Here is a 56,996-nt window from a genome sequence, read left to right as displayed (position 1 = left end):
GGTGACAACACCGCGCTCCTGTTCATCTCCGATGAACACACCCCCTCTCCTCCTCGCGCCGCCGAAGCCGCCGTCACATGCACCGGCTCGGCTGCCGACCCGGCTCGAGCAGCAGACCTCGTCGCGCAGTGGTATCCCGATGAACGTTTGGAGCCGATTCAGGGCCGGCCCTTGGGCTCCGTGCTCTGCCCGCGAATCGGCGCCGTCTATGCGGGACGCTTCGACGGGATCGACATCATCTGCGATCGGCAGCTGACGGTCGCCAGGCCGTCGTCGCTGACTGGCTGGGTCCGCAGCGCAGCAGGAGATCGACGCGTGGTGTTGCACCTCATGCGCAGCGTCGTGGATCAGTTTGCCTTCGCTGTCTGGCAGGGCGGCGAACTTGAACGCTCGCTGAGCCTCTCGCCGAACAACGGCGTCGTGGAAAGTATCGGCGATCCAATGCCGTTCGAGGCGCCCTACTGGAGGGGAAGCCACCCCGTCACTCCAGACTTCGACGGCGCTGAGCGGTATCCGCTTCCGTTCCACCCCCTCAGCCTCGGCGAACGAGCGCTTCACGCCTTAGCGGGGTTCATTCCGGTGGGCCGGGTCGACCCCGGCGACATCGATGCGGAGGATGTTCCGATGCGCGGCTTCCGGCGGGTTCTGAAGGAAACCTGACTTCCTCCCTCTCGTGAACGAGGGGATTCCTACAGCTTGCGCCATGGGGTTTCTGCTTCCTCGCCGACTGCCCGTCCGGAGGTCTTCGTTGAGGTCCTACACCAGCTCCACAGAAAGTCACCGCCAGCCCGGCGGCCAGAGGGTTCTTCGCTGCGTTCACGTCCCGGTCGTGGGTCGTTCCGCCGCCGCACGTCCGGGTACGGACGTGCGGCGGCATCTTCTGGGCGAAGGTGCCGCAAGCGGAGCGCAGCTTGGACGAGGGGAACCAATGGTCGACGGCGATCATCTCGCGTCCGTACCAAGCAGCCTTGTACTCCAGCATGGAGCGGAACTCGCCCCAGCTCGCGTCCGAGACGGCTCGGTCGACCGTGTGGTTCCTGACCATGTCGCGCACGGACGGTCTCGCCCCCTCAGCGAGCGGCCAAGACCCCACGATGTCCAGCGGTTCGGTCATTTTCGCCAGGGCCAGCTCCCTGTTCACGGAAGCGGAACCCTCTGGTGGTGTACTCCGCCGACTTCCGCGACTTCTAACGTGACTTGACGTGCGGGTACTCCGCCCGCCTGCCGAAGAAATTGGTGAACGCGGTCTGCAGGTGCCGCAGCGTCTGCTGGAGCGGCACCGACGAGACCTGGTTGAGGAACGTCAGTTCCTCGGTCCTCTTCCATGCCGTCAGCGTCGCCGATATCGCGTTGTAGTTGACCCGCTCCTGCCGCACCCGCGCCTCCGCGCGGGCGGCGAGCGCCAGGTTGCAGACCTTCCGCACGCAACCGGACGTGCGTGACAGCTCGGCCGCCTACGCATCAGTTGGATAGAAGCGGTACTTGAACACCCGCTTCACACGGCTCGCGGTCGCACTCACAAACTAGAGGCGCTGCGAGTCAAGGCCAAATCCGCAGGCCACAGCACGGCCCTTCGCCCCGGAGCGACACTCCGCTTCATGCCCTGCTCCACAGGAGTCCGTTTCCTCTCCGCCCTGAAAGGCGGAGTGTCCAAGGAGGAATCCGATGATGACCTTAGGAACCACAAGCGGCGACGGTTCCATCATGATCAGCGTCCGCGGTGAGGCGACGCTGGAGGTGGACCCCGAGCTCTGCGAGTTCGTAGTCACCGTCATGACACGCGACAAGGAACATTCCACGGCTGTCGAGAAGCTGATCGAGCGCAAGAACGATCTGGTGGATGACCTCAAATCCACATATGGCGAAGCGCTGGAGAAGATCGAGAGCGGAATTATCTGCGTCGTTCCCGAACACAAGGGCAGCCGCGACGATAAGATCCGCTCCCGCCTCGGCTCGACGCGCGTGCAGGTGGTCGTCAAAGACCTCAGCTGTGTAGGCGAGATGATCACCCGCATTGCAAACGCCGAGATGCGGATAGTCGACGGACCATTTTGGAGCTTGCGCCGTGATTCGGCCTTCCACCGGCAAGCCCGCAGGGAAGCCGTCAGCGAAGCCATGGTGAGGGCAAGCGAATACGCGGAGGCAACAGGGACGCGCATCACCGGCCTGATCGAACTCACCGATGCCGGCCTGATTTCCGACGGAAGGAGTTCACACGTCCCCGGTGTCGCCTACGCAGCGAAGGCCGGCTCCATCCGGGGTGGGGCCGCTTATGGGTCAAGCTCTTCGATTGCGCTGATACCGGAGCGACAAATAGTCTACGCATCGGTGGAGGCGCGATTTTCCGCGGTCCTGGTCCTTGCTGGACCCGGAACACCGATCACGCCGTGTCCATCAGGCCCGCCTTCCTGAATGACTGAGTCTCTTTCAATCTCAAGTTGAGGCGTGATGAAGGGCGACGGTGGCCTTCACGATTTGGTGATCCGGTTGGAACTGCAGCGGAGTGTACGCAGGAGGCTCCAGGGCTTCAGGGTGGTTGTGGCGTGCTCGCCTATGCTTTGTCCGCTCAGCACTTCACATCCGCGTCGACGAGGGCATCGATGATGCCGTAAGTCCGTGCGGCGGTCAGGTTGTGGGGTCGAGCCTGGTAGTGCGGGCGAGGCCCACAACAGGCGTCTGAACGGGTCGGTGAGGACTTGAACGTTCATGCCGTGGCGTTTGCGCTTCCCGGAGTAGTGCGGGGTGTCTGCGGCAATCCGGTCGGATCGGCAGCAAGGTGCCGCCCAGGACGACGAACGCCTTCGTCCGCGTGGTCTTCATCGCTCCGGCCGAGGTCGGCACGAGGGCGGCCAGGACGCCGACGGCCTCGTGTACGTAGCGATGGCCGTCGCGACACTGATGCGGAGCAGCTGCGGCTGGGCATAGGTTGCGTACGTCCGAGGATCTGATGGTGCGGGCCCGGGGCGACGTCATCGAGAAGCCGGCTTCGTCCTCGAAGACGACCCAGGCGCCACATGCCGCCGCGAGGCTTTTACCCGCGACCACACGTCCTTCTTCCGCAGCTCCACCACGTGCTCGTCACGCTCGAGTGCTCTGCGGGCCGGTGCCTGCCAGGACCAGCCGTGCCGTTCGAGCAGCCGCCACACCGTCGCCACCGACAGGCTCACCCGCAGCCGCCGGCGGATTACCGCCTGGACCGGGGCCAGAGTCCAGCGTTCGTCTTCAAAGCCGTGAGCTGCAGGTCCTTTCCCGAGTTCTTCCTCGAGTACGGCGAACCGGGAATGGCTGACGGTCGGGGAGTTCGCCGGACCTGCAGAGCGCAGGCCCTCCAGTCCGCCCTTGCGCCAGGCACGGCGCCGGCGTTCCACGGACCGCACACTCGCCCGCAGGTCCCTCGCAATTGCCGCGGTCTTCTCACCCGCCGCGAACCTCTCACCCGCCGCGAACCTCTCGCCGGCCTGAAGCCGGATCGCCTCACGAAACGCCCGACGCTCAGCGGTCAGGCCCCCACCCTCCGGATACCTCACCCCACCGGCATACCACAGGGATCACGAACCATCACTCCCCGACAACAACCCGAAAACCTCAGTAGCACGCTCCGAGTTCATGTTCGGCCCGCTGCCGCAGCTTCTTTTTGTCCGGCTTGCCGGCATCGGTCAGGGGCAGTGCGTCGATGAAGTCGATGGCAGCCGGTTCGTACATCGCGCCACGTTCGTCGCGGACCAGGTCACGCAGCTGCTGTTCGTCGATTCCGCTGCCGGGAACGGGGACGACGGCGGCGTGCACTCGCTCCATGCGATCGGCGTCACGGACGCCGAAGACGGCGCTTTGCAGCACGTGCGGGTGGGAGTTGAGCGTGTTCTCCAGCTCGGTGGTGTACACATGGCCGCCGACCACAACGATCATGTCCTTGAGCCGGTCGACGACCGTCAAGTAGCCTTCGGCGTCGAGGAATCCGATGTCGCCGGTGTGCAGCCAGCCGTGCCGAAGCACCTCGGCGGTCAGCTCGGGCTGCTTCCAGTACTCCTTCATGAGTGTGGCGGAGCGAACGCAGATCTCGCCGTGCTCGCCCGTTGGCAGGTCACGCCCGGCCTCGTCACGGATCGCCACCTCGACCCCGGGCAGCACCATTCCCGCCGAGCGCAGCCGGTCCGGTCGCTGCGGATCGTGGTCCTCGGGCGTGAGCGCGCTGATTCCGCCCGTCTCGTTCTGGCCGTAGAACTGGAGCAGTACAGGGCCGAAGCGCCGTATGGCGTCGGCTATGCGGGCGGGCGAGGACGGGCAGCCCCCGTACGCGATGCTGCGCAGCGTGGAGGTGTCACGGACGTCCGAATCCGGGTGGTCCATCAGCTGGTAGAGCAGGGGCGGCAGAAGGAAGAGGTGACTGATGCGCTGTTTTTCGATGGCACGGAGAACGTCAGCGGGGTCGAACTCGTCGAGCAGGACGACGCGGCCGCCGGCCCGGAGAACGGCGTCAGTGATCATTCCGGCGGTGTGGGCGAGGGTGGTGGACACCAGCAGCCGGGGCGGCTCCTCCGCGGGGTCGGCCGTGAACGGCCGCACCTGCTCATAAGTGGTGCAGATGCCCTTGGGGTGGCCGGTGGTGCCGCCCGTGTGGCGGATGGTGCACACATCGTGCGGCCGCGCCCGGCTCTGCAGCGGCTTGGGGGAGTGCTCGGCCGCCAGCTCCAGCAGGTCCGTTCCCACCTTCGTGGGGCCGAGCACGAGAACGGTCGGAACCGGGGCCGACTCGGCTATCTCCATGGCCCGTTGCAGGCAGCGGGGATCGACGATCAGGGCACGGGTCTCGACATCGCGGACTATGGCGGCCTGGGACTCGGCCGAGAGCTTGTTGTAAAGGTGATTGACCCTGCAGCCGATCAGGTTGGCCGCGTAGCGCGCCGCGACCGTCTCCGGCAGGTTGCCGCACAGCAGCGTGACGGTGTCTGCGCGGTCGATGCCCTGGGCGCGCAGCGCCCGTGCCATCCGGTAGACGAGATCGCGGAACTCACCTGCGGTGACCCAGCGCTCCTGATGCAAAAGGATTGCGCGCCCAGAGTCGCTCGCTAACGCGGCGAGGTTCTCCTCGACGTATGTGCGGAAGGTCTGGGTGGCTGTTGACATGTTCGATTCCTCCTGGCGGGCGACACGCGGTCCAGCGAGCCGCCGCGGCATGGATTTGGTTGTTAACCGACGGGTTGGCCGGTAGCCAGGTCCCACACCCGCCCGGTCTCTTCGTTGCTGCCGGTGACGGCGGCCGGGCGGTTGTTCGCCATCGCTGTTGCCACCGCGGCGTGGTGACCTTCGAAGTCCGCTACCGCCGGTGGGACGGTGTGGTTGAGTCGGCCCCTCTTGGGGCGGCGAGGATCCTTGGCCCCGCATCGGGCTGCACGGCGGGCGTTGGAGCCGAAGCGCGGTACCCCGATCGCCACCCGGTTCTTGGCGTTGCCGTGGAAGAGGCGGATGCGGGCCGGGTGAGGATCAGGGACCGAGCAGCGGAAGGCGTCGCCCTACGTCGGCAATCGTTGGGCACTACAGACCGAGCGCACTATCTCCGGTCTCGCGGCGTGCTGCTTCGCTGAGCATGTCTTGCTCACGTGCGCGTCGTGTGAGCAGCCACGGCGTCGATGATTGCGGGCCAGAGTTCTCGTGGTCGGTCGTGGCCCATGTCGGCGAGCAGGATCAGTTCCGCGCCGGGCACGAGTTCGGCTGTTCGCTTCCCTCCGCTCGGGTCGATGAGGGTGTCGTCGAGGCCGTGGATCACGAGGGTCGGGACGGTGAGGGAGGTAAGTGCTTCGGCGCGCGATCCTCCGAGGATCATCGCTCCGAGCTGACGGCCTGTGCCCGCTGGGTAGTACGCGCGGTCGTAGCTACGGGCGGCGAGTTCTCGGATGCCGTCGATATCGGTGTAACGCCGGGACGCCCAGATGGCTTCTTTCTCGGATGCGTTGATGTATCCGGCACGGTCTGCGGGCTTGGGGCTGAACAGCACCTGCTGGGCTGCGGGACTGGGTTGTCCGTATTCGGACTCGCCGGTGGAGGACATCATCGAGGTCAGGGTGACGCACCGCTCAGGGTGGGTGATCGCCATGGTCTGAGCGATCATCCCGCCCATCGACGAGCCGAAAATGTGGGCGCGAGTGATCCCCATGGCGGTGAGCAGGCCCAGGCCGTCGTCGGCCATGTCCTGCAGCGTGTAGGGGATCATCGCTTGAGCAGCGGGGATTTCGCCGGCGCTCACTGCCTCGATGAACCGCGTCATGTCGACCGGATGGGCGTCGAACTTGGTGGACAGGCCGCTGTCGCGGTTGTCGTAGCGGATCACGTAGCGCCCTCGCGCGGCGAGCATGTGACAGAAATCCTCGTGCCAGGAGATCATCTGGGCTCCGAAGCCCATGACCAGCAGGACGGGCGGATCGGCAGCCTCGCCGAAGGTGTCGTAGGCGATGGAAGCCCCAGAAGGGACGTCGGCGATGGGCATGGATGCTCCTATGGATGTCAAGCGGCTTCAGTGAGGTCGCTTTGGGTGGTTTGCCGGTTGGTAGTTCGGTGGTCGAGGGATCGCATGAGGATGCGGTAGACCTCGCGTGCGAGGCGGCTCCTCCGAGCGGATCGACAAATCCCAAACAAGACAGTCGAGACGTCGGTCAGTCCGTGAGTCAGACCCGTCGGAGAAGCCACGTCACATCCTCACTGTCAGTCCTCGTGAACGTGGTGTTGGTCGCGGCGCCCTTGTGGATGGGGGCGTTTGATCTTTACGTCGTCCAAGCAGGTCGTGGTGGTTCTCAGGTGCTTGAACGGGATCTTCTCGGATGTCAGATAGTCGATTGCCATGACTTCGGCCGCCACTGCGGCGAGGTCGTCGGCCTCGACAGCGGTGTCCGCGTCGGCTTCGATGCGACAGCGGAACGTGAATCTGGTCAGGGTCGGTGTATACGTGAAGGTTCCGTCCTCGGTGAAGGCCGCGAACTGCAGGTCATGTTCGTGCTGCTCGTCGAGCAGTCGTGTGCGGAGCGGCTGTTCGAGCTCATCGAACCGGCCTGTCACCTGAGCTCTGTACGTTCTTACTGTCATGTATGCCATACCTCGGTGAGTTGCTGTGTGGCTGCATTGTTCGTTCTGCTGCCTGGTTGCGGGATGGAAGTGAACGGCGCGGGCGCCTGCGCTGTGCGCCGATCTCCGGGTGTGTCGATACGGCCTGCGTCCGTTCGCGGTGGCCGACAACCACCATCCCGTGTGTCCGGCGGAGCGTCTCGGTCACTGCCCTTGGCCGTTGAAGAACGGTGCCATCGTGAATCCCATCCCACTCCCAGCGGACCCAGGGCAGTTGCCATCGAGGCGATCTCCTGATGCTGTCGCCGGCCAGGTGCGTGAGTGCGAAGCCACCGGAGCCGGCCGTGGTCATCGCCTCGCCGAGGAACATCAGTCGGCGATCGAGTCGAAGCTGACCGTAACCATCAAGATCTCCGACTGTGTCAGGCTCAGGCGGAGCGGGCCTCGGTCAGTTCCTTCGGCTGCGGCTGGCCGGAGGAGCCGGCCGGGGCGAGCGGCCGGGAGCGGCCGAGCAGCACGGCGACCAGGACGGCGGTGGCGGCGAGCGCGCCCGCGCCGCTGAGCACGGCGACGTGTATGCCGTCGAGGAAGGCGCCGTCCACCGCCGCCTGGACCGGCCCGGGCAGTGCGGGCACCGTACCGGCGGACCCGTAGGACGCGCCGGCCGGGGCGTCCGCGATCGAGCCGAGAGCCTCCGGCGGGACACCGAGGCCGCGCAGGGCGGAGGTCAGCGAGTCGCTCATCCGGTTGGTCAGGACGGCGCCGAGCACGGCGATCCCGAGTACGCCGCCGAGCTCGCGCAGGGTGTTGATGGTTGCCGAGGCCATCCCCATCTGCGCCGGGGAGACCCGCTGCATCACTCCGATCGACACCGGAGTGAAGGTCATGCCCATCCCCAGGCCCATCGCGAACAGCGTCCACACGTAGGCCACGTAGTGGGCGTTGTCGCCGTACAGCGACAGGCCCCCGAGGCCCACCGCGCACAGTGCCAGGCCGAGCACCAGTGGCAGCCGCGGACCGTACACGGCGGTCAGCCGGCCGGCCAGTGGTGCGGCGATCACCAGCATCGCGGTCATCGGCAGCCCCGCGTAGCCCGCGGCGGCCGGGGACCAGCCGAGCACGCCCTGCATCATCAGCGGCAGGAAGAACGACGCGCCGAACATCCCGAAACTGACCATGAACCCGCTGAGCATCGCGCCGACGAGCGGGCCGTCACAGAACAGCCTCAGCTCCAGCATCGGCTCGGCGAGACGCAGTTCGAGCAGCAGGAAGGCGACCAGCAGCACAGCGGCCGCGGCTCCGCAGCCCAGCACCTGGGTGTCGACCCAGCCCCGGGAGGGGCCCTCGATCAGTGCGTAGACCAGCAGGGCCAGGCCGGCGGCGGACAGCGCGAGGCCGGCCAGGTCGATCCGGCGCGGTCGCGCGGCGATGTCCGGCAGGACGCGGGCGGCCAGCAGCAGTCCGGCCACGCCGATGGGCACGTTGATCCAGAACACACTGGCCCAGCCGAGGTGTTCGACCATCGGGCCGCCGAGCACCGGGCCGACCGACAGACCGAGCGCGGAGACCCCGGACCAGGTGCCGATCGCCTTGGCGCGCTCGCGCTCGTCGGTGAAGACGTGCCGCAGCAGGGTGAGACTGCCGGGGGTGAGCAGCGCGGCCCCGACGCCCTGGAGCATCCGGGCACCGACCAGCACGCCGATCGACCCGGCCAGGGCGGCCACTGCGGAGCCGACCGTGAACAGGCCGAGGCCGAGCCGGAACACCCGGGTGCGACCGTAGCGGTCGCCGAGCGCGCCACCGGTCAGCACCAGAGCGGCGTAGACCAGGCTGTAGCCCTCGACGACCCATTGCAGGCCGCTGATCCCGGCGTCCAGGTCCTGCCCGATTCGGGGCAGGGCGTTGTTGACGATGACGTTGTCCACCATGGACATGAACATGGTGATGCAGAGCGTGAGCAACGCGAGCCGCTTGCGGCGTGGACTCAACTCCTCCATGGATTCCCTCCTGACTCCCAGGCCCCTAACGGCGTTAGGGGCGCTTTCGGCAGTCACAGATTGCATCTAACGGTGTTAGATTGCAAATGGGATTCCCGGTATCCCGCACGACACCGCTAGGAGGCGTCCACACAGCCATGCCGGAGAACGACAGCGCCGCACCGGCGAACAATGACGGAACACCCGCCGTGACCAGGGAAGCCCTCGCACAGGCGGCACTATGCGTACTGGAACGGGACGGCCTGGCCGGACTGTCGATGCGCAAGGTCGCCGCCGAGGTCGGCGTCAAGGCGGCCTCGCTGTACTGGCACGTCCGCAACAAGGAGGAATTGCTCGACCTGCTCAACGACGCCATCATGGCCTCGGCCGAGCCGCCGCCCCGCGAGGGCGACTGGCGGGCCCAACTGAGCGGCTACTGCTGGCGCTACCGTCGACTGCTGAACGACAACCGCGATGCCGTCAAGATCATCGCCGGCCGCTTCGCCCCGGGTCCGCACCAGTTCCAGCTGCTCGAGGACCAGCTGGACCGGCTGCGCGCAGCCGGGTTCTCCGATGAGCACGCCGCCCTGGCCTCCTACCTGCTCAGCTCCTTCGTTCAGGGCTTCGTGCTGCAGGAGCAGTCGCCGATGTCGGCCGCCCACTCCGGCGGCGCCAGCCGCCTGGACGTCGTCGCCGAGGTCCGGGACCGCTTCCGCGCCCTGCCCGTCGGCGTCTTCCCCAACCTGGTCGAGCTGGCCAGGGACCTCACCGAGCCAAACTTCGACGCCCGCTTCAGGTTCTGCGTCGAGCGCATCCTGGACGGCCTGGAGGCCCTGCTGCCACAGGACCGGCACTGACGGCACTGACGGCTCTGACGGCTCTGACGGTGAGGAGACTCGCCCGGCACCCGGCCGCACGTTCCCGGAGGCGTCACCGATGATCGAGCCGTATTGCTCCGAAGACGGGGTTTTCGCGGCTTTCGGTGCTGGTCGTCGAGGATGTGGCGGACAGCGGCGACGCGGTGGTGGTCTCGGCCCGGACCCGGGACGTGGCGGTGCCGTGTCCGGTGTGCGGGACGCCGACGGCGAAGGTGCACGGATATCACCGCCGAACGGTCAGGGACGTGCCGATCGACGGCCGCCAGGTCGTCGTCCACCTGCGCGTACGGCGGCTGGCCTGTCCGGCCCTGGGCTGCTGGCGGCAGACCTTCTGCGAGCAGATTCCAGGACTGCTGGTCACCAACGCCGTCCGCTACGCGGGCGGCCCGATCGTCCTACGCCTCATCCACGGCAACGTGCTGATCTGCGAGGTGTCCGATCCCAGCAACACCCAGCCACGGCTGTGCCGGGCCCGTTGGACCGACGAGGGAGGCCGCGGCCTGTACCTCGTGGCTCAGCTCACCACCCGCTGGGGCAGTCGTTACGGCCAGCGGGGCAAGACCACACGAGTGGATCGTGGAAAGCGACATCAGAGCCTGCTTCGAGGAGATCTCGCACGCCGCTCTCGTGGAGCGGGTGCGGGCACGCATGGGGGATATACGCGTTCTGGCCCTGGTGAAGGCGTTTCTCGGGGCGGGCGTCCTCAGCGAGGACGGCCGCCATCATGGCGAAGGTCAAGACACTGTGCCGGGAGGTCGGCACGAACCAGCCGCTCGACGCCCTGCTCGCCCGGATCAACCCGGCGGTGCGGGGCTGGTGCCTACTTCCGGCCCGGGGGTGTCCTTCGCGGCCTTCTCCTACCTGCGCAACTACATGTGGCACACGGTCTGGAGAAGGGTACAGCGCGAGCCCCCCAAGACGGGCCGGAGGAAGATCTTCCGCCGCTACTGCGGCCGTAGATCATGGTGGACCGGTTGGCCTACTCCAACCCTGGGGCAACCAAGCCGGTAAACCCCACGGACTTGGGGAGAGTCCTGTTCGCTCAACTTGGTCACGGGCGTGGGTGCGGCCCGGGATCAGTACGAGCGCGGCGCTTGTTGATCACGAGGGTGTCTGGTGCTGCATCGGACAGCACTCGCACTGCCGCGGGTCCGGCTGTTCTGTGTGGTCGACGACCTCCGCAGGATCAGAGTTCAGCGGGCGGCAGGCCGAGGTGGTCGTGCCATGCCCGGCGGCCGGTGGGCGTCACGAGGAGGGCGCGGGTCGTGCCGATGCGCGTCATCCATCCGGTGGCGAGTGCGTGGGCGCACAGGGCGGCACCCACGGCGCCGGCCAGGTGGGGGCGGCGCTCGGTCCAGTCGAGGCACGCGCGCACCGGTGGTCGGCGTGAGCCGGCAGGCACCGTGATACCGGTCTCGGCAAGCCAGAGGGCGCACTTGCCGGTCAGGCCCGGCTCGGGACCCCACTCCAGCATTCCGCGCTCGACCATCGCGTCGGTGATCGCCAGCGCGACGGCTCCAGCCAGGTGGTCGTAGCACAGCCGCGCACGGGCCAGTGCCTGCTGCCGACCGGAGGCCGCCAGCGAACGTGGTCGGGCGATGCGCTGCGGGGCCAGCGCGGCAAGGCTCTCGATCAGCTCGACCACCCGGCGGTCGGCCACCCGTACATAGCGGTGGCGTCCGTGCCGCTCCTCGACGAGGAGTCCGCCGTTCACGAGCAGGTTCAGATGCGAGGTCGCGGTGGACGGTGCGATGCCGGCATAACGCGCGAGCTCGTTCGCCGTCCACGCCCGCCCGTCGAGCAATGCCAGGCAGAAGGCGGCCCGGGTGCCGTCGGCCAGCAGTCTGGCCACGCCCGCCAGGTCTACACCCACGTCCTGACCCGCGCGCTGAATGTCCACGGTGCTCATTGTCGCCGACGTCTCTTCGACGGCCGTCGAAGCGTCCCCGTCCTAGCGTCGGCACGTGCCTGGGGCTCACGGCCCCTGCACCTGCATCCGCCCCGCGAGGCCACACCGCCTCCGCTCACCTAACTGGAGCACCCATGACCGCGTCACCCCCTCCCGGACTCCCAACGGACCTCGTGGTCACCGACGCCCCCGTCCCGGCGGACATCGCGGTGATTTCCGACGCGCTGGACCGCTTCAACATCGAGAACACGGGAATCGCGGACCGTACTCCGCTCGCCGTCCTGGTCCGTGATCCCGAGACGTGCCAGGTGGTCGGCGGACTGACCGGGCGGACCTCGCTCGGGTTGTTCTTCCTCGACCTCTTCTACCTGCCGCCCCGGCTGCGTGGCGGCGGGCTGGGAACAGAGATTCTTCAGCAGGCCGAGACCGAGGCCCACGCCCGCGGCTGCCGCACGGCCGTGCTCTACACGATCACCTTCCAGGCCCCGGGCTTCTACCGGAAACATGGATGGAAGCGTCTGGGAGAGGTGCCCTGCCAGCCGCCGGGCACCAGCCGCGTCTTCATGACCAAAGAACTCACCGCACCGGCCGGCGAACCAGTTCGGTCCGGGTAAGGTCGCCGTGCTCGTTGCACCATCATCTTTCCCGTCCGCTCTGCCCCCGCCGGTCACACCGGTACCGCGACTCGGCCTGCCGTACGAGGGGGCAGCCAAAGTGAGCCCCTCTCGATCACCGCGATCGCCAGGCTTCTCGAGGTGAGCCCGGTGACGCTGTACGACCACATCCGACCTGCGCGAATTCTGCTCCAGTCGCATCCCTGCCCAGCTCGACGGCGGCGCCCGGTGAGCCCCGACAAAAGATCGCCGCCCGTGGGAATCCCCTGCTGTCAAGGACGGTTGAACCCGATGACCCACGAACGGCCGTCCGGTTGGGTGTGGGCTCATGACAGCTGCGGGAGGGCATACATGAAGGTCGGCGACATCGAGGTTCTGGCGATCACGGACGGGGTGGGCACCGAGATTGCCGCGGAGATCCTTACCCGCCCCGGCGTGGACGACCCGTGGGCCTGCCACGAGCACCACCGGGAGGCGGATGGAAGCCTCGGCCTGCCCCTGGGCGGCTTTCTCGTGCGCAGCGGGGAGCGGACCGTCCTGGTCGACGCCGGGGTCGGGCCGTTCGACGACGGCAAGTACCGCGGGGGCCGGTTGCTCGACTCGCTCGCCGCCCACGGTGTCACTCCCGACGACGTGACCGATGTGATCTTCACCCACCTGCACTTCGACCACATCGGCTGGGCCACCGTCGATGGCCGGCCTGTCTTCTCCCGCGCCACCTACCGCGCCCACCGCGCCGATTGGCAGTACTTCGTGACGGGCGACGCCGCCCAGCCCGAAGCCGTCGACAAGCTCACCCCGCTCGAGGACCAACTGGAGCTGTTCGACGCCGACTTCACCCTCGCTCCCGGTGTCGACGCCCTCCACCTGCCCGGCCATACCCCCGGCACGACGGTGTACGTGGTCTCCTCCGGCGGGCGCCGCGCGCTGCTGCTGGGGGACGTGGTCCACTCGGTGGTCCAGTTCAGCGAACGCGACTGGCAGGTGATCTGGGACGTCGACCCCGCCGCCGCCTCCGCCGTGCGTAACCGTATCGCCGACGAGGCCGCCGACACCGACGACCTGCTGGTCGCCGCCCACTTCCCCGGTATGCGCTTCGGCCGCATTCTCGCTGCGGACGGCAACCGGCGTTTCGTCGCCGTCTAACGACCTCGTCCACGATTGGCAGTGGAGGAAGGAGCGGCGTCTGGGGCCTTCGAATCCAAGGCGGAGGAGGGAGTCGGATGGGGTCTCCCCTGCTCGAACGCAGCTGAGAGCTTGGGGAAGGAGCGTCGGGGACTGACGACAACGCCGGAGGCGGAGGTCCCAGACGCCGCGACGCCGCTGACAATCGTGGACGAGGTCGTAAGGCCTGTTGCGAAAGTGCTGGCCACAGCTATTCGTTGATGGCTGCGATCAGCACCGTCGCTTCGTAGCGGACGACAAGTTTGTCGTATCCGCACGCCGTGGCGATCCCCGGCCGCCACGGCTGGACACCCTGGCCGGGGCCAGCCGATGCCGTGGCGGACTGACCACCGAGATCCACCTGGCCTGCGTCAGACGGCGAAGCCGCCGTCCACCGCCAGCTCCGCGCCTGTGACGTATCGGGCGCTCTCGCCGGCCAGGTATGAGACGGCGTCCGCGACCTCCGCCGCCGTGCCGTAGCGGCCGAGCGCAGTGAAGCCGCGCTGGAAGTCGGCGGAATCGCCGTCGCCCGGGTTCATGTCGGTGTCGATCGGGCCCGGGTGGACCAGATTGACGGTGATCCCATGCGGGCCGAGCTCCCGGGCCATGCCCTTGGTGAAGCCGATCAGAGCGGCCTTGCTGGTCGCGTAGAGCGCGCTTCCGGGGAAGGCCACGCGCTGGGCGATGCAGCTGCCGATGCTCACGATCCGTCCGCCCTCGACCAGGTACTGCAGTGCCGCCTGGGCGTAGAGGTAAGGCGCGCGAACGTTCACCGCCAGCACCCGGTCGATCTGGTCGCATGTCACCGCCTCGATTGGCCCGACGGCGCCGACACCCGCATTGTTCACCAGGATGTCCAGCCGCCCGAACCGCTCGGCGACCGCCGCCACCGCGCCGCACACCGCCTCCGGGTCTGCGCTGTCCGCGCGAACGGCCCAGCCGCTCCGCCCCATCGCCGTGATCTTGGCGACCACCTCCTCGGCCGACTCGGCCGAGCCCTGGTAGGTCAGCGCCACGTCTGCGCCGTCCTCGGCCAGCCGCAGCGCGACCGCCGCCCCGATCCCCCGGCTGCCACCGGTCACCAGCGCCACCTTGCCGTCGAGCGCCGTCGCACCGTTCATCGTCATTTCCGTAAAACTCCTTGTTCCGGTCTTGGACACGACTCGATCCTCGACCGGAACGCCCCGCAGGTCCGGCGGTATTCAGACGTCATGTTCAATCTTCAATAACGGCTCCATGTGCCCCGTCAGCACGAACCGACCACAGCCGCCCGGGGCAGCTTCGTCCGCCCGCAGGACCGGCACCCACGTGGACGGAAGACAGTCCGACCGGCCGACGTCCGTGGTTGCACCGGAGAGACATGATCACCCCGGCAGACGGACTGGCGCAGCAGGTGAAGCGGCTGGTCAATGATGCCTGCGGCCACGACGACGTGCCAGCGGATCCAAGAGCAAAGGTCTTGAGCCGGATCGCTCTGATCCGCTCGGGACAAGCCATCCCCGAACATCTAGCGGACCAAGACGTGACCACACCTGAAAGCTGAGGCCAAGGAACGATCGGCGAGATCAGGGCCGAGATGAGGTCCAGTCAGGGCTGTCCCCGGCACTGCACGCCGTGCGAGGACAGTTGCACGGAGACCACAGCATCTTGATCGCAGGCGTGAGCGGGACGTACCTCGACGTCCGTGGCATGCATGCATCAGACGCAGCGTCTCTCGTCACGGACACCTACGTGACGCATCAGCCCAGGCGAGCGGCGATCCGGACACTCCGAGCCTCGGTAAAAGGGAGTTCGACCACATGGTGCGGCTCGGCTGGGTCCGCTCCCCGCAGTCGACCGAGGTCCGCTTAGGCACCAGCCGGGCCGTCGACATCGTGCTCAGCGTCCGCCGACGTGGTCATCCCCGCCCACCCCGAAGTCGACTGGGAGCAACTGCGCGGCGGAGAGAGGTCGGCGCTCGCCGCTCGCGTCGCTGCGCCCGGCACCGGCGCCCGCCTGAACCTGCTGCCCGGGCTGCCGATGCCGAGGAAGAGGACAGCCACTGAGTTTCAGGCGGGACCGCTCATCTGTCGCCGCCTGGAGCAGCCACGGACGCAGGAGAACCGCGGCCATCGTAGGGCTGTCCGCATACTCGTCTGAGTGGCTCTGGCAAGATTTTCGTAGCCGGAGATCATCTCGGTGTGAGGGTCGGCCGCCCCGCGTAGCGGGCAGCCTGTGACTGTGCTCTGTTGAACTGACAAGTCTGTTAACGCAGTTGGCCAATGTGCTGGTGGTCTCGGCCGATGTCTCCGATGCGGTCGTGACGGTCCGCGCCCGCACGAGGTCCGGTGCTTCAGCAAGATGTACGGGATGCGGCCATCTCAGTGCGTGGTGTCATAGCCGTTATGTTCGACGCCTCGCCGACGTCACTCTCGGAGGCCGACCTCTGTGCATTGAGTTGTCCGTACGCCGCCTGTACTGCGAGAGCCCGACCTGCCCGAAGGTGACCTTCGCCGAGCAAGTGCCGGGGCTGACCGTGCGCTATCAGCGGCGTACACCCCAGTTACAGCACCTGGTAGAGGCCGTCGGCGTGGTCCTGGCCGGCCGCGGTGGTGCCCGGATGCTGCGGATCTTGAACATCACGCTCTTGCGGTGCACGGTTCTGTCCCAGCTGATGCGGGTGCCACTTCCACCACTGGAGACACCCCGCGTGCCGGGGGTGGACGACTTCGCGCTCTACGGCGGCACCTTCGGCACCCTCCTGGTCGACGCCACCACCCGGCTCCCGCTCACGCTCTGGGAGGGACACGACGCGGAACAGCTCAGCCACTGGCTCCGCGAGCACCCAGGTGTCGAGGTCGCCTGCCGCGACGGCTCCCTGACTTACCGGCAGGGCATCACGCCAGCGCACCCGACGCCACGCAGGTCAGCGACCGCTTTCACCTCTGGTAGGGTCTCTCCCGCCGCGTCCAGGACATCGCCTCCACCCACCGCAGTTGCCTGGCCGCAACACTGCCACCAGACCGGGAGACCGATCCCGTACCGGTCGAGGAGACCGCCGGGAACGCCGCGGGGGACACCCGGGCCGGCCGCCACGCCTGAAGGCTGTTCGAGGCCGTGCATGGTCTGACCCGCACTGGCCGGAGCCACAGCTCCGTGGCCCGGGAACTCGGCCTGGACCACCGCACCGTGCGCAAGTACGCCCGGGCCCAGGTCGGCTCGTATCTCGTAGCGGATCCGGAGCCGCTTGAACTGGTGGAGCCAGGCGAGGTCCGTTCGACAGGGGGTCCTGCCCAGCCACTGCGGCGGTGGTCCTGGTCGGTCGCTACAGTCGCCCGCATGACAATACCGATGCTGCAGGCGGTTGAGGCTGATGGAACGTCCTGGGACGACCCGACTGAGGAACAGCTACACGATCTGCTGGCCGACATGACTCTCAACTCGCGGTTCGTCATCGTGAGGCGGCTTGACCTGTCGCCCGCCGATCAGCACTACATGCAGGTCTACCTCAACGATGACCTGAGCTATCAGGTGGAATACCGCGAGGGAGGGCCGGAAAAGCACTTTCAGGCATGGGTCGACACCCGCGATCAAGGGCCTTTCGCGGTGGAACCTGTGGCCGAGGTACTTCGGGGCTGGGCCTTCGGGCGAGCCAGTTGGCGCCAAGCTCTTCCTTGGGTCCCCTTCGCTGCCCCTTTGCCTGACCGGGCGTTTCATCCCCGGTTTTGAGGGTCGAGTTCCGCGCCAGGTGGGGGGTGGCTTCGCCGGTGAGCCGGCGGGTCATGGGGTTGATCACCGCGAGATGGATCACGGCTTCGGAGCGGGCGGGGAGGGCTTCGTAGTCGGGGCCAGGCGGCAAAGGTTCATCAGCCAGCCCGTTGTGCGTTAGACGCCGCACGACGTGTACGACCGGTGGGTGGAACTCTTCGGCGACGGCATCGACGCGTTCTACCCGGTGCTGCGCACCGACGACATCGGCCACCTCGGCACTATCTGCTGCAGTGACGCCGAATGCCCGGAAGCAGTACGGGCGTTGGCCCTCCAGGGCGCCGAGGTGGTGTACCGCCCCGGCGAGGCGGTGCCAATGACCCAGGCCGGCCCCGACCCCGGAGGCACCTGGCTACTGCAAAATCGGGCGCACGCCCACTTCAACAGTCTGTACATGGTCTGTCCGAACGCCGGACCGGTCTATCCGATGCCCGACTCCCGCCACCCCTACGACATCGCGGGCGGCAACGCGCACGTCGTCGACTTCCACGGGGCGGTGCTCGGGCACACCGCCTCCGGGTACAACTCCTTCGTGTCCGGGATCGTCGACATCGAGGCGTTGCGGCAGTTCCGGACGATGAATCTCAACAGCAACTGGCTCAAGGACCTGCGCACCGAGGTCTTCCGGCGGATGTACGACGAACCGATCCATCCGGCCAACCTGTGGCTGACGGACGAACCGGTCCGGCACGCCGAGGCGGACGAGATCTACCGCGCAAACATCCGGCGGCTGGCGGAGCGGGGCGCGTACACGCCACCGGCGCACGCGTTTCCCGGCGCCCGCTACGTCGCGCCGCCGGATCCCGGTCCGGCCAGGTAGCGCTCGATCGCCGGGCGCAGCCGGGTGCGCTCGAAGTCGGGCTCGGGAGCGGCCAGTTGCTCCAGGATGAGACCGTTGAGCAGGGTCAGCAGGTGCGCGGCGTCGCCTTCGGGGTCGTCGGCCCCCGCGGCGGCCAGCTCGATCGCGAATGCCCGGCGCTGCGCGTCGCCCCACGCGTCGAGGGCGGGGCGCAGGTGCGGGCGCCGGGCGACCTCCAGGAACAGTTCGTAGCGAGCGATGCACGCGTCCCGGTCGTCGTCGACGGCGCCGGCCAGGTAGTGCGCCAGGCGGGCGGCGTGGGCGTGCGGCGGGGTATCGGGCGTGGGGGACAGGCGGTTCTGTACCTCGACGATCTGACGCGCGGCCAGCCGGCGCAGGGCCTCGTTGAGGAGCCGGTCGCGGGTGCCGAAGTAGTACCGGGCCGACCCGTGGGTGGTGCCCGCCTCCTCGGCGACTGCCCGGTGTGTCACGGCGCGGGCGCCCTCGCGGGCGAGCAGGCGCACGGTGGCATCGAGCAGGGCTTCGCGACGGGCGGCGCCGCGGGCCAGGCGCGGCTCACGGACGGGGTTGGGCATGGCCTCACTGTACGCGGGGCGACCGGCGGGGGCCGCGACGGGAAGGAGACCACGAGACGCCGCTCACCGCCACCCCTGTTCGCGCACCGCCGCCCCCGACCTTCCGGGCCGCCCCCGACCTTCCGGGCCGCGCCCGGCCCGCGCCCGGTCCGCACAAGGCATGCGGCGGCGGCGGAGCCCCGGTGAGCGACCCATAGGGCTTCTGTGCTGAGAGCTGCGTATCGGGGTCCGTGGGTTCACTGAACTTCGGCTCGATGGGCACCTGTGCAGAGCCCACCCGCACCACAGTCCGTCGGCGGATCATACGGTGAACGCTCAACGGGCCGGATGCCCCTGCGCTCCCACCCTGCGGGCAGAGGCAAACGCGGCAGCATGGGCGAGCGCGCATTCATCACCCTGATCGGGGGGTGCGCACCAGCTGGTCAAGGCGCCGATCGTGCTGGTGCGGGAAGGGCTGAACACCCACGTCTCCCACGCCATGCGTGGGCTGATCAGCCAGCGCGAGTAGCTGACGGTGTTCCTGCTGCCCGCCTACTCGCTCGCCTCGACGCCGGAGGGACCGTGCTCGTCACGCCACCGCTTGGTGGCGCTGCCCGCCATGACCACCGATACGACGTCTTCGGCAAGTTCTGGCGTGATGGGCAGGTGCCCGAAGAGCACACGGCAGTACGTGGTCGACGCCAGCATGTCCAGCAGAAGATCGATGTCCGCATCGGGCCGGATGTCACCCCGGTCGATGCCGCGACGCAGCGCTTCGGCAGTGGTGGCGCGGCGCGGATGGAAGAAGGTGTCCTTGAACTCCTTTTCCAGTCGGGGGTCGTCGGCGAGGTCCGCAACGAGCCCCGGCAGCGCTCTTCGGCCCACGGTGCTGGTGAACGCCTCGCTGAGGGTGCCGATACCGGCAATGAGGTCGCAGTGCGTGCAGCCGGTGTCGGGGGTCGGCGTAGTGCCGATGGTCCGGGCCAGAGCCGACACGACCAGGTGCTGGCGGGAGCGCCAGCGGCGACGCAGAGCGGGTTTGCTCGTACCGGCGCGGGCGGCTACCGCCTCCAGCGTGAGGCTGCCGTAACCGACCTCGTTGAGGATCTCCATCACCGCTTCGGGCACGGCCTCGTCGATTCGGGTATCCCGCGGCCTGCCGGAGGCTTTGCGGGTCCCGGCTCTTCCTCCGTCGCTCTTGGTGTTGACCATGCGGCAAGTATAGGTAGCATTCAATTACGTTCCGATGCGGAACGGAACGAAATCTTTCGAGGAGTCCACTCCATGCCCCACACCTCCGCCGACGCGAAGGACAGTGACCCCGCGCACGCCCCCGAAGAAGCCCCACCCTCTCCTCCCGCAGAGAACGGAGCCGGTAAGGAGGGGTGTCTTCTCGGGCACGTACCGCGCGCTCACCCTCGGCGTCCTGCTGTCGGTCGGCATGGTCGCAACGCGGTACGGCACAACCACCGCGACGGCACGGCGGCGGTGGCCACCGGCACCACGGACGCCGCGGCTTACATCGAGATCGCCAATACCGGCCCCGTGCTGGCACCGGACGAGATCCCGTCGCTGTTCGAGGCGTTCCAGCGTGGCCACGAACACCACGGCAACGGTTCCGGGCTCGGACTCGCGGTGGTCCGGACGATCAATGTCACGCACCACGGTAGGGTGACCGCCGTCCCCAGAACCGAAGGCGGCCTCATCGTGCGTGTCGAACTTCCGCATCGCAGGCGCGAGTTCGGCATATGACAAGGAGATCCCCACCCTTCGTCATCGCCTGTCTCACGCTCATACGTGATCCTGACCAGGCAGGTGACGCATGAGTTGGTCGAGGGCGTCGGCGAGACCGGCCTCGTACCGGTCGGGCGTCCAGGCGGGGGGTGACGGTGGTGCGGAGGTACTGCCACGTGCGGTCGTTGAACGGGTGGCGGGCGTGCTCGCGGTGGATCCAGGGGATTTCCGTCAGCTCGATTTCGGGCAGGCGGCCCCAGATCTCGCGCGCTGGACTACCTCCGCAAGCGCGCAGGCAACCCCGCCCTCTGGTCGATATCCGTCACCAGCGGATACGCCCTGCACCAGGACCACATCGCCGCCCTCCTCAACGGCACCACCCCCGGAACCTGGGAGCACGTCCAGAAACTCGTCCGGACCTTCGACGGAGAATGCTCCTACTTCGCACCCCTCTGGAAGCAGGCCGCCGCCAAACAGCCACCGAAACCCGTGCCCGCCCCGACAGCCACCCGCGCAAATCACATGTCGGCTCGAAGACCTCATCGCCGCCTTCGGGAAAGTCCTCTCCGGGTTGTGTCGCAAACGATGGCTCCCGTACGGCAGCCAAGCGTTGGAAATTCGGCGCATCTGGTGCCGGGTCAGACCCCCGCGGACCTCCGGGCGTCCTTGGCAGGTGTCACGGGCGCCGCCGCAGGGTCGCTGCCGTGCCCTTTCGGGGACCCGAACCAGGCCACTGCCACCGCGCCCGATACGGCGAGCACGAACCCGGTGATCGCCGCCCAGGCGAAGCCGGGACGGGAGGCATCGCCGAGCCACAGCACGCCGATGATGCCCGGCAGGACGGTCTCACCGACGACCAGCGCGGCGGTGGCACCGTTGACCGAGCCGATCTGCAGGGCGACCGTGTGCAGGTACATGCCGCCGATGCCTGCCACCAGGATCGCGTAGAGCGCCGGGTCGCAGAGCAACGCTCCCGGGTCGAAAGGGTCGATGCCGTTCAGCACGCGGACCCCGACACCGAGGGCGCCGAAGCCCAGTCCGGACAGCAGGCCGGCCAGGATCGCGGCGCGCGCCCCCAGTAGGCGTACGACCACGGTGCCGCCCACGATCAGGAGCAGCGAGATCCCCAGCAGCCACCAGTGCGTGGAGATCGGTGTGTCGCCGCTGCCTTCCGGGCCCGCCGCCGTCGCCAGAAGCACCAGCGCGGAGCAGACCACAGCAATCGAGGTCCACTCGGCGCGGTTGAGCCGGATGCCGAGGAGCTTGATGCTCAGCACCGCCGTGATCACCAAGTTGGCGCTGATCACGGTCTGCGACAGGAACAGCGGCAGGAGGCGCGCCGCCAGTGCGCCGAGCCCGAAGCCGACGAAGTCCAGGATGGTCCCGACGATGAACTCCCAGGTCATCGCCGCCTTCGCAGTGGACGACAGGCTCGGGCCGCCGTGCTGGGTCACGCTGCCCGCGGCGGCCTCTCGGCGGGCTGACTTCTGTGATCCGACGGCCTGAAGAACGGAGCCCGTGCCGTAACAGATCGATGCTGCCACGGCGGTGAGCAGTCCTATGAGCACCGAAAGCTCCGTTCATGTATGGGTCGGTGGGGTTCAGTCCCGTTCCCACTGGCAGACGTCGGTTTCGGCGCGAAAGTTGCTTCCGGCGAGTCAGTTACCGGCGCATCTCCCTCCGCAGGCCAACTACGGTCAGCCACATTGCCCGTAGTGAACCGCCCCGTGTCGAATGGAGACTCGATTTCATGAAAGGATCGAGTCATGGCACGACGTTCCCGTTACCCGCTTGAGCTCCGCCGTCGTGCGGTGCGCATGGTCGCCGAGGTGCGCGGCGACTGCCCGAACGGGACGGCCGCTTGTAGGCAGTGACCTGACAAGCTCGGCATCGGCTCCCGCGAGACACTGCGGAACTGGCTGAGGCAGCACGAGATCGACGCGGGGACACGGCCGGGGACGACGACGGAGGAATCGGCCCGGCTCAAAGCGATGAAGATGGAGATTGCCGAACTGGAGCGGGGCAACGGGATCCTCGAGGCGGCGGCGAGTTTCGTCGCGGCCGAGCTCGACCGGCCACACACGCGCTCGTAGCGTTCATCGACGAGCACCGGGACCGCTTCGGCGGGGTCGAGCCGATCTGCAGGACGCTCACCGAGCACGACTGCAAGATCGCCCCTTCCACCTACTACGCCCACAAGAAACGACTGGCCGCTCCGTCCGCCCGTACGGTGCGGGACACGGAACTCAAGGAGCCGGTCCGGCAGGTCCACACCGACAACTACCGTGTCTACGGGGCCCGGAAGATCTGGCGGGAGCTGACCCGGCGGGGCCACACGGTGGCCCGCTGCACCGTCGCCCAGCCCTGCGCGAGCTGGGCATCACCGGCGCCGTCCGTGGCAAGAAGGTCATCACCACGATCCCCGACCAGCAAGCCGAGCGGGCGCCCGACCGCGTCGAGCGCGACTTCGTCGCCGGCGCGCCGAACCGCTGCTGGGTCGCGGATTTCACGCGCGTGGCGACCTGGGCCGGAGTGGTCTACGTCGCCTTCGTCGTGGACACCTTCTCCCGCCGGATCGTCGGCTGGTCCGCCGCGACGTCAAAGGAGACCCGGCTCGTCCTGGACGCTTTGGAGATGGCGTTGTGGCAGCGTGAGCGCGATGAACACCCCCACGTTCGGGGGGAGTTGATACATCACAGCGATGCGGGCAGCCAGTACACCGGTTTCAAGCCGGCCGAGCACCTGGACGCAGCCGGCATCGCGGCCTCGATCGGCTCCGTCGGCGACGCATACGACAACGCCCTGATGAAGAGCACGATCGGCCTGTACAAAGCCGAGTTGATCAAGCCGCAGCGGCCCTGGAAGACCCTCTCCCAGGTCGAGCCGGCCACCGCCGAGTGGCTCGACTGGTACTGCCACCGACGCCTGCACGGTGAGACAGGCCACCTCCCATCCGTCGAATACGAGACCAGCTACTACCTGACAACCACGAAACCCCAGGTCACAACCACCAACTGAGATCTCTACCGAACCCGGGGCGGTTCATGATGTGACATGGCCGCGCGGACCTGTTTGATCTTCACAACCCAGACAACTCGCGCGGCCTTCCGTATGTTGCCTGACGTGACCAAGGTCAATCACGAGGCAGTCCGTGACGAATCCGGCGTCGCGTCGCTCAGCGCGCCCTGATCGCGATCTGGCTGCACCGGCGAGGTCGCGGAGTCTGATCGATCGCTGACTCGCCGCGCTCGCCTACAGCCGCCCCCAGGCCGTCGATGCAGGTAGCGACCGGGCTGGCTCCGGTCACCTGTGTGTGCGGTCTAGGCCGGGCCCCCGGGCGTTGTGCCGGACTACGTCAGGACGAGAGGCACGGTGATGGTGAGGTGTTCGTCGGTGGTCGGCAGGGCGGTGGCAAGAGCGTTCATACGAGCTGCGAGGTGGCCGATCACCCGGCTGGTCAGTTCCTCGTCCCACTCCGCTGTGCCTTCCGGTGGCAGGCGCATCTCCTCCCTGGCAGGCGGGTTGTCACCGAGATAGCGCGCGGTGTCCAAGTTGACGACCCAACAGGCCAGTGCGATCTTCACCTGCCCGGGTGCCGCCCACTGCGCCCGTATGTGGGCGCACATGCTGAAGTCGTCCCCGCCGAATGTGACCGTAGTGGAGAACGACCTGCCACGGGGGTATTGCCGTATCAGCTTGAGTACTGCTGGTTCCACAACGGCTCGCGCCATAGGTTCCGTATACACCGTCTGCCCCCCTGTCGAGCCTGGCCTTCAGCATCCCAGACGGGGCCTGCGGCGAACAGATCGGCTGCCGTCCCGACCGTTTCCTCTCCAGGGGAACGCTGTGCACCTCGTGGGCATGCGAACGGCGCCGCGCCCTGGGGGATGTTGTTGGCCAATTCGGGACACGGCGTGACGTCACAATCGCGGGGCAGCCCGTAAGAGAAGCAGGGCCGGGGGCGACACGGTAATCCGTGTCGCTCCCGGCCCTGTACGTCGGAGGAGCTGGGGCTCCGAATATGGCTGCTAAGGGCTGTCCCGTAATCCCTGACGGGCGCCCGACGACAGCCGCGGCACCTCGCCGCGTTGTCGGAACGCCCACATACGTCCCGTATGCGGGCGCCCCTCCGCCTTGCGATGCACCACATCTGACGCCGCGCGCCGATCCGCCACGGATTACGGGACAGCCCTTAGGGTGTTGCCGCTTCCTGGGGAATTGATGCCACTCGTCGCCGAAAATCGGATGTGTCACACGTTTTTAGCGGTCGGATTTTCTACTGAAGTTTCACAATGTCGATGAAGTTGCAGCCCCCGAGATGCTCGATCAGGCTTGTTGTGCAGAAATCTGTCGGTCACGCCCTCCAGGGCGTGACCTCTCAAGGGAGCGTCCTATGGCCAAGATCCTTTGCGTGCTTACGGGCGCGAGTTACTGGACCCTGAAGGACGGGCACCGGCATCCCACCGGGTACTGGGCCGAGGAGTTCGTGGCGCCGTACAAGGTGTTCACCGACGCCGGTTATCAAGTTACCGTGGCAACCCCGGGTGGGGTTGTGCCCGTTGTGGACACGATGAGCCTGGAGCCCCGCATGGCGGGCGGTGAGGAGAACGCCCTCCAGGAGGAGGCCGTCATTGAGTCAGCGGACGAGCTGCGGCATCCCATCTCTCTCACGGAAGTGCGTCTCGAAGACTACGCCGCGGTCTACTACCCCGGAGGTCACGGCCCGATGGAAGATCTCCCGGTCGACCCCGACTCCGGGGCACTGCTGCGAAAGGCGCTCGCTTCCGGCAATCCACTCGGCATCGTCTGCCATGCCCCGGCTGCTCTCCTCGCGACCCGTGACGCGAACGGCGAAACGCCCTTCGCGAACTACCGTTTGACGGGCTTCTGTAACGAGGAGGAGGCCGGTGTCGGATTGGCCGACAAGGCCAAGTGGCTGCTGGAGGACGAGTTGAAGAAGCTGCCCACCCAGTATTCGCGGGGTCCTGCCTGGGAGCCCTATACGGTTGTGGACCGCAACCTCTTCACGGGACAGAACCCTGCCTCCTCGGGACCTCTCGCCGAACTCGTTGTCCAGGCTCTGTCTAAATGACGTGAGGAAGTCGAGGAAAGGTGCGCGACGTCACATCACACTTGAAGAAGCCCGGAAGAACGACGTACAGCAGCACGGCCGGGCGCGGGTCGCGGGCCGTGCGCTTGCGTACGACCTGCACGTAGCTCTGGCTGCCGAAGTCCCGGACGACAAGCGCGGGGACGCCCGTACGCTCCAGCCAGCCGGTCAGCTGAGCCCGCAGGGTGTCCTTCTCGCAGGCGACGTACAGGGCTGCCGTCTGGCCGGCGGTCCGGTCCAGGGCGAACCAGTCCGGCGCGGCCCGGAGGAAGGCGCCAGCGTCCGGCCAGGCCGGAGAGACGTGGACCTCGCGCAAGGGGTCGATGAGATCAGGGAATCGCTCTTTCCGGCGGGCCTGGGCGAGACGGGAGGACAGGCGCCGGTAGGTCGGCGCGGTGCGCGGGATCAACCCCTCCGACACGAGCCGGTAGTACGCCTGCCGGAGGGTACAGCCGCCGCCCCGGTCGTAGCTGATCACGATGTCGGCGGCGCGTTCCACAATGCTCGGCCACTGAAATCTGGGCACACCGGTACATGTACCCATCAGGTCAGCGGCGGGTACCTCCCGAACTCGTGAACACCGGCTTGGCCGCCAGCCGTCTGCAAGCACGGCCGCACCCCGTAGACGACGGGCCGGTCCGCCACCCGGCAAGCGCAAGGGGACCCTGGGCAAGCCCCCCGCACAGCGGCTTGCCCGCCCACAGTGAGAACCACGACCACCCACGCCCCGACCCCCGAGCGGTTGCACCCAAAGGGGGCTGTACCGGGGGCTGGAGGGTTGCACCCGGCGGGGGGCCGCAAGTGTGACCGCAGGTGTGAACCCCCCCAATCGGATACCGGCCGTTCTCGCAGGTCAGCCCCGGCGGGCAAGCCCTCGTGCCGCGCGGACACCTCTTTCCCACGCGATAGCCGTGGGAAAGCGGCCCGCTCCGCCGCTGGGGCTGGCACCGGACCGCGTTGTCGGTAGCGGTTGGAAGGCTGGTCGGATGAACGGTGACGAGCAGCTGCTGCGCGGCCGGGTCTACGGCCACGGCCACGACGACTCAGACCCGAGCCCGCGGCCGGACCGGATCTACGCCGATACTCGTCGGCGGCCCGCTGGATGGCCTCCTGCTGGACATCCACGGCTGGCGGACCGTGGACGTCGACGACGGTGTTGCCCTGACCACCGAGCTGTCCCGGTGGCCCGGCGGCCGCGCCCCGGCGAGCCGCGCGAGCCCGGTCGGCGTGAAGAGGCCAGCCCCTCATGCGCCGTTCTCTGTCCAGGGTGCGAGTACGACCTTGCCGACGACCGTGCCGGATTCGGCGTGCCGCAGCGCGGCGGCTGCCTGTCGCAGCGGGTACACACGGTCGATCTGCGCCTGGATGGTTCCGTCACGCAGCAGTTCGAACACCTCGGTGAGGTCTTCGCGCAGGGCGGCCTGGTACCGCTGCGGGTTTCGGGCCTTTCCGGCCCACAGGTTGAAGAAGTGGGCGCTGCGTCCGTTGGGCAGGGCGTTCCACAGTGCCAGCCGGGCCACGAGCCGCAGTACCGTGAGGGTGCCGTTCCCCGACTGGTCGCGGGTCGAGGCGCTGCCGTAGGAGACGAGCGTGCCGCCGGGGGCGAGCATGCGCCAGGAGTCCTTGATGCCCTTGCCGCCGACGTGGTCGAAGACCGCCGCGACCCCGTGCGGGGCCAGCTTCCTTACCCGGGCGGGTACGTCGTCCCGGTAGTCGACGGGCAGCGCTCCCAGTGCGGCGACGGCCTCCTGGTTGCGGGCCGAGGCGGTGCCGATGACACGCACGCCCTGGGCCCGGGCGAGCTGTACCAGTACGCTGCCGACGCCGCCGTTGGCTCCGTGGACGACGATGGTGTCACCCGGCCGGACGTGCGCCGTGCGGAACAGCATCCGCCAGGCCGTCGCACCGTTCGTCACGAGCGTCTCGGCCTCTACGGCGCCGACTCCCTCCGGTACGGGTACGAGGTCGGCGGCGTCCAGCAGCACGTGGTCGGCCCAGCCGCCGGTCTTGGTGAGGGCGGCGACCCGCTGCCCCACGGCCGGGCCGGGCTGTCCGCCCGCGGCCGGCGCCCCCAGTTCCTCGACGATGCCGACGAGGTCGTAACCGGGGACGAAGGGGAACGCCGGCATGTCGTAGTACTTGCCGCGGCGCATCTGCTATTCGGCGAAGCTCACGCCGCTGGCCTCGACGCGGACCAGGGCCTGGCCGGGTCCCGGCTGGGGACGTTCACGCAGGCGGACTTCGAGGCTCTCGGGCTCGCCGACGGCGGGGAGAACGATCTCGGTGATGTTCACAGGTGCTCCTCAGAGGGGGTGGGGCGATGAGACGACAGGAATAGAGTGGTCAATCACTCACTCTTCGGTCCGGAGAAACGGCCGCCGCTCCGCGAGCGGCAGCCGGGCGACCTGCCGAAGGGGAGGGTGGGTCAGTAGTGGACGATGCCCGCGGCCAGCGTGCGTGTCCACGGAGCATCGACGGAGGAGGCGTCCAGGGAGGCGATCAGGTGGCAGAGCGTGCCGGCCGCGAAGAACTTCTGGACCTGCTCCTCGCTGCCGCCCGACGCGCCGCGGACGTACTCCACCGTGCGGGCGTACCCGGCGCGCACGGCTTCCCTGATCGCAGGTTCGGAAACGGCCGCCGCCTGGGCGTGCAACTGGACCAGGAGCAGATCGCTGTCGCTGATTAGCCGGGCGTAGGCGTCCCCCATGGAGTCGAGTACGGCCTGCGCCTCACTGCTGGCGACCTCGGCCGCACCCTGCTCCAGTGCGGCGCGCACCCGGGTGAAGCAGTGCTCGACGACGGCGGTGAACAGGGCTTCCTTGTTGGGGAAGAGGCGGTAGACGTACGCCTGCGAGATGCCGGCCGCCTTGGCGACCTCCCCGGTCGTCGTGCCGAAGTATCCGCGTGCCGCGAACGTCCCGATGGCGGTGCGCAGCACCGCTTCCCTGCGCTCCTCGGCGGTGGACAGTCGGCGGGGTTCGGTTTTCATGTGAGTACCCAATCACTCACTCTCTCCTCCAGTCAAGAAAGCTGCGACCACCGGGTTCCCGACCTGGCTAGTTGACGTCCCAAAAAGTGAGTGATTGACTACTCACACATTGAGGTCGGGTGTTGCTGCACCCTCTCGGTCCTCCGTCTGCCCATGCCGCTCTTTCGACACCAGCAGGAGACACCCATGCTTCCCCTCGTTCACGCCGCCTCCGGACTCCTTGCCGCCGCCATCGGCGCCGTCCACATCGCCCCCCAGCCCGTGACGATCGACGAAACGGCCCCCGTGATCACCCGCCGCGCCATCGTCATCCACGCCCCGGCCAGCCGTGTCTGGCGCATCCAGACCGACGTGGAGGGATGGCCCGCCTGGCAGCCGGGCGTCAGCTCCGTTGTCAAGAAGACCGAGGGTGCCCTGCGGCCGGGGTCGTCCTGGGTGTGGTCCACCGAGGGCCTGGAGAACATCACCTCGACGGTCGAACAGGTCGAACGTGGACGTCGCATCGTGTGGGGAGGCCCGGCCGCCGGCATCACCGCCGTCCACGTCTGGACCTTCGAACCGACCAAGGACGGGGTCATCGTGCGCACCGAGGAGTCATGGACCGGCAAGCCGGTCGACGCCAACACCGAGTACCTGCAGGAAGCCCTGGACGCGTCCCTGGACCACTGGCTCGACAACCTCAAGCACCGCGCCGAACAGGGCATATGACACCGCTCGCGTGCGTCGTCCGGTCCTGGCCCCGCAACTGAGTGATCGGCCACCGTAAGCTCTGCGGCCGGGGCGCCTGCCCCGGCCGGGCAGACACCTGGCCCCGGTCCTGCTGAACAACCGGCAGGCTTCCATCTCGGATCCGTCCCTGCACGTCCAGGCCGGCGGTCACCGGCCCCGTAGTCCTACCGGACTGACTGGCGCTGGGCGCTCACTCGGTGCCGGTGTAGTCCAGGAAGTCGGCGACGACGGGGATTCCGCGGCGGCGTAGGAGTTTCTTGCGGAGGTCCTCGAGTGTGTGGGTGCCGTGTGCGGAGGTGATGCCTCCCATCCGGTCGACGGCGTCGTGGGCGGTGGCCACGGCAGCGTCGATGTCGCCCAGGCTGAGGTGGGCTTCGGCGAGCCGGGCCAGGTAGATGGAGTGACCGCGGGGAAAAGCAGCGGCGTTGTACGCCTCCTGGCTGGTGTGGGCGTCGGAGGCTTCCAGGAAGTGGGCCAGGGCCCGTTTGGGGTTACCGAGATTGAGGGCGGAGCTGCCCAGGAGCTGGTGGGTCTCCCCGAGGTTGTACCAGTAGACGCACGGGAGGTCGTCCTCGATGGGACCGGCGTTCTCGTAGGCGTCCAGGGCGGCGTTGGCGGACCGGTCGGCGGCCCGGTCGGCGGCCCGGGTGTCGCCGACGTGCGCGTGGGCCCGGCAGGCCCGGGCGTGGAGCATGGACGTCAGGCGGGCTGAGCCGGCCCTCGGTGCCTGGGACAGGGCGGCCTCGATGAGGTCGACCGCGCCGAGGGGGTTGCCGGTGGAGTAGTGCGGGATGGCCCAGAAGGCGAGGGTGTTCGCTCCGATGACGGGATCGTCAGCGCTGGCAGCGGCCCGCACAGCGGTGGAGTAGTGGCGTTCGGCAGCGGCAATCTTCCCGCTGTCGTAGGCCGTCCAGCCCGCAGAACGGGACGCTTCCGCGGCCGCCCCGAAGAGACGCCGCTCCACGCCTTCAGCGCCTGGACAGCCTGCGGCGGCTGGACGACACCGTCGGCTCCGGTGACGTCTACGACGCGGCCCGCGCCGAACTCCGTCTGATCACCGCCACCCTCAAAGGCGCGTCCTTCGACGCCACGGCCGTACCGAAGATCGAGGTGATCGAAGACGTCGCCCGCGGCCGAGAGCTCATCCGGCGGAATTTGCTGGAAGGGGATGTCCCAGCGAATACCCACCGGCCGTGGCTCGCACTTCCGATCGCCGACGCTCCTCAACAACAGCTCATGACCGTCGACGCGATGTTCGACATGCTGACCCGGCAATGCCGTCTACTGGCCTTTCGCGGCACTTACGCCGCCTACCTCGACTGGCTCGCCGTGATCACCGAGCGGGAGGCGATATGAGGCAGGTCTCCGACGCGCAGGCCTCGCACCTGCGCGAACCAGTTCCGGACGCCGAGACGGCCAACCGTGTCGAGCTAGCGGAACCGGACCGGCTGCCACCCGCTGACGGTGGTGGCCGGACCTTGTCGATCCGGGACGACGGACTTGCTGCGCGCCGCCGCGGTCACCGGGCATCCGGCGTATTTTCAACCGCTGAAGAGCCTGATACGCAACGCGATGGCAGGTGAGGAAGCCCGGTTCGAGCTGCGGCCCAGCTCAATTCCGGCCGTGTTGAAGGAGACGTTTGGCCCGTTCGTCATGGGCGAGGCCGAGTTCGATCCTGTCGCCATATTCCGTAGCCGCTGCTATCCGGAATCAAAGCTGAGTCTACTGAGGTTGAACTCGTGATGTCGCCGGGTTGCTCAGGTCGGCCTGATGGTCAGGCCGGTCTCGGCGAGGCAGCCGTCTATGAGGTGGCTGCGGTACTGGATGTGCCGTAGGCCTCGTCGGATGCGCTGGACGAGGTGTTCGGGGGTGGTGAAGGCGACGTTGGAGAGCCATCCGCGCCGTAGCAGGAACCAGATCCCTTCGACGGGGTTGAGGTCCGGTGCGTAGGGCGGCAGGTAGTAGATGGTCAGCCAGGCGACCGCGCAGGGACCGCTGCCGGTGATGCTCTGGTTCCACGGCGGCGGCCAGGTGCTCGGCTTCGCCGCCCAGGACGATCCCTGGCTCAAGCGGTTGTGCTCGCGGCTCGGCTGCGCCGTCGCCGCGGTCGACTACCGGCTCGCCCCGGAAACACCCTCTCCCGGTGCCGCCGAGGACGGTTTCACCGCCTACCAGTGGCTCGTCCGCGAAGCGGAGGCCCTGGCCCTGGACAATACCCGGATCGGCATCGCGGGCCAGAGCGGCGGCGGAGGCATCGCGGCGGCCACCGTACTGCTGGTCCGGGACCGTGTCGGCTCGGCGCCCCTGTTCCAGTCGCTGACGTCCCCCATGCTGGACGACCGCAACCTGACCGCGTCGAGCCACGAGATCAGCGACATAGGTATCTGGGACCGCTCCACGAACATCCTGGCCTGGCAGGCGATCCTGGGGGACCGCGCCGGAACCGACGACGTCTCCCCGTACTCGGCGCCCTCCCGCGCGGAGGATCTCAGCGCGCTGCCGCCGACCTTCGTCGCGGTCGGCGAACTCGACTGCTTCCGCGACGAGGACCTCGACTACGCCGCACGCCTGCGCGCCCACGGGGTCCCGGTCGAACTGCACCTCTACCCGGGCGCTTACCACGCCTTCGACCTGTTCGCCCCCGAGTCGCAACTCGCGGCCACCTTCCAGCAATCCTGGTTCAGCTACCTCGCCCGCCAGTTCCAGGACACATCCACCCCGTGATGCACCCTTCCGGCTCGGAAACCGTGAAACGACGCGAGCGCCGACGCGGAAACCGGTGCAGGCCCCGACCGAACTCCTCGGTCGGGGCCGGACGGCACGGCCATCAACGAGTGGCTGTGACCAGTACTCGTCAGAGACCAGGCTCTACGCCTGGATCATCGTCGGCGAGCACGGCCAGGTCATCACCTACGAACGCGATGTTGCCTGGAACAGCGCCGAAGCCCACCCGCCGCACCCCCATGTGACTCCACAACCAATGGAACACCGCCCACGACGCCGGCGGCCCTGAGCTCGACCCGCCATGGGCACGCCTCGCCCAGTAGCCACCCCGAAGGCGCCGTGCCTCCGGCGCGGCGGCATCCCCTTGAAGAAGAAACGAAAGAGAGAAGCACGATGCCCATCATCAACATCGACGCCTGGGAGGGCACCAGTGACGAGCAGACGCAGGAACTGTTGACTGAGGTCACCGAGACCGTGCACCGCGTCACGAGCATCCCGCGCGACAAGATTCTCGTCCTATTCCACGCCAACCCGGTCAAGTACTGGGCGCAGGGCGGCGTCCTCGCCTCCGACCCCGACTTCCTCGAAAAGTCGCGTCAGCACTGAAGTGCATGAAGCACGCGAAACGGCGCGCCCCGATGCTGATCACCGAGCACCACTGGTCGCGGCCCTCTCTCGACGCCAGGGAGAGGGCCGCGTCACTCGGGTCGCAGGCCACTGGGCCCTCTCCAACCTCACGCTGACGCGTGATGAAGGACGAGGACGGCCTGGACGATCGCCGTGAGGCGGTTGGTGCTGCAGCGGAACTTCCGCAGGAGGCGCCAGCTCTTCAAAGTGGCCATGGCGTGGCCATGGCCGGTTCGCCGGCCGCAGGAGAAGCAACCGTACGAGGGAGCCCGGCAACCAGCTCGCCCGATGCCAGTCGCGCCGACCGTGCCCAGCCTGTAGACAGGGAGGCGCATCCACGCCCGCTGACAGGGCCGGGCGGGCTGCGCCTTCCCTTTCGCCGACACCCCGTTCCGCCGCTGCGGGCCACCCTGTCGAGCGACGCCGCACCACTCGTCAGGCAGCCTGCGGATGGAGAGCAACCGTGTCACCGGCCGCCAGTAGCGTGATGGTGGACACGGAAGAGGCCCGGCTGGTTGTCCTGCGCGGCAGCAGTGCCTCGGGCAGCCAGGTCATAGGGTTTGGGGGCGAGTGCTGGAGGATGGCCCTGGGAACCCAGTTGGTCGTCGGGGTTCGGATGGCGCGCCAGTGGTGTTCTTCCACGAGGGTGCGTCGCCGGGTGAACCTCATGGGCAGCAGGCCGTGCCGAATGATGCCCGTCGGTACGGAGGCGAATTGGGTACGGCCGGCGAGGCGGAGCTGGTCGAGGTGGAACGCTCCGGTGAAGACGCAGCTGCTGAGGTCGGTATCCGTCAGGACCAAGTGCGCTGTGTCGATCCCTCGCAAGGAGGTCATCTTCACCGTTGGCTCGCCTGTGAAGTCCGAGGCAGGCATGTTCGGGAAGGGAGTGGGGGTGGGTGGTGACGGCGGTCGGTTGGGTGACGACTGCGTCCGAAAGATCCACTTTGGCGTAGCGCAGGCGCAGGGACACAGTCGCATCCCAGCGGGTACGCACGCACCGCACCTCCTCGGCTGCGACTTGGATCGTCACCGGGACCGAGAAGATCGCCTCTGACAGGTTCAGCAATGGCCCGCAGTTCAGCGGCCCTAAGAATGGTGCACGCTCGAACCGTGCACCGCTGAATTGGGCGTCCCTGGCGAAGGTCAGGTGGTCGAAGTCGGCGTCGTGGGTGAAGGTCGCATCGCTGAACCAGGCGTTACCGGTGAAGGCCGCACTGCTGAACCGGGCGTTGCCGGTGAAGGTCACGTTGCCGAATCCAGCGTCGCCCGTGAAGTTCGCGTCTTCGAAGTCCGCGTCGCCAGGGAAGGCCACATGGCTGAACCAGGCGTTGTCGGTGGAGGGCTCTCGCAAGGGCCCTTCGGCAACCGGGCGTCCTGTCCTGACCGCCAGGGCGGAGGCCGCGCGCCGCAACCGGATTTGTTGTCCGGGACATCGGCGCAGGGCCCCGCCGGCTCTGCGGCAGCCGTCCTTGATGAAGAGGGCGAGTCCACGCGATCCCCAGTCTTTGGGCGCATTGACGCGCCCTTGCGGCTGACGTCGGCTGCTTCTCATGCACCGAGTCCCGGCGGGGGCCGCGTCAGGGAGACGGTGGCCCAGACCGTCCGGCACCCGTCGCGTCCCACGTGTGTGCCAAGTGCCCGGGTGCAGTTGGCAATGATCCCCAGGCCACGGCCGAAACCGGATTTGTCGTGCCAGTGTTTGACCGTTCGTTCCGAACCCTGGTCGCGCATCTGGATGCGCAGGTGACTTCTGTTCTGCTGCAGGTTGGTGGTGATGACGGTGCTGTCGGTGTGAAGGATGGCGTTCGTGGCGAGTTCCGTGGTGATCAGCAAGGTCGTTTGCCGGACACCTTCGTCGGTCAAGTGCTGCTGATCGAGCCATAAGCGGGTCAGGTATCGGCAAACAGGGACGGCCCGGTCCACCGCCGGGAGGTGCAGGGTGGTGGACCGCGATTGGAGCCAGCCGGTGGCCAACGTGCTCGCCACCGGGGTATCAGGCCATCGTTCGACTTCTTGTGGGGTAAGCGCGATACACGCGTATGCACGGGTCGTCGACATGACTCTCCTGGTGCTGTGAGAGGCGCAGGCGGTAGACGGGCCTGGTGTCCCGGAGCGGCGCGTGGCGGCGCCGCCCTGTCGAGGGTGTTCCTTCACGCGTGTGAGAAGAAGGAGCATGGCACTGTGCGTCCGTGGGGCTTGTGTATATGGGACGGCGGTGGACACGAAGAGGAAGGGCGCATACGTGGCGCCGGCTCCACTGCCCGTACGCTCCTTCCTGCTGGCGGCGTGACGCGCCTTTGCGCGGGGGCTTCCCGGCCTTATGGCCAGATGCTTCGGCATCCACCTCTTCCGGGCCAAAGACGGCGACAACCGCCGTACCCATGCAGGACGGCGGTCTGTCGGGCTGGTCCGGCAGGGGAGCGGCGTGTTCGCGACGGCCTTGCCGCGACGTGCGGGGACCGGGCGCTGAATCCTGAACGTCGGCCGGCGTCAGCCGGCGCCAGGTGACGCCGGCTGACACGTCCAACTCCTCCCGCGGGGCGCCCATAGTGGTGACCCACCCTTGCGGCGGCCGGCGCGAATCAGCCGCCTGATCGGTTGGGTAGCCACCTCCCCGAGGGAGGGCGGGTGGCCAACCGTTGGACGTAACCGTTATGCGTCGAGTCTGCATATGGCGGCAATGGGTGACAGCTGAATGTAACCCGAATGGCTCACTTCGGTCTGATGAAATGTTCGGATTCTGCCTGGTTTAGAAATGGACGAACGAGCGGATGCCCATCGGCACGGTGATTTTCTGACGTCTTATCAGGGCATTTCGTTTGGGGCGTTCGCCGCCCCTGCGGCAATCGCGAACCGTTTGATGATCAATCAGGTACTTCTGAAGTCGTCGCGGCCCTGAAGTTCGGTTCGTGATTTCGGTGGCGCAGCACCGATTTGTTGTCGCCTGAATTTCGCGGGGGCCGGAAGGGTGATGCGCACACTGTTCCGGTAGTGAAGGATGTGGCGTTTGATTTTCCGCTTTGCGTGGTACTCCGATCGAGTGGTTCGGGGCTTCTCCTCTTGAGGTGTCGCTAATCCGTCCCGCTTTACTGGACTATGAACCGGCGGGTCGCCCATCCCTTCCCGGGGACGTTGCTGCTACCCGTTCCGGTCTTCGCTCCCGCCACAGTGAAGTGTGCGGTGACCAGATGGTGTTCTCGCTGCCGGAGCAGGCCGTCCCTCTGGGGAGAGAAGGGCACCGCTCCGCCGACGTCGTTGCCAATGAGCGCGCACGTCATTTCTAGGGAGTGCCAGCATGTTCCGTTCCCGTCTTGCCGCCGCTACTGTCGCCGCCGCCCTGGCGGCGGGCGCCGTAGTGGGCTTCGCCCCCCTGGCCGCAGCAGCCCCCGCCGCTGTGGCCGCCTCCTCCTGCGTCAACGACCTGCAGGCCGCGCAGACGTCCAACAACGCCGCCATCGCCGCCGACCAGGCCAACGACACCAAGACCGCCTTCTCCAGCAACCTGAGCACCGCCACCTCGCTCGCCTCCGCGCTCGGCGACTGCGCCGGGCAGCCGCCGGTGGTGGGGGCCAATATCCTTACGGCTTCCGCGACCAACGCGACCGCCATCGTGTACAACCTGCTCGGAGCCGCCAGCCCGGCCCTGAAGTCCGAGCAGGCGACCGCTTCGTCGATCAGTCAGGCGCTCGCCAACGCGACCTGACCGGCGTACGGCGGGTGCCTGCGGCCAGGCCCCTCATCCCGGCCGTCGCCTGGCCCTCAGGTTCCCGGTCTGGGGACCGGTGCGCAGGCCGGCTTCCCACCGCCGCCCGGGCGGCGGTGGGAAGCCGGTGCAGCCGGTGAGAAGTCTCTCGCCGTGTCCACGCGCAGCCAAAGTGTCCAGTGTCCCGCACGGTCGGGACGTCTGGCAGCCGGCGAACCCTCATGAGACCCGCTGTCCTTTCTCCGCGCTCACGGCGCGGGCATGCGTGTATGCCCGAAAAGCGATTTACTTTTCCTCACCGCATATGAGGCCATTGTGCTGGTCACTGCTTTCTTCAATTCCCTGTGCCACACCTGCTGTATGACTTCCCGGTTTCTGATCCCCCTCCTCTCAAGCCCTCCGCTCGCAGGCGAGGAGCAGAATGCCGCACCTGCGCCCCAGGCGGATCGTCCTGGGACGCAGCGTGCACGTACGGAGTGGGAATGGAGTGGATCAGTCGCCCCCTGCCCGCCGACTGACACTGGAGCTGGATTTGTCTGGCTGCGTTCGAGTCAAGCTTTCCGGAGGTCCGGACTGGGTTCCCATTCCTGCCGTATGGGAGGTCAAGTCCGTGGAGATCGAACCAAAAGTGAAAATCCTGTGCGGCAACGCCTATGAACACTTCGATTTCTCGGGCTGTTACTGCCTCTATGAAGGCGAGCAACTGCCCATCTACCGCTGGTGCCACCGCACGTATGTGGCCGAATAGGCTCATCCCGTGATCCTGAAGGGAAAGTTTCCATGGTCAATCCACCAGCATCTGAGGGTGACTCGTGACGCGGCGGGCCGGAGGCCGGGCCCGGGACGCCGTGGTCACCGGCATCGGGCTGTGCCTTCCGGGTTCAGGAGCACCGGTGTTCACCGCCGACGATCTCTGGAACGTCGCGTCCACCGGAACGTCCTGCCTCATCAAGAACGGCGTCTACTACGGCAGCGTGGACCTGCCGGACGCAACGTTCGACGAACGCGTCCCCGGCATTCCCGAGTTCTTCTCACGCCACTACACAGACGCCCACCGCTTCGGACTGGTGTCGCTGGCGCAGGCGTGCGCGGACGCTGGCCTCAAGGTCCAGCACGATCTGGAAGAGGCCGCCATTCTGGTGGGTCGCGGCGGCGTGGACGCCAACATCGACAGCTATCTCGCCGTCCTCAAGGCCGACCCCGCGACCTTTCCGGTCGCCGATGCGCTGGAGATGTTCGTCGCGGCGGAGCAGGCCGTCACCCCCTCGGATGTCGCACTGGTCCAAGGCGCGCTCACCCGGTCCAAGGGAGCCAACTACACCGTCTCCTGCGGCTGCGCGTCCTCGGCCCTCCAGATCGGCAATGCACAGCGCCTCATCGCCGCTGGCGAGGTCGATGTCGCTGTGGTGACCGGAGTCGACGTCTTCAGCGTCACGCTCATCCGCAACATCCAGCGCCTGCTGAGCGGAGCGCAGAGGGCCTACGACGTCATGCGGTCCCAGGACATGCCGAGTCTCCTGCCATCGTTCGACGCCCTGATGCGTCCCTACGACCGGCGTGCCGAATGCATCAACCACGGCGAGGGGTCCGCGACCATCGTCATGGAGAGCAGGGAACACGCCTTCAGCCGGGACGCCCGCCCCTACGGGCAAGTCCTCTCGCAAGCAACCACCCGCGACGGGCTGGCCAATCCCCTGGCCAGCGACGAGAGCGGAAAAGCACTGGTCTGCGCAGTGCGGCGATGCCTCGGCGACACCTGGGAGATCAACCAGGTGCCCTACATCCACGGCGGCAGCGACGGCAACGTCGTCGTCACAGCCTTCGAGGCGAACGCCATCAAGGAACTGTACGGCCCCGCGTCGAGCGATCTGCTTATGACCTCGCAGGAGGGCTGCTTCGGCCACAACGGCGCCCCGGCCGGCTGTGTCGGCGTGGCTCTGACCCTGCTCATGATGAGCCACGGCCAGGTGTGCCCAACCGCCAACTGCGAACAGCCGGCGGACCAGCTGACCTTCGATCCGGTTCCAGGAAAAGCACCCCGCCGCCTCGACTTCGACTACGCCTTCAGCTTCAACTACCAGGTCGGGGGCGTGAAAAGCGCGATCCTCCTGGGAAGCCCCGACGTCTGAGCCGCCCATCGCCCGGCCGTCTCCTTGCCCACAGACCGTCGCCTCGAGGCCGACGACGGCTCAGTCTCAGCTCCACAGTTCCTCACGCCCCCACAGTCCTGGCCCAGGACGGCCCCACACGCACGCACATGCACACCCGCGCGCTGGGCCGGTCTACCGCGCGGCACACCTCCTTCTCCACGAGCCGCACACCGCCCCCCACGTTCCTCATGTACGACAAGGAGACCACTCGTGGCCCACCGCAGGCACCCCCGCCGCCCAGCGAATGCGCCCCTCGCCGTCATCGGCATGGGCTGCCGACTCCCCGGAGACGCCGATTCCCCGGCCGCCTTATGGCGTCTGCTGGTCAAGGGCCGCGAAGCGGTGAGCACCCCGCCACCCGGTCGCGAGACGGCCAACCCGGGGGACGGGCTGTCCACCGACGCACAACCGCCCTTCCACCGAGGCGGTTACCTGAAAGACGTCTCGCGGTTCGACGCGGACTTCTTCGGGGTTTCCGGACGCGAGGCCGATGTACTCGATCCCCAGCACCGGCTGTTGCTCGAGGTTGTCTGGGAGGCTCTGGAACATGCCGGGTTGCCCCCCGAGCGGCTCACCGGCTCCCCGACAGGCGTCTTCACGGGGCTGAGCTACAACGACTACATGGACCAACTGGCCGGCCGGCCCCAGGAACTCGAAGGCTCCATCCTGACAAACGGGCACTGCGTCGCCGCCGGCCGTGTCTCCTACCTCCTGGGACTGCACGGACCCAGCATCGCCCTCGACACCGCCTGCTCCTCCTCCCTGGTCGCATTCCACCTGGCCTGCGAGTCACTGCACCGCCAGGAGTGCGATCTCGCCCTGGCCGCGGGCGTCACCCTCATGCTCGCCCCACGCGTCACCCGCTCCTTCGCCAGGATGGGCATGCTGTCCCCGACCGGACGCTGCCACACCTTCGACGCCGCCGCAGACGGATTCGTCCGCGGCGAGGGCTGCGGCGCCGTCGTCCTCAAACGTCTGGCCGATGCCCGCAGGGACGGCGACCGCATCCTCGCCGTCGTCCGCGGATCCGCCGTGAACCAGGACGGCCGCTCCGACGGCCTCGCCGCCCCGTCCCTCACCGCCCAACAGAACCTCTACCGCACGGCAATCGACCGGGCCGGCATCGACCCCGCCCGGATCTCACTGGTCGAAGCCCACGGCACCGGCACCCCCATCGGCGACCCCGTCGAGTTCGCCAGCCTGGCCGCCGTGTACGGCAACGGCCGCTCCCCATGCGCCCTGGGCTCGGTCAAGACCGTCCTCGGCCACCTGGAACCTGCCGCAGGCATCACCGGGCTGATCAAGACCGTGCTGTGCCTCCAGCACGGGATCATCCCGCCCAACCTGCACTTCACCCGGTGGAACCCGGCCATCGCCGCGGACGCCACCCGCTTCTTCGTCCCGGTCGAATGCACCCCATGGCCCGGCAACCAACCGGTCAGACTTGCCGCGGTCTCCTCATTCGGCTTCTCCGGCACCAACGCCCACGTCATCCTGCAGCAACCGCCAAAGCCCCGCCGCCGCACCAGCCTGCCTGCCCCCCGCAGGCCTCGGCCCTTGCCGTCCGAGGTGATCCTGGTCGCGGCCGGATCCCGCCAAGCCCTCCCGGCCGCCGCCCGCCGCCTGGCCGACTGGCTGGACAACGACGGCGCCGACGCCCCGCTGCGCGACATCGCCCACACCCTGGCCCTACGCCGCAGCCCCGGCCGAGGACGCATCGCGGTCATCGCCCGTTCCCGCACCGAGACGGTCGACGCGCTGCGCCAGTTCGTTGACGGTCGGCCGCATCCAGCCCTCATCCCGGGCACAACCGACGTCACCGCCCCCCGCCAGCCCGTATGGGTGTTCTCCGGCCAGGGCTCCCAATGGCCCGGCATGGGCCGCGAACTCCTCGCCCACAACAAGGCATTCGCGAAAGCACTGACCGACGTGGACGCCCTCATCCGCAACGAGGCGGGCTTCTCCGTCCTGGAACTGATCCGGGCCGGCGAACCCGTCACAGGATGCCCAAGGGTCCAACCAGCCCTCTTCGCCCTGCAGATCGCCCTCGCCGCGACATGGCAGGCACACGCCGTCCGACCCGCCGCCGTCATCGGCCACTCCATGGGGGAAGCCGCAGCCGCAGTTGTGGCCGGAGCCCTCACCCTCGCCGACGGCGTCCGCGTCATCTGCCGCCGCTCGGCACTACTGGAGCGAATCGCCGGGGCGGGAGCGATGGCCAGCGTCGGCCTGGCCCAGGCCACGATCCAAGCCACCCTCGCCGACGCCGACGCCGACGCCGTGTCCGTGGCAGTCCTGGCCGCACCCGACACCACCATCATCTCCGGCGACGCCGACCAGATCGCCCACCTGATCAGCCAATGGGACCGGCTCGGCGTCCCCGCCAATGCCATCGCCGTCGACGTCGCCTCCCACAGCCCGCACGTCGATCCCCTCCTGCCCGAACTGCACCAGGCACTCTCCGGCCTGACCCCGCGCCCGCCCCGTATCCCCTTCTACTCCACCGTGACCGAAGACCCCCGGCACACCCCCCTCCTCGACGCCGCCTACTGGTGCGACAACCTGCGCCGCCCCGTCCGCTTCCACCCCGCCGTCGTCGCTGCCGCCCAGGACCGCCACCAGATCTACATCGAGATCTCACCCCACCCCGTGGTCACCCAGTCCCTCACCGACAGTCTGGCCGAACTGGTGCCGGACGCCGTGGCCCTGCCCACACTGCGCCGGGCACAGGACGAACCCACCACCTTCCGCGCCCAGCTGGCAACCCTCCACTGCCACGGTGGCACCGTCGACTGGTCCCCCCTGTACGGCGACGGCGACCTGGTGGACACCCCCACCATCACCTTCGACCGCACACGCCACTGGGCCGCCGGCCGAGCACTGCCAACCGACGCGGACGCCCTGCCCGGCCGGCACACCGAGACCCCTGGCGACCAGGTCCGCCACACCTGGAGCGCCACCGCCCCAGCCCTCCACCTGCCCTGGCTCAACGACCACCACGTCCACGGCACCCCCGTCCTCCCCGGAGCCGGCTTCTGCGCCCTCCTCCACACCACCGCCCGCACCGCACTCACCGGTACGCCCACGGACATCCACCTCACCGACATCACCTTCCAAGACCTGCTGCGCCTGGACGACGACACCCAGATCAGCACCACCGTCACGCTCACCACCGGCGAACAGGCCACCTGCGAGATCCACTCACGAAACCCGGACGGCTCCTGGCAACTGCACGCCGCAGCCATCGCACGCCGCGGGCTCGCACCCCACGACGCCCGTGCCACATCCGTGCCCGGCCTCAGCGACAGGCATCCCGTTCCCCTCGATCCCGCCAGGCTTTACGCCAGCCTGCGTGCCTGCGGGCTCGAGCACGGTCCCGCCTTCACCGGCATCACCACATTGCGTACCACGAGCCGCCAGGACAGCTTCTGGGCCGACATCCAGCTGCCACCCACCGCCCGCACCCCCGAACCCGCCCTCAGCGTCCACCCCGTCCTCCTCGACCTGTGCCTGCAACTACTCGTAGCCGGACTCGGCTTCGAGAGCACACCCGCACCGATCCTGCCGGTACAGGTCCGCGCCCTGCGGATCCTCGGTGACCCCGCGCAGGCCGCCCACGCCCACGCCCGGGTGACCGAGAACAACGGCACGACGCTCACCGGAGACGTCCGCGTCCTGGACCCCCAAGGCCAGCCCGTTCTCGCCCTCGACGGCGTGCGGTTCACCCGCCGCGAACCCACCGAACGCAACACCGTCGACCAGTGGTTCATGGAACTCGGCTGGCACCGAGCCCCCTCACCCCGCACAGCGCCGACCCCACCCGGGAACTGGCTCATCATGGACGAGGGCGACGGCCAGGCCGAACACCTGGCCGCACTCCTGCGTGCCGCCGGCGCCGGGACGCAGGTGCGGCAATGCCCGCCGGACGTGGAGGAACTCCCACCCCTGGCCGACACCTTCGGGCGGCACCTGGCCACGGGTACGGACCCTTGGCGCGCCGTAGTCCTGCTGTTCGCAGCACCGTCCGCCCCCGACACCGACCCCGTCCAGGGCGCACAACAACGAGCCCGACTACTGCTCGCCCTCGCCCAGGCCGCCGACGAGCACTGCGGAGCGCCGCGCCTGTACGCCGTCACCCGCCACGCATACGCCGTCACCGCGGACGAGCCCGGCCACCCGGCCCACACCACCGTACGCGGCGTGGCACGCGTCATGGCCGTCGAGCAGCCCCGCATGCGGCCCACCCTCATCGACACAGACCCCGGCGAGAACGGGCTGCGAGCCCTTGCCACCGAACTCCTCGCCGACGCACCCGAAGACGAGGTCGCACTACGCGGTGACACCCGACACGTAGCGCGCATCGACCGCGCCCCCATTACCCCCACCGAACGCGCCGCCTGCGCCACGCGAACCGTCCGATTCGGGCAGGACGGGTTCCGTCTGCGCGTCGGACGGCTCGGCGATCTCGACAGTCTCGAACTGGCCGCGACCGCCCGCCGCCAGCCCGGCGAAGGCGAAGTCGAAGTGCGCGTCGATGCCACGGGCCTCAACTTCCGCGATGTCCTGACCGCCCTCGGCATGCTCGGCTCCGAGCCGGCCACCTCTTACCGCATCGGCTTCGAGTGCGCAGGCGAAGTCAGCGCCGTAGGACCCGGCGTACACCACGTCCGCCCCGGAGACACCGTGCTCGCCGTCCAGCTCGAGGGCGGCGCCTTCGGCTCCTTCATCACCCTTCCCGCCACAGCCGTCATCCCCGTGCCACCCGCCCTGGCGCCCACCACCGCCGCAGGACTGCCCACAGCGTTCCTCACCGCCTGGTACGCCCTGCGGCACGTCGCCCAGCTCGCCCCGGGCGAGCGCGTACTGATCCACTCCGCCACCGGAGGCACCGGCCTGGCCGCGATCGCCGTGGCCCACCTCCTGGGCGCCGACGTCCTGGCGACGGCCGGCACGGAGGAGAAACGCCGCCACCTGCGCGGCATGGGGATCCGCTGCGTCATGGACTCGCGCAGCCTGGACTTCGTCGAACAGACCCGTCAAGCCACCGACGGCCAGGGAGCCGATGTCGTCCTCAACTCCCTGGCCGGCCCCGCCGTCCGAGCCGGCCTCGAAAGCCTGCGCCCGTTCGGCCGATTCATCGAACTCGGTGTACGCGACATCCTGGCCGACGCCCCCCTCGGGCTCGCCCCCCTGCGCCACAACATCACTTTCAGCACCGTCGACCTCATCGAACTCCAACAGCGGCGCCCGAAGCTGTTCGCCACAGTGTTCCGCGAGGTCATGGACCATATCGCCGCCCAGCGGCTCAAACCCCTCCTGTGCACCGAGTACCCGCTCGACCGGGCAGCCGACGCCTTCCACCTGATGGCCCGTGCCGGTCACATCGGCAAGATCGTGCTGACCGTCCCCGACCGGGGAGAGATCACAGCCGTTTTACCGGACGGACCGCCCGTCGTCCGCGCCGACGGCGCCTACATCATCACCGGCGGTCTGGGAGGCCTGGGACTGGCCACCGCCCGCTGGCTGGCCGAACAGGGAGCCGGCCGCATCATTCTCAACGGCCGCCGGGCCGCCTCACTCGAAGCCGCACGCGCCATCAACGCGCTCACCTCCAGCACCACGGTCGTCCTCGGCGACATCTCCCGCCCCGACACCGCCCAGCGACTGGTCACAGCCGCCACCAGCGGGGGAGTTCCCCTGCGCGGGATCGCGCATTGCGCCATGGTCCTCGACGACGCGGCACTGGCCACCGTCCGGGACCACCAGCTCAAACGGGTCTGGGCCCCAAAGGTCACCGGCGCCTGGAACCTCCACCAGGCCACTGCCGCCCACTCGCTGGACTGGTTCGTTCTGTACTCGTCGATGAGTTCCCTTCTCGGCAACGCCGGACAAGGAACATACGCGGCAGCCAACGCCTGGCTCGACGCCTTCGCCACCTGGCGCACCCGCAACGGCCTGCCCACACTGGCCGTCGACTGGGGCCCCTGGGGCGAAACGGGGCAGGCCACCGACTTCGCCGAGCGCGGCTACGAGACGATCCCCACCCGCAAGGGACTAGAGGCTCTGCACTCCCTCCTCGCCCACCAACGGGTACAGACGGCCGTCATCCCGGGCCCCGCCCAGACATGGATTCCCGGCGCCGCCGCGCACTCCAGCCTCTTCGAGCTCCTCGCTCCAGCTCCGGCCGAAGGCACCGAACCCGCCGCGGATGGGGGCAATGCCCTCAAACGCCCCCAGGGCGGCATCCGGCCCCAGCTCGACGCACTGCCCGCCGGCATCGCCCGCCAGACCGCACTGGAGAGCTACCTGGCCGACCACATCCGCGCCATCCTGCGTACCGGCAGCAGCACGCTCGACCCGCACACCCCCCTAAAATCCCTCGGATTCGACTCGCTCCTGGCCACGGAACTGCGCATCCGCCTCGATACCGACCTCGACGTCCGCCTGGCCAGCAACTTCGTCTGGCAGCACCCCACCGTCGCCTCCCTCGCCACAGCCCTGGCCATTCACATGGGCCTGGCCCCACGGGACGAACCGCCCCTTCCCGACACCAGGCCGTAGCGCCCGGGCGGGCCGATACGAGGCCTGTCGTGCTGTGACGACAAGCGGGAGCAGCGTGCGGCGTTGCGGGCGTCAACGATGGCATCAACGCCGCACGTCTCGCCGCCGACAGGGGAGTACTCCGGCTTCCCGCGATCGCCACACTGGCCGTTGATCTCCTGGCCGACCCCCGAGACGGCGCTGGACACGTCAGCTTCCCCTGATGTGAAGAACGGCGCCTTGCGCCGCCCCGGAGAAGAACCACCCGCCGCTGCGCTCGCTTCTTCAGCGCGCCGTCGATCACTGCCGCGATGGCTCTCCTGAGCAGGTCGAGTCTCTCAGGATCTGCACCGCACCGAGCGAGATCCGGATGCCCAGCACCGGATCGACGAACGCATCATTGCCGCGCTGATCGGCCACGCCGAGGAGGAAGAAGGGCTTGCCAGGCTCGTACACCTCGAAGAAGCCGCCGCCTACGCACGCGACCACGGACTCACCGAGGCCCTGGACCGAGTTCGACGAATCCAGCAGAAGCTCACCCCGGAGGACTCGGGGCTCACTCGTGTCGTAACTCAGGCGAACCTGTCCACGATCAAGGGGAAGCTTCAGCCCCGGCTTCTCCCGCATCGCCGACGGCGTGGACGCCGTACAGGTGGCGGCCCGCGACGAGTTCCGTAAAGGCGCCAGCCACCTCAAGATACTGATCTCCGGCGGCGTCGCCTCACCACACGACGAGGTCAGGGCTGTCCAGTACACGGACGAGGAGATCCGTGCAGCAGTCACGGAGGCCGACCACCACAACCGTTATGTCACCGTGCACGCCTACCACCCAAAAACCTTCACGTGAGAGTCTTCCAGCCCCCACGGGAACCGTTCGGCCGCGTACCTCTTTGCTGTCCGAAGTGCGTCGTCGGCGTTCTTGGGGGCTGACACTGACCCTGTCACGGGGAAGCTGCCGGGACCTGGGCTTGCTTGAATTTTCCAGACTGACCGTGAGCTGTTCCTTGTCCGGCCAACTGAGCTCGGCGAACCCTGACTTCAGCGTGACCATCAGCATGTCGGAGGCACCATTCTGCCCGGACTGCAGCTGCACGTTCGTGATGTCGAAGTGGTCGTCGAAGGCGGCTGAGAGTACCTGCCGCGCCTGCGCCTTCTCGTCCCCGTCTGCCATCTGCAGGCTGGTCGAGTCCAGGGCAAGCGGTGTGATCCACAGCTTCCACACCACGGCACAAGCAAGAAGACCGTTCCCGAAGATGACGGCCATCGGCTTCAGCACGGCCTGCGCGGGGAGGAGCTCACCTCGGGTGGCACGAACCGAAGCCCAAGCAGCGAGCGTTCCCAGCCCTGCGCCGAGAACGTTCATCTGGACGTCGCTGCTGTCGCAGCTCCGACCGGCCCAGGGGGCCAGTGCCTGGCAGAGCTCGGTGACCACCGAAAGCAGAGATCCCCCCAGAAAGACAGGAAGCATGCGGCGGACGGCAAGAACTCCGAAGAACCCGATGGGCACGAACATCGCCAAATTGAGCAGGCCCTGTTCCGTGGCGAAGGGCTCGCCGTAGTTGCGATTGAGGACGCACTGACCGGACACGTGCCAGGGCGAAGGGAAGAAAAGGGTGACGCTCAGCTCCGCTGCCAGGACAGCCGCAAGCCCCGCGTACGGCCAGGGGCGCTGGAGATACCTCTTCGCGCCCAGAAAGCCCAGCAGGCCCACAACGATCACGACAACGGCGGCGATCAGGATGAACTCGCCTCGACCGCTGAAAACAGCTTGCAGCATTGGTGCGCAACGCCTTCGACGGGAGTGCCCTGTCCCCGCCCCCGTATGACCGCAGGGACAGGGCAGAATGGGGCAGTGTGAGCAGGTGCCGGACGGGGTCTGGAACGTTCCCTGCCCGGTCACCGCCAGCAACCCGTTCGTGGAGTAGCAGTCGACCAGTTGCGGTCCCACGAGGCGCTCTTGGTGGTCCCTGAGGACCGGCTGAACTGGGAACCCCCAGGTGTTCGTTCCGGCGCAGTTGAATTCAAGCTTTGCCGAAATGGTGCCACCGCTCGGCTTCTCGTACCAGGTTCTGACGTTCACCGGCTCGGCTTCAAGAACGCCGTCGTCGAGCACGGCGCACAGCTCGGAATCGACGTCGAAGTCGTCAACAGAAACCCCGGAGTTCCCGGCTTCCACGTCGTCAAAAGGCGCTGGGCAGTGGAGCGGAGCATCGGTTGGATCACGATGCATCGACGTCTCGCCCGCGGCTACGAGACCCGCACCGCCAGCTCCGAAGCCGTGATCCACGTCGCCTCGATCGACAACCTGGCCAAGCGCATAACGGACGGGACGACACACACCTGGCGAGGAGCCTATTACTGTAATCGCCGGGCCCGTTCCCGGACCTGGCACCGCAGGAGTTCATGGATGACTTTGTCCGTCCCGTCGTCCCGCCACGCGGCGAAGTAGTAGTAGGTCGCGCTCTTCTGCGGCAGGTCATGCGGAAGGTAGGCCCACTGACAGCCGGTCCGCCCCCGGTACAGGATCGCGTTCACGATCTCCCGCATGTCGTAGGCGCCCTGATGGCCGCTGACCGACCGATGCCGTGCCTTCCACGCGGGGATCACCGCCTCGATCAGCAACCACTGCTCGTCCGATAAGTCACTCGGATACGGCTTGCGTTCATTCACCCGGTCACATCACCAGATCAACAGCAGCGGACCAGCGGATTCCGCCCCACCATCAGGCGACAGCAGAACCACTCAAAAACTCGTGAATCACCCACTACAGCTTTTACCTCACCACCCCCGGCGACGGCTACACCATCGATCCCAGCATGAAGCTCCGCGGCGGCTGGACCTGTCGCCCGGCGCTCCGACAGTGGCGGGTTGGAATTCCAACCCGCCCGTTCTGGCTCTTGTATGACATTCCGTGGCGGGGTCGGCGCATGAGAACTCAGTCGAACGGGGATTACAGCTGGGTGAAAAGCAGGGGGTACGGCAACGTTTGGTACCGCGGGCGGCTGCCCCACTGGTTACGGGGGCTGCTCGTCCTCGCGGCCGGATGGGGAGTCCTGCTCTGCGGTCAGCAGGTCGCTGAAGGCTACGGAGCGACCATGGAGTACCGCGACGCACCGGTCTGCCAGGGCGGGGGCCGGAGCGGGGACGGGGATGAGGGGGAACTGTGCGTGCGGCGTGAGGCGGGCACGGTGCTCGACCGGCGGACGGGTGAGCGCTGCACGTCCAACGGCACGAGCGGCGGCACGACGGGAGGCATCACCACCGGCGGCATCACGGCCGGAGGCGGTATGAACACCGCCGGCGGCGCCATCGGCAGTGTAACGGCTGGCGGGGTGACCACCGCAGGCGGAGGAGGCGGCGGTACGACCTGCACGACGTACCACGACCTGAAGGTCCAACGGCCAGGGGGTACAACCTGGTTGGGCGTGGGGTCGGTGACGTACGACGACGCCAGGGAGGGTGACCACGCCGAAGTCCGGCTGTGGCAGGGGGACGTCGTGGAGCTGAGGGTTCGCGGCCACATCGACTCCTACGCGCCCTCCTCGCAGCAGGCGGTTCTCCCGTGGCTCGCGCTGGGCTGCCTGATCCTGGCGGGCGGCGCATGGGCATTGCTGAGCGGGCGGCTCTCCGGCCTCTTCGCCTTCCCTAACTTCGGCTTGCTGTCCGTGGCTGTTGGGGTCGGCTGGCTCGGCTCCATGGCACTGTTCGGCGGCCACCCCGTGGTCTGGGTGTTCGCCATCGTGTGGACGGGCTCCGCGGTCTTCTGGACCGTGGGTGCCTGGCGGGACGGGTAGCAGTCCGTTCGAGCCTCCAGCGACCGGACCGCCGCCGGCGAGTCAAGTCGGTGCACGGGGTGCGCGGGGTGTGTGAGCTTAGAAGACACTCGGATACGGCTTGCGTTCACTCACCCGGACACATCACCAGATCAACAACAGCGGACCGGCAGATTCCGTCCCACCGCCACACACACACACCATCAGGCGACAGCACAACCACTCAAAGGCTCATGAACCGCCCATTAAGGAGGTGGCATGAACCAACCGTTGGCGGCATTCCGGCCGAGGCAAACAAGCGAGAGACCGCGTACTACCGGGAGCGGCTGGAAAACCCGTCGCTCACGGCGGCAAGCGTGGCCGTCCTCGTCGACAGGTACGCGTACCTCGACGTCCTCGTCGGCGGCCGGCCCGGCTTCCCCTGACCTGGACGACGCGATTCGCGGGCGGTTCTACGGCTACAGCGCCGAAGCCATCGCCCAACTCACAGCGCGGCAGGACAGCCGCGCCGCCTGTTGCTGACCCTGCACGACCCCGCCCGAGGAGGACCGGTATGAGAGTTGACACCTGGGACCACGTGACGCGTCTGCGAAAGTGGCTCGATACGGACGCGGCCCCGACATTGGTGGAGGACACCCGGCTCCTGCGCGTGCTCAAGATCAGCGAAGAGCTGGGGGAGGTCGCGGAGGCCCTGCACGGGGCGCTCGGCGCCAACCCGCGCAAGGGCGCATCACATGGGTGGGGCGACGTGGAGAAGGAACTCGCGGACGTCATCGTGACGGCCGCAGTCGCCCTGGACACCGTGAGCGCGGACGCCGCGGCCGTGGTGGAGATGCAGCTCCAGAACCGCGCGCCGGAGAAGAAGACGGCGACCGGAGACATCCGCCTCCTACGGGTCCTCGCGATCAGCGAGGACATGGGGGAGATCGCCACCACCGTGTACGGGGCGCTGGGCACCGGCCCGCGCGAGGCCGAGGCAACGCACACGTGGGACGACGTGGAGGCGCGCCTCGGCGGGCTCATCGCCACGGCCGCAGACGCTCTGGACGAACTCAACGGCCACGCCTGGGCCACCGTGGATGAACGGCTGCAGTTTCTCGTGGAGAGGGTCGCGGCCTAAAGCCCAGGCACGCCGTCGGCGCGACGTGCGGGAGGGGCGGGCATCTCGCGAGAGCGGTGGCTGCCCGTTGGCAGGGCGAGGAAGCACGGCGACGCATTCAGGATCCGATTCCGATGCCGGTCGCCTTGCGGGCAGCCTCCGATGGACTGACCGACCACTGGTCCGCGATCCGTCAACTCGGCGCGGACACCACGGCCACGCCGCTTGACCTGTCCGGCCTACCGGTTGACATCGTCGAGATCTACCGGCGTATCCCATCGAGGAGGCTGGTAACCCTGGGCAGGCCCGGCTCTGGGAAGACGACCCTGGCACGGCGCTTCGTCCTCGAACAGCTGGCAGGACTCGAACCCACGGAACCTGTTCCGGTCATCTTCAGTATCGGTGCCTGGGGGCCCCACCAGTCAGTCGCTGAGCGACTGACTGGTCGGCCAGCTGATACACGATCATCCCTTTCTTGCCGCCCGCGCCCCCGGTGGAGGGAGCCTGGCCTGCGCGCTGGTCGACACCGGCCGCGTACTCCCGGTGCTGGACGGCTTCGATGAGCTGGCCGACGAGCTGCGCTGCCCTGCCGGAGCCGGGGCAGCCGCGGGTCTGGGGCCGAGACCAGGGCCGCCGCCCACCCGCCCGTCGACTGCCCGCCCGCCCCCGCCGCAGTCCGCGGCCCTGCCCGTCGACCGCCGCGCCCCGCGGCTGCGCCCTGCGGCCGGTCCCGCGGCGTGTGCGTCGTGTTCCTGGAGGTCTGGTCACCGCCCCTGCCGTGCCGCGACCCGGTGCACCGCGTTCCGGTCGTACTCCCGGCCCCGTGCCCGAACCGTCTCCGATCGGCGGGGGTTCAAAGATTTTCGTGAACGAACGTGACCGCCGTAACGAATTCCGCGTCGGAGAGTTTAGTGAGCGGCATTCCGGATTCCAGGCGATGCTCCAAAAGGTATTCACTCAAATAATACCCCTTATTGGTGAGCCAGTTCCAAACATGCGGATAAGCGGAACTCACCGACTGGTAATGAGTCAGCAATGCGGTTTGGATCTTCTTCCGTTTCTCCTCGTCACTGCCCGGCGAATTGGGATCGTAGTCAAGCAGGCGCCACAGATTGTGGCACATCTGACCCGCCACGACTTCCTCTTTCCATTCGCCATCCCACTCGCCGGCACGCAGGGCCTCCTCGACAGTTTGGACGACCCCTGAACTGTCGGCCTCACCATGCCCTCCGCCCTCCCCGTGCTCAGCCGTTCCGGGCACCTGGTTACGCGCCCCCAGTATCTGATCGATCAGCTCACCGATCAGTTTCACGTCGTTCGATTTACCCGCCTTTTCCAAATCGTCCGCACAACTCTTGAAGTAGTCATGGAGATACTGGGCATTTTTCTGCCTCATGCCCGGAAGTGCGCGATATTCTTCGATCAACCCTATGAGCGCTTGCGCCGCATCGGCCGGGGTGCGGTCCACGACTCGGTTTTTCACCGCATTTTTGAAAACGACGAACGCCGTGCGGTGCTGACCCTGATGTCCTCTCAGGTTGGAGGGTGGGCGGTTGCCCCAGTCCGAGACACCACTGATGGTGCCCGCCTTGTGTTTCGCGGTGTCCTTCGGGCGGATGTTGAGTTTCGCACGCTGCAGCGACGCTCTCGCGGGGGTGTCCGACCCCGCCGCGGCAGGCTTCCGGACGGCTTCGCCGTCCCGCTGTGCTCCGGGGTGCCCTGTCATCACGCGGCGCGCGTTCGCCTCGGCCTCCCGCTCGAAGCGGTCCGAGGGATCGGAGACCCGCAGGCCCGCCCCGTTGTCCGTACCGGCGACGGGGCCCTGCCGCTGCTGGATGACGTGGGTGAGTTCGTGGGCGAGGGTGTGCCTGTCGCCGCCACCGTCGCCGATGACGACATGGCTGCCCGAGGTGTAGGCGCGGGCACCGACTTCGGCGGCGGATGCCTTCGCGGCGCTGTCGTTGTGGATGCGGACGTCGGAGAAGTCCGCGCCGAAACGGGCTTCCATGTCCGCGCGTGTCCCGCTGTCGAGGGGACGGCCCGGGGAGCGCAGGACGTCACGGACGGCGGAGCGTTGCACGGCGGGCTGTCCGTCCCGGTCGTGGCCGCATTCGGCGGAGTGCCGGCGCTCCTCCTCGGCCCAGTGGTGCCCGGCCTGACGGAGCATCTGGACCACGGCGGCGTTCCCCATGGTGGCCTGGAGAGGGAGGAGTCCCGGCTGCTGAGGGTGTGACGCGGTCTCGGGGCTGCGGCCCACCTTGCGGGTGCCCTCGACTCCGGTCTTCCCGACGTTCTCGTGGTCGCGCAAGGGAGCCCCTTCCGGCGCGGGAGGTTCGACTCCTCCTGCATACGCGAGGGGGGACCGGCCAGGCCAGGTATAACGGGGCAGCGCCGACCGGCTGCCCGGACAACGGACGGGGCGCGCACGGGGCAACCGCCGCGACCGCACGACCGCCGACGCGACACCGCCGTCGGACGACCCGAAATCGCATGCGCCCCTCGCCCGCGCCTCTGTGCCGGTGCTGGGGCAGTCGCGGGTCTGGTGCCGGGGTTTTGTGCAGGGTCGTCGACCGGCCGAGCTGCTTCGTGCCGCCGGCCGTCGACCACCTTCTCCGCCCGCCTCGTACCGCCGTCCGGCCTCGCGGCCCGGCCCGTCGCCGTGTCTGGCTGACAGGAGGTGCGAGGCGCCGACCGAGCGGCCGTGGGGGAGAGCCGTTCGGCCATCTATGAGGCGATCCCTCGATAGCCGTGGACCACGAACTCCCGTACCAGCGGCAGCAGTCGCTCCGTGCTGCTGGGGCCTGCGCCGTGCAGCACCACGGCAGTGACCCCGGAGGGATCACCGCCGTACACACCGCTGAGCCGTTCACCGTCGTGGTCGTGCGTGAAGTCGAAGAGCATGCGCCCTATTCATGCACGCGGTGGCCCCCGCATTTCGGGAGTGTCACCGTCGGTATCCGACCCTCGTCGTCATCTGTTCGGGAGCGGGACGGTTGGGGTACCGAGGGCGACGGGGCTCGGCGCGTGAGGCGGGCCGCGTGAACCGGGTGGCAGCCGCACCGACGGGGCAACAGGCGCGGTAGTGTGTGGGAAGCGTCGCGTGCCGGTGGCAGATCGTGTCAGGCATGGAGGCGCCGGACCGAAGGAGGCCGACGATGTACTCGTCGCACCCTTCGCTCTCGCGTGACTGAGCGCGAGACGACCAGGCTCGTCGCCTGGAGCCAAGAACTCCGTCGGGTGCACCACCGACTACGGGAAGCGCTGTCCGTGACCCGTGCTTCCCTCGTCGACGGCATCCCCGGTGAGGCGGCCACCCGTGAACTGCTGCTGTATTGCCACGGCTTCTGCACGGCTCTCGACGGCCACCACCGGGGCGAAGACCGTACCCTGTTCCCGGCCATCGCAGCCGCGCACCCGGAGCTGCGCCCGGTGCTGCGCTCGCTCGAGCAGGATCACTCGGTGATCGCCCATCTCCTCGGCAGCCTCCGTGCTGCGGTCGACCGGGCCGCGCCGTCTGAGGAGCTTGACCAGCACCTCGAAGGCATCGCCGCGATCATGGAGAACCACTTCCGCTACGAGGAGCGGCAACTGCTCACCGTGCTCGAAACCCTTGAGCTGGCAGCCGTACCCCGAGAGGTGCTGGGCCCGATATGATCCTGGGCCGGACAGTGGGTGGCGGTGACGACCGCCACCCTCGGAACGACCAGTCCCGTTGCGCTTCGTGAGATGCCGGTTGACCGTTTCTTCCGGCAGCAGAGGCAGGACGGGACGCTCCGCCAGTACGTGGACGTGTGGCGCCGGGGACGGACCCGGCGAGCGCCCGGATCGGCAATCGGCATCTCGTGTACGCAGCGTCCAGCACAGCGCGGTGCTGCCGGAGGGCTTGTAGCAGCGGCTGCGCGAGTCGCGCCGGGACGCGTGGGAGGAGCGGGGCGGCAGCGGGGGAGCGGGGCGGCAGCGGGGGAGCGGGGCCCGACACGCTCGCGCCGTCCGCGAAGCACGCGAACGGGCCGCGCCGAATGGCTCAACGGCGATCGGCTATTTCGGGTAGGCCGCCTCAGAGGCAAAGACATCGGGCGTCCGGACGGGCAGTGGATGCCCCGTCCGGACAGTCATGCGCGCTCTCGCGGGCCTGCACGGGAACGAGGGGTTCTCGGACTCGTCGTCTGGTTCGACAGCTGAGCAGGGCTCCGACCGACGTCCCCTCATGGAGGAGCGCGGGGCCGGTGAACTCCGCGCTGTACAGGGGGCGTCGGGCAGGATGGCGTTCTCGACCCCGGCGCGGCGGGCGGCCCGCATCGCGTCCAGCGACTCCGGCCCTTCTGCCGGCACTTCATTCCCACGGCCCCCCCCGCCACGCCCCGGAACGGGTCGGCACCCGTTGTAGGAACGCGAGACGGCGACGGTCCGGGCCGTCGCCGATGTGCGGCTCACGGATCATGCCGACGGAGGTCCCGGGCGCGGGCGGGGTTCGGGTGGCGTTGTCAGTGCGTGCGGCGGTGCAGCGCCGTCGTGGCGAGCGCGAGGGCCAGGCCGGTCGCACCCAGGGCTGCCGCGATCCACAGCGACGACGTGTAGCCCCGGCCCGCCGAGAGCGCCGCGCCCGCCAGCAGGGGGCCGCCCGCGTTGCCGATGTTGAACGCCGAGACATTGGCCGCCGACGCGAGGTTGTCGGCACCCTGGGCCGCCTCCAGGACCCGCGTCTGAGAGGGCGGGATCACTGCGGCCCCCACCAGGCCGAAGAGCAGGAAACCGACGATCGCGGCGGGCTTGCTCTGCACGGCGAGGATCAGGAACGCGGAGACGACAGTGATTCCGGCGAGCGCCCCGTACAGCGTCGGCAGCAGTGCCCGGTCCGCGAGCCGCCCGGCCAGCGGGGTGCCCACGACCATTCCGATGCCGATCAGGACCAGCATGAGTGGGACCGTACGGTCCTCAAAACCGGTGACCTCGGTGAGCAGGGGGGTGATGTACGTGAGGACGGTGAGGTAGGGCGCCCAGCCGAAGGCGGTCGCCGCCAGGGCGAGCCAGACCCGGCCGCGCCGGAAGACCGCCAGCTCCCGGCCGAAGCCCGTGCCCCGCTCTCGGGGCATCGGCGGGACCAGCGCCGCGATCGCGGTCAGTAGCACTGCGCCGATAGCGGTCACCCCCCAGAACGCGGCCCGCCACCCGAGCGACTGACCCAGCGCGGTGCCGCCGGGGACGCCGAGCACATTGGCGAGGCTCAGCCCCATGAAGACCGTGGCGATGGCACTCGCCTTGCGCTCCGGTGCGACGAGGCCCGCCGCCACGATCGCGGCGGTCCCCACATAGGCGCCTCCGGCGAGGGCCGACAACACCCGCCCGACGAGCAGTACTTCATATCCCGGGGCCAGTGCGCTGAGCAGACCGGCCGAGGTGAACAGGCCGACCAGCCAGAGAAGCAGATGCTTGCGGGGGAGTCTCGCGCCCAGGACCGTGAGCAGTGGGGCGCCCACCACCATGCCCACGGCATAGCCGGACACGAGCAGGCCAGCCGTGGGCAGCGAGACGCCGAAGTCCGTCGCCACTTCGGGGAGCAGTCCGGCGATGACCACCTCCGTGGTGCCGACGGCGAAAGCTCCGAGTGCGAGGGCCGAGAGAGAGGCTGTGCCTGCTCTTCGAGGACGGGTGCCGGACGCTCGGGTACGGAGCGGGGCGGCTGCGAGATCGTTTGTCACGCCATTCAGGCTCGCGCCGCTTCCCGCCCGGAACAGCGCCTGTCTGTGCAACGATCGGTAAGCCCGGCTTACCGATCGGCCGCGGACGCGGGCGCGGGCATGGGGCCCGGGGTGTTCGGTGCGTGGGGCTCCTGGCTCTCCGTGATCTTCAGTCCGCCGGTCTTCTGTCCGGCGGCCTCGGGCCCGGCGGTCCCCAGTTCGGCCGCCAGCTCCGCGGCCGCCTCGACGAAGGCCCGCACCCGCGCGGTCTCGCCCGCCGTACGCCACACCAGCCCGTACTCCACCGGCTCCGCATCGCTGAATGGCACATACACCACACCTCTCGGTGTGTAGTGCACCGCGACATCGGCACCGACGGGGGAGATCCCCTGCCCGGCGCCGACCATGGCGAGGGTCTCCTGCATCGTCGCCGCCGACCTGCCCCGCCGCACCGGCTGCCCGCTCGGAGTGTGCGGCGGCGCCAGGTGCTCCTGCCAGTAGTCCGGTACATCGCCGGAGCACGCGAACACCCGGCCCCGCGCCAGATCCTCCAGGGACACCGACTGCCGCTTGGCGAGCGTATGATTGGCCGGGACCGCGAGCATCCGGGGCACCCGGAGCACGACCGGGCCGCGGGTCAGGTCAGCTTCCGCGACCGGGAAGTGGGTGACCAGGACGTCCACCCGGCCGGTGCGGAGCGGGCCGAGCAGGTCGCTGAGCTGGGTCTCGTGGATCTGCACCTCCATGTCCGGATGGATGCGGCCGAAGGTCCGTGCCACATCCATCACGAACTCGCCGGTCGCGCTTCCCAGATATCCGACCGGCAGCACGCCCGCGAAGCCCCGCGCCTCGGCCTGTGCCCGTGCCACGCCCTGTTCGACACGCCGGTAACCGGGCTCCACCTCCTTGTGCAGCCGACGGCCGAGAGGGGTGAGGCGCACGGTGCGGCTGGTCCGTTCGAAGAGGGGAGCGCCGATGCGGCGCTCCAGGCTCCGGATCGTCTGGCTGACCCTGGCGCGCGAGACGTGCAGCCGCTCGGCCGTGCGGCCGAAGTGCAGCTCGTCGGCGAGTATCAGGAAGCTCTCGATCTCCAGTCTTTCCAGCACCCGGTCGACGGTACCTCGCGGCCGGACCCGGTGCTCCGGCCGGTTCGGCGGGGCGCGGGTGTCGTTTCCCACCACAACGTCAGCGGCAGAACCCGCGGACATCCTCATGACAGACGAGTGCGGGCCCGGCTCCGATTCCATGGCTCACGCTCAATCGCGGCAGGTCCCCGGCCGTCGGTGCTGCTCTCTGTGCACAGGCAGATCTTCCTAGTGCTGTGACCGGGAAGGTTTGCCGGGTGGCTCGCGGCGTCCGGTGCGGTGCGTCGCAAGGCGGAGGATCGCCCTCGTACGGGACGTACTCGGGTGATGCGACAACGCG

At 68.2% G+C, this 56,996-nt stretch carries 46 protein-coding genes and 13 pseudogenes (1 of these 59 running past the window's edge); 28 read left to right on the top strand and 31 right to left on the bottom strand.

The window, feature by feature from the left end:
* Positions 1–660, top strand: partial view of a DUF6928 family protein gene (locus ACFYY6_RS34120; protein ID WP_389197192.1) — the 3' portion only. 3 nt of this gene lie to the left of the window's left edge; the window shows 660 of its 663 coding nt (coding positions 4–663); its start codon lies off the left edge, out of view; its stop codon occupies positions 658–660.
* 49 nt (positions 661–709) lie between these two features.
* Here the strand turns inward: ACFYY6_RS34120 and ACFYY6_RS34115 are convergent.
* Positions 710–1,445 (bottom strand): annotated as a pseudogene (locus ACFYY6_RS34115) (RNA-guided endonuclease InsQ/TnpB family protein); the annotation flags it as partial.
* Between the two features lie 220 nt (positions 1,446–1,665).
* On the opposite strand from ACFYY6_RS34115, the gene ACFYY6_RS34110 reads away from it, so the two are divergent.
* On the top strand, positions 1,666–2,412 hold the full coding sequence (locus ACFYY6_RS34110) for an SIMPL domain-containing protein (RefSeq protein ID WP_389197190.1): 747 nt from the start codon (positions 1,666–1,668) through the stop codon (positions 2,410–2,412).
* A gap of 21 nt (positions 2,413–2,433) precedes the next feature.
* Here the strand turns inward: ACFYY6_RS34110 and ACFYY6_RS34105 are convergent.
* From ACFYY6_RS34105 to ACFYY6_RS34080, 6 genes and pseudogenes are all read right to left on the bottom strand, one after another.
* Positions 2,434–2,883: pseudogene (locus ACFYY6_RS34105) on the bottom strand (transposase family protein); the annotation flags it as partial.
* Positions 2,884–2,969: 86 nt separating this feature from the next.
* Positions 2,970–3,527, bottom strand: coding sequence for a winged helix-turn-helix domain-containing protein (locus ACFYY6_RS34100; RefSeq protein WP_389197188.1), 558 nt, complete (start codon positions 3,525–3,527; stop codon positions 2,970–2,972).
* Between the two features lie 58 nt (positions 3,528–3,585).
* Positions 3,586–5,124, bottom strand: a complete 1,539-nt coding sequence (locus ACFYY6_RS34095; protein ID WP_389197186.1) for an AMP-binding protein — start codon at positions 5,122–5,124, stop codon at positions 3,586–3,588.
* A 469-nt stretch (positions 5,125–5,593) separates the two neighbouring features.
* Positions 5,594–6,481, bottom strand: coding sequence for an alpha/beta fold hydrolase (locus tag ACFYY6_RS34090; protein ID WP_389197184.1), 888 nt, complete (start codon positions 6,479–6,481; stop codon positions 5,594–5,596).
* A gap of 215 nt (positions 6,482–6,696) precedes the next feature.
* Entirely contained in the window at positions 6,697–7,074 is a 378-nt protein-coding gene (locus ACFYY6_RS34085; RefSeq protein ID WP_388653748.1) for a DUF6204 family protein, read from the bottom strand.
* Positions 7,075–7,481: 407 nt separating this feature from the next.
* Entirely contained in the window at positions 7,482–9,050 is a 1,569-nt protein-coding gene (locus ACFYY6_RS34080) for an MFS transporter (RefSeq protein WP_389197182.1), read from the bottom strand.
* A 137-nt stretch (positions 9,051–9,187) separates the two neighbouring features.
* On the opposite strand from ACFYY6_RS34080, the gene ACFYY6_RS34075 reads away from it, so the two are divergent.
* Positions 9,188–9,886 (top strand): TetR/AcrR family transcriptional regulator, encoded by a 699-nt coding sequence (locus ACFYY6_RS34075; RefSeq protein WP_351525685.1) that lies wholly within the window; start codon positions 9,188–9,190, stop codon positions 9,884–9,886.
* 92 nt (positions 9,887–9,978) lie between these two features.
* On the top strand, positions 9,979–10,866 hold the full coding sequence (locus ACFYY6_RS34070; RefSeq protein WP_389197198.1) for a transposase family protein: 888 nt from the start codon (positions 9,979–9,981) through the stop codon (positions 10,864–10,866).
* A 227-nt stretch (positions 10,867–11,093) separates the two neighbouring features.
* Here ACFYY6_RS34070 and ACFYY6_RS34065 read toward each other — a convergent pair whose 3' ends face one another.
* Positions 11,094–11,816, bottom strand: coding sequence for an ArsR/SmtB family transcription factor (locus tag ACFYY6_RS34065; protein WP_389197180.1), 723 nt, complete (start codon positions 11,814–11,816; stop codon positions 11,094–11,096).
* A gap of 134 nt (positions 11,817–11,950) precedes the next feature.
* On the opposite strand from ACFYY6_RS34065, the gene ACFYY6_RS34060 reads away from it, so the two are divergent.
* Together ACFYY6_RS34060 and ACFYY6_RS34055 are read left to right on the top strand one after the other, a co-directional pair.
* Positions 11,951–12,430: a GNAT family N-acetyltransferase gene (locus ACFYY6_RS34060; protein ID WP_351525683.1), complete on the top strand. Its 480-nt coding sequence runs from the start codon at positions 11,951–11,953 to the stop codon at positions 12,428–12,430.
* A 351-nt stretch (positions 12,431–12,781) separates the two neighbouring features.
* A complete protein-coding gene (locus tag ACFYY6_RS34055) occupies positions 12,782–13,576 on the top strand; it encodes an MBL fold metallo-hydrolase (protein ID WP_386609890.1) in 795 nt (264 codons plus the stop codon).
* A 389-nt stretch (positions 13,577–13,965) separates the two neighbouring features.
* Here ACFYY6_RS34055 and ACFYY6_RS34050 read toward each other — a convergent pair whose 3' ends face one another.
* Positions 13,966–14,721: a 3-oxoacyl-ACP reductase family protein gene (locus ACFYY6_RS34050; RefSeq protein ID WP_351525378.1), complete on the bottom strand. Its 756-nt coding sequence runs from the start codon at positions 14,719–14,721 to the stop codon at positions 13,966–13,968.
* Between the two features lie 251 nt (positions 14,722–14,972).
* On the opposite strand from ACFYY6_RS34050, the pseudogene ACFYY6_RS34045 reads away from it, so the two are divergent.
* Positions 14,973–15,137 (top strand): annotated as a pseudogene (locus ACFYY6_RS34045) (mycothiol system anti-sigma-R factor); the annotation flags it as partial.
* A 999-nt stretch (positions 15,138–16,136) separates the two neighbouring features.
* On the opposite strand, the gene ACFYY6_RS34040 reads toward ACFYY6_RS34045, so the two are convergent.
* Complete coding sequence (locus tag ACFYY6_RS34040; protein WP_389197177.1) at positions 16,137–16,403, bottom strand: hypothetical protein; 267 nt, start codon at positions 16,401–16,403, stop codon at positions 16,137–16,139.
* A 509-nt stretch (positions 16,404–16,912) separates the two neighbouring features.
* Here ACFYY6_RS34040 and ACFYY6_RS34035 point away from each other — a divergent pair.
* The gene (locus tag ACFYY6_RS34035; RefSeq protein WP_351525379.1) at positions 16,913–17,302 is read left to right on the top strand and encodes a hypothetical protein; all 390 of its coding nucleotides are present in this window, start codon (positions 16,913–16,915) and stop codon (positions 17,300–17,302) included.
* A gap of 9 nt (positions 17,303–17,311) precedes the next feature.
* Here the strand turns inward: ACFYY6_RS34035 and ACFYY6_RS34030 are convergent.
* A pseudogene (locus tag ACFYY6_RS34030) lies at positions 17,312–17,458 on the bottom strand (IS5/IS1182 family transposase); the annotation flags it as partial.
* Positions 17,459–17,489: 31 nt separating this feature from the next.
* On the opposite strand from ACFYY6_RS34030, the gene ACFYY6_RS34025 reads away from it, so the two are divergent.
* Positions 17,490–18,161: a nitrilase-related carbon-nitrogen hydrolase gene (locus tag ACFYY6_RS34025; RefSeq protein ID WP_389197175.1), complete on the top strand. Its 672-nt coding sequence runs from the start codon at positions 17,490–17,492 to the stop codon at positions 18,159–18,161.
* Here the strand turns inward: ACFYY6_RS34025 and ACFYY6_RS34020 are convergent.
* Complete coding sequence (locus ACFYY6_RS34020) at positions 18,125–18,736, bottom strand: TetR/AcrR family transcriptional regulator (RefSeq protein WP_386609900.1); 612 nt, start codon at positions 18,734–18,736, stop codon at positions 18,125–18,127. The two genes, ACFYY6_RS34025 and ACFYY6_RS34020, sit on opposite strands and share 37 nt — an antisense overlap.
* Before the next feature lie 531 nt (positions 18,737–19,267).
* Positions 19,268–19,927, bottom strand: coding sequence for a TetR/AcrR family transcriptional regulator (locus ACFYY6_RS34015; RefSeq protein ID WP_389197172.1), 660 nt, complete (start codon positions 19,925–19,927; stop codon positions 19,268–19,270).
* Between the two features lie 72 nt (positions 19,928–19,999).
* Here ACFYY6_RS34015 and ACFYY6_RS34010 point away from each other — a divergent pair, with 72 nt between their 5' ends.
* Positions 20,000–20,467, top strand: a complete 468-nt coding sequence (locus ACFYY6_RS34010) for a sensor histidine kinase (RefSeq protein WP_389197170.1) — start codon at positions 20,000–20,002, stop codon at positions 20,465–20,467.
* A gap of 620 nt (positions 20,468–21,087) precedes the next feature.
* Here ACFYY6_RS34010 and ACFYY6_RS34005 read toward each other — a convergent pair.
* On the bottom strand, positions 21,088–22,017 hold the full coding sequence (locus tag ACFYY6_RS34005) for a hypothetical protein (protein ID WP_386609923.1): 930 nt from the start codon (positions 22,015–22,017) through the stop codon (positions 21,088–21,090).
* A 198-nt stretch (positions 22,018–22,215) separates the two neighbouring features.
* Here ACFYY6_RS34005 and ACFYY6_RS34000 point away from each other — a divergent pair.
* Positions 22,216–23,467, top strand: a pseudogene (locus tag ACFYY6_RS34000) (IS3 family transposase).
* A gap of 332 nt (positions 23,468–23,799) precedes the next feature.
* Here ACFYY6_RS34000 and ACFYY6_RS33995 read toward each other — a convergent pair.
* On the bottom strand, positions 23,800–24,075 hold the full coding sequence (locus ACFYY6_RS33995) for a hypothetical protein (protein ID WP_351632722.1): 276 nt from the start codon (positions 24,073–24,075) through the stop codon (positions 23,800–23,802).
* A gap of 767 nt (positions 24,076–24,842) precedes the next feature.
* Here ACFYY6_RS33995 and ACFYY6_RS33990 point away from each other — a divergent pair.
* On the top strand, positions 24,843–25,541 hold the full coding sequence (locus tag ACFYY6_RS33990) for a type 1 glutamine amidotransferase domain-containing protein (RefSeq protein WP_389197168.1): 699 nt from the start codon (positions 24,843–24,845) through the stop codon (positions 25,539–25,541).
* On the opposite strand, the gene ACFYY6_RS33985 is transcribed toward ACFYY6_RS33990, so the two are convergent.
* Positions 25,534–26,085 (bottom strand): hypothetical protein, encoded by a 552-nt coding sequence (locus ACFYY6_RS33985; protein WP_389197166.1) that lies wholly within the window; start codon positions 26,083–26,085, stop codon positions 25,534–25,536. The genes ACFYY6_RS33990 and ACFYY6_RS33985 overlap by 8 nt on opposite strands.
* 460 nt (positions 26,086–26,545) lie before the next feature.
* On the opposite strand from ACFYY6_RS33985, the pseudogene ACFYY6_RS33980 reads away from it, so the two are divergent.
* Positions 26,546–26,759, top strand: a pseudogene (locus tag ACFYY6_RS33980) (hypothetical protein); the annotation flags it as partial.
* A gap of 44 nt (positions 26,760–26,803) precedes the next feature.
* Here the strand turns inward: ACFYY6_RS33980 and ACFYY6_RS33975 are convergent.
* Together ACFYY6_RS33975 and ACFYY6_RS33970 are read right to left on the bottom strand one after the other, a co-directional pair.
* Positions 26,804–27,853, bottom strand: a pseudogene (locus ACFYY6_RS33975) (medium chain dehydrogenase/reductase family protein).
* A gap of 131 nt (positions 27,854–27,984) precedes the next feature.
* Positions 27,985–28,548 carry a TetR/AcrR family transcriptional regulator gene (locus tag ACFYY6_RS33970; protein WP_388653262.1) on the bottom strand — a complete coding sequence of 188 codons (564 nt, stop codon included), beginning with the start codon at positions 28,546–28,548 and terminating at the stop codon, positions 27,985–27,987.
* A gap of 186 nt (positions 28,549–28,734) precedes the next feature.
* Between ACFYY6_RS33970 and ACFYY6_RS33965 the strand changes: the two genes are divergently transcribed.
* Positions 28,735–29,256: an SRPBCC family protein gene (locus ACFYY6_RS33965; protein WP_388653265.1), complete on the top strand. Its 522-nt coding sequence runs from the start codon at positions 28,735–28,737 to the stop codon at positions 29,254–29,256.
* 211 nt (positions 29,257–29,467) lie between these two features.
* On the opposite strand, the gene ACFYY6_RS33960 is transcribed toward ACFYY6_RS33965, so the two are convergent.
* Entirely contained in the window at positions 29,468–30,241 is a 774-nt protein-coding gene (locus ACFYY6_RS33960) for a hypothetical protein (protein ID WP_389197164.1), read from the bottom strand.
* A 146-nt stretch (positions 30,242–30,387) separates the two neighbouring features.
* Here ACFYY6_RS33960 and ACFYY6_RS33955 point away from each other — a divergent pair, with 146 nt between their 5' ends.
* Together ACFYY6_RS33955 and ACFYY6_RS33950 are read left to right on the top strand one after the other, a co-directional pair.
* Positions 30,388–30,633, top strand: a complete 246-nt coding sequence (locus ACFYY6_RS33955; RefSeq protein WP_389197162.1) for a hypothetical protein — start codon at positions 30,388–30,390, stop codon at positions 30,631–30,633.
* 144 nt (positions 30,634–30,777) lie between these two features.
* The gene (locus tag ACFYY6_RS33950; RefSeq protein ID WP_389197160.1) at positions 30,778–31,020 is read left to right on the top strand and encodes a hypothetical protein; all 243 of its coding nucleotides are present in this window, start codon (positions 30,778–30,780) and stop codon (positions 31,018–31,020) included.
* 14 nt (positions 31,021–31,034) lie between these two features.
* On the opposite strand, the pseudogene ACFYY6_RS33945 reads toward ACFYY6_RS33950, so the two are convergent.
* Positions 31,035–31,253, bottom strand: a pseudogene (locus ACFYY6_RS33945) (transposase); the annotation flags it as partial.
* A gap of 55 nt (positions 31,254–31,308) precedes the next feature.
* Here ACFYY6_RS33945 and ACFYY6_RS33940 point away from each other — a divergent pair.
* Together ACFYY6_RS33940 and ACFYY6_RS33935 are read left to right on the top strand one after the other, a co-directional pair.
* On the top strand, positions 31,309–32,001 hold the full coding sequence (locus ACFYY6_RS33940) for an alpha/beta hydrolase (protein WP_389197158.1): 693 nt from the start codon (positions 31,309–31,311) through the stop codon (positions 31,999–32,001).
* A gap of 393 nt (positions 32,002–32,394) precedes the next feature.
* Entirely contained in the window at positions 32,395–32,607 is a 213-nt protein-coding gene (locus ACFYY6_RS33935; RefSeq protein ID WP_342286972.1) for a tautomerase family protein, read from the top strand.
* Positions 32,608–32,735: 128 nt separating this feature from the next.
* Here ACFYY6_RS33935 and ACFYY6_RS33930 read toward each other — a convergent pair.
* The 4 genes and pseudogenes from ACFYY6_RS33930 to ACFYY6_RS33915 form a co-directional block, all read right to left on the bottom strand.
* A pseudogene (locus tag ACFYY6_RS33930) lies at positions 32,736–32,846 on the bottom strand (IS5/IS1182 family transposase); the annotation flags it as partial.
* Between the two features lie 217 nt (positions 32,847–33,063).
* Entirely contained in the window at positions 33,064–33,429 is a 366-nt protein-coding gene (locus tag ACFYY6_RS33925) for a hypothetical protein (protein WP_389197200.1), read from the bottom strand.
* A gap of 358 nt (positions 33,430–33,787) precedes the next feature.
* Positions 33,788–34,180, bottom strand: a pseudogene (locus ACFYY6_RS33920) (pentapeptide repeat-containing protein); the annotation flags it as partial.
* Positions 34,177–34,686 carry an ATP-binding protein gene (locus ACFYY6_RS33915; protein WP_351521682.1) on the bottom strand — a complete coding sequence of 170 codons (510 nt, stop codon included), beginning with the start codon at positions 34,684–34,686 and terminating at the stop codon, positions 34,177–34,179. The gene ACFYY6_RS33915 and the pseudogene ACFYY6_RS33920, both read right to left, overlap by 4 nt.
* A 1,237-nt stretch (positions 34,687–35,923) precedes the next feature.
* On the opposite strand from ACFYY6_RS33915, the gene ACFYY6_RS33910 reads away from it, so the two are divergent.
* From ACFYY6_RS33910 to ACFYY6_RS33895, 4 genes are all read left to right on the top strand, one after another.
* On the top strand, positions 35,924–36,331 hold the full coding sequence (locus ACFYY6_RS33910; protein WP_351521684.1) for a hypothetical protein: 408 nt from the start codon (positions 35,924–35,926) through the stop codon (positions 36,329–36,331).
* A gap of 421 nt (positions 36,332–36,752) precedes the next feature.
* Positions 36,753–37,079 (top strand): DUF5988 family protein, encoded by a 327-nt coding sequence (locus ACFYY6_RS33905; protein ID WP_389197156.1) that lies wholly within the window; start codon positions 36,753–36,755, stop codon positions 37,077–37,079.
* Positions 37,080–37,179: 100 nt separating this feature from the next.
* Positions 37,180–38,460, top strand: coding sequence for a beta-ketoacyl synthase N-terminal-like domain-containing protein (locus ACFYY6_RS33900; RefSeq protein ID WP_351521718.1), 1,281 nt, complete (start codon positions 37,180–37,182; stop codon positions 38,458–38,460).
* A 288-nt stretch (positions 38,461–38,748) separates the two neighbouring features.
* On the top strand, positions 38,749–45,042 hold the full coding sequence (locus ACFYY6_RS33895) for an SDR family NAD(P)-dependent oxidoreductase (protein ID WP_389197196.1): 6,294 nt from the start codon (positions 38,749–38,751) through the stop codon (positions 45,040–45,042).
* A 279-nt stretch (positions 45,043–45,321) separates the two neighbouring features.
* Here the strand turns inward: ACFYY6_RS33895 and ACFYY6_RS33890 are convergent, their stop codons facing one another.
* On the bottom strand, positions 45,322–45,648 hold the full coding sequence (locus tag ACFYY6_RS33890) for a hypothetical protein (RefSeq protein ID WP_386610494.1): 327 nt from the start codon (positions 45,646–45,648) through the stop codon (positions 45,322–45,324).
* Positions 45,649–45,658: 10 nt separating this feature from the next.
* Between ACFYY6_RS33890 and ACFYY6_RS33885 the strand changes: the two are divergent.
* Positions 45,659–45,802 (top strand): annotated as a pseudogene (locus ACFYY6_RS33885) (amidohydrolase family protein); the annotation flags it as partial.
* On the opposite strand, the gene ACFYY6_RS33880 reads toward ACFYY6_RS33885, so the two are convergent.
* A complete protein-coding gene (locus tag ACFYY6_RS33880; protein WP_389197194.1) occupies positions 45,743–46,534 on the bottom strand; it encodes a VanZ family protein in 792 nt (263 codons plus the stop codon). The pseudogene ACFYY6_RS33885 and the gene ACFYY6_RS33880 overlap by 60 nt on opposite strands.
* Positions 46,535–47,107: 573 nt before the next feature.
* On the opposite strand from ACFYY6_RS33880, the pseudogene ACFYY6_RS33875 reads away from it, so the two are divergent.
* Positions 47,108–47,377 (top strand): annotated as a pseudogene (locus tag ACFYY6_RS33875) (transposase); the annotation flags it as partial.
* Between the two features lie 2 nt (positions 47,378–47,379).
* On the opposite strand, the pseudogene ACFYY6_RS33870 reads toward ACFYY6_RS33875, so the two are convergent.
* Positions 47,380–47,691: pseudogene (locus ACFYY6_RS33870) on the bottom strand (transposase); the annotation flags it as partial.
* 290 nt (positions 47,692–47,981) lie between these two features.
* On the opposite strand from ACFYY6_RS33870, the gene ACFYY6_RS33865 reads away from it, so the two are divergent.
* From ACFYY6_RS33865 to ACFYY6_RS33855, 3 genes are all read left to right on the top strand, one after another.
* Complete coding sequence (locus tag ACFYY6_RS33865) at positions 47,982–48,815, top strand: hypothetical protein (protein ID WP_351521691.1); 834 nt, start codon at positions 47,982–47,984, stop codon at positions 48,813–48,815.
* 212 nt (positions 48,816–49,027) lie between these two features.
* Positions 49,028–49,219 (top strand): hypothetical protein, encoded by a 192-nt coding sequence (locus ACFYY6_RS33860; protein ID WP_389197153.1) that lies wholly within the window; start codon positions 49,028–49,030, stop codon positions 49,217–49,219.
* A 128-nt stretch (positions 49,220–49,347) separates the two neighbouring features.
* The gene (locus tag ACFYY6_RS33855; protein ID WP_351521694.1) at positions 49,348–49,914 is read left to right on the top strand and encodes a MazG-like family protein; all 567 of its coding nucleotides are present in this window, start codon (positions 49,348–49,350) and stop codon (positions 49,912–49,914) included.
* 832 nt (positions 49,915–50,746) lie between these two features.
* On the opposite strand, the gene ACFYY6_RS33850 is transcribed toward ACFYY6_RS33855, so the two are convergent.
* Together ACFYY6_RS33850 and ACFYY6_RS33845 are read right to left on the bottom strand one after the other, a co-directional pair.
* Positions 50,747–52,201 (bottom strand): DUF4157 domain-containing protein, encoded by a 1,455-nt coding sequence (locus ACFYY6_RS33850; RefSeq protein ID WP_389197151.1) that lies wholly within the window; start codon positions 52,199–52,201, stop codon positions 50,747–50,749.
* Between the two features lie 416 nt (positions 52,202–52,617).
* The gene (locus tag ACFYY6_RS33845; RefSeq protein WP_351521696.1) at positions 52,618–52,794 is read right to left on the bottom strand and encodes a hypothetical protein; all 177 of its coding nucleotides are present in this window, start codon (positions 52,792–52,794) and stop codon (positions 52,618–52,620) included.
* Between the two features lie 282 nt (positions 52,795–53,076).
* Here ACFYY6_RS33845 and ACFYY6_RS33840 point away from each other — a divergent pair, with 282 nt between their 5' ends.
* Positions 53,077–53,547, top strand: coding sequence for a hemerythrin domain-containing protein (locus tag ACFYY6_RS33840; RefSeq protein ID WP_351521698.1), 471 nt, complete (start codon positions 53,077–53,079; stop codon positions 53,545–53,547).
* Positions 53,548–54,377: 830 nt separating this feature from the next.
* Here the strand turns inward: ACFYY6_RS33840 and ACFYY6_RS33835 are convergent.
* Both ACFYY6_RS33835 and ACFYY6_RS33830 read right to left on the bottom strand, forming a co-directional pair.
* Positions 54,378–55,592, bottom strand: coding sequence for an MFS transporter (locus ACFYY6_RS33835; protein ID WP_351521700.1), 1,215 nt, complete (start codon positions 55,590–55,592; stop codon positions 54,378–54,380).
* A 68-nt stretch (positions 55,593–55,660) separates the two neighbouring features.
* On the bottom strand, positions 55,661–56,677 hold the full coding sequence (locus ACFYY6_RS33830) for a LysR family transcriptional regulator (protein WP_386610489.1): 1,017 nt from the start codon (positions 56,675–56,677) through the stop codon (positions 55,661–55,663).
* Positions 56,678–56,996: the final 319 nt, after the last annotated feature.

The organism is Streptomyces sp. NPDC001750 (genome assembly GCF_042892615.1).
In the GTDB taxonomy this organism is placed as follows: Bacteria; Actinomycetota; Actinomycetes; order Streptomycetales; family Streptomycetaceae; genus Streptomyces.
The sequence above is the reverse complement of the archived record's forward strand: the minus strand, read 5'-3'. Positions and strand labels throughout refer to the sequence as shown.

Coding starts and splice junctions, on each gene's coding strand:
- ACFYY6_RS34110 (WP_389197190.1), top strand. CDS start 1,666: ATGATGACCTTAGGAACCACAAGCGGCGACGGTTCCATCATGATCAGC.
- ACFYY6_RS34095 (WP_389197186.1), bottom strand. CDS start 5,124: ATGTCAACAGCCACCCAGACCTTCCGCACATACGTCGAGGAGAACCTC.
- ACFYY6_RS34090 (WP_389197184.1), bottom strand. CDS start 6,481: ATGCCCATCGCCGACGTCCCTTCTGGGGCTTCCATCGCCTACGACACC.
- ACFYY6_RS34085 (WP_388653748.1), bottom strand. CDS start 7,074: ATGACAGTAAGAACGTACAGAGCTCAGGTGACAGGCCGGTTCGATGAG.
- ACFYY6_RS34080 (WP_389197182.1), bottom strand. CDS start 9,050: ATGGAGGAGTTGAGTCCACGCCGCAAGCGGCTCGCGTTGCTCACGCTC.
- ACFYY6_RS34075 (WP_351525685.1), top strand. CDS start 9,188: ATGCCGGAGAACGACAGCGCCGCACCGGCGAACAATGACGGAACACCC.
- ACFYY6_RS34065 (WP_389197180.1), bottom strand. CDS start 11,816: ATGAGCACCGTGGACATTCAGCGCGCGGGTCAGGACGTGGGTGTAGAC.
- ACFYY6_RS34060 (WP_351525683.1), top strand. CDS start 11,951: ATGACCGCGTCACCCCCTCCCGGACTCCCAACGGACCTCGTGGTCACC.
- ACFYY6_RS34055 (WP_386609890.1), top strand. CDS start 12,782: ATGAAGGTCGGCGACATCGAGGTTCTGGCGATCACGGACGGGGTGGGC.
- ACFYY6_RS34050 (WP_351525378.1), bottom strand. CDS start 14,721: ATGACGATGAACGGTGCGACGGCGCTCGACGGCAAGGTGGCGCTGGTG.
- ACFYY6_RS34035 (WP_351525379.1), top strand. CDS start 16,913: ATGACAATACCGATGCTGCAGGCGGTTGAGGCTGATGGAACGTCCTGG.
- ACFYY6_RS34020 (WP_386609900.1), bottom strand. CDS start 18,736: ATGCCCAACCCCGTCCGTGAGCCGCGCCTGGCCCGCGGCGCCGCCCGT.
- ACFYY6_RS34015 (WP_389197172.1), bottom strand. CDS start 19,927: ATGGTCAACACCAAGAGCGACGGAGGAAGAGCCGGGACCCGCAAAGCC.
- ACFYY6_RS34010 (WP_389197170.1), top strand. CDS start 20,000: ATGCCCCACACCTCCGCCGACGCGAAGGACAGTGACCCCGCGCACGCC.
- ACFYY6_RS33995 (WP_351632722.1), bottom strand. CDS start 24,075: ATGTGCGCCCACATACGGGCGCAGTGGGCGGCACCCGGGCAGGTGAAG.
- ACFYY6_RS33990 (WP_389197168.1), top strand. CDS start 24,843: ATGGCCAAGATCCTTTGCGTGCTTACGGGCGCGAGTTACTGGACCCTG.
- ACFYY6_RS33970 (WP_388653262.1), bottom strand. CDS start 28,548: ATGAAAACCGAACCCCGCCGACTGTCCACCGCCGAGGAGCGCAGGGAA.
- ACFYY6_RS33965 (WP_388653265.1), top strand. CDS start 28,735: ATGCTTCCCCTCGTTCACGCCGCCTCCGGACTCCTTGCCGCCGCCATC.
- ACFYY6_RS33935 (WP_342286972.1), top strand. CDS start 32,395: ATGCCCATCATCAACATCGACGCCTGGGAGGGCACCAGTGACGAGCAG.
- ACFYY6_RS33915 (WP_351521682.1), bottom strand. CDS start 34,686: ATGTCGACGACCCGTGCATACGCGTGTATCGCGCTTACCCCACAAGAA.
- ACFYY6_RS33910 (WP_351521684.1), top strand. CDS start 35,924: ATGTTCCGTTCCCGTCTTGCCGCCGCTACTGTCGCCGCCGCCCTGGCG.
- ACFYY6_RS33905 (WP_389197156.1), top strand. CDS start 36,753: ATGCCGCACCTGCGCCCCAGGCGGATCGTCCTGGGACGCAGCGTGCAC.
- ACFYY6_RS33895 (WP_389197196.1), top strand. CDS start 38,749: ATGGGCTGCCGACTCCCCGGAGACGCCGATTCCCCGGCCGCCTTATGG.
- ACFYY6_RS33890 (WP_386610494.1), bottom strand. CDS start 45,648: ATGCGGGAGAAGCCGGGGCTGAAGCTTCCCCTTGATCGTGGACAGGTT.
- ACFYY6_RS33880 (WP_389197194.1), bottom strand. CDS start 46,534: ATGTTCGTGCCCATCGGGTTCTTCGGAGTTCTTGCCGTCCGCCGCATG.
- ACFYY6_RS33860 (WP_389197153.1), top strand. CDS start 49,028: ATGAACCGCCCATTAAGGAGGTGGCATGAACCAACCGTTGGCGGCATT.
- ACFYY6_RS33855 (WP_351521694.1), top strand. CDS start 49,348: ATGAGAGTTGACACCTGGGACCACGTGACGCGTCTGCGAAAGTGGCTC.
- ACFYY6_RS33845 (WP_351521696.1), bottom strand. CDS start 52,794: ATGCTCTTCGACTTCACGCACGACCACGACGGTGAACGGCTCAGCGGT.